The organism is Echinicola sediminis, assembly GCF_054777495.1.
Genome location: NZ_BAAHAP010000003.1, coordinates 57672 through 115342 on the forward strand (window position 1 = coordinate 57672; position 57671 = coordinate 115342).

Sequence of the window (57671 nt, forward strand, 5' to 3'; positions counted from 1 at the left end):
GTTGGTGGAGACTGATCAAAGAAGTAAGCCCTACGGATGACCTCTTCCATCTTTTCGGCACTTATTGGTTGATGCAAGGCAACGAACTCCCCCCTTGGAGAGAGTTTGAAGGAATTGATGCAGCGGTAATCAAGCAAAGGTATACCGCCATTCACAGCAGAGCGATACTCCAGTCCATCCCTGATTGGATGGACAGCATGGGTGAAGAGCTTTTGGGAGCAAAATGGGACAAGGAAATTGATGCACTAAATGAACAGGCCCAGGTGGTCATCAGGGCTAACAGCCTTAAAATCTCACGAGAGGATCTCATGAACCGCCTCAAAGAGGACAACGTGGAGACTTTTGCACCAAAAGGCTATAAAGACGCCTTGGTTCTTGCCAAGCGGCAGAACATCTTCAAAAACCCTGCCTTTAAAGAAGGTCTTTTTGAAGTACAGGACGCCTCATCCCAGCTGGTTGCCACCGCTTTGGAGGTACAACCTGGCATGCGCGTCATAGACGCTTGTGCAGGAGCCGGGGGAAAATCCCTTCACCTGGCGGCACTTATGGAAAACAAAGGCCGTATCCTTTCTATGGATGTGGAAGAATGGAAGCTTAAAAACACCAAATTAAGAGCAAGAAGAAACGGTATCAGCATTATTGAAACCAAAGCCATAGACGGAAGCAAAACCATCAAAAGATTGAAGGACTCTGCAGACAGACTGCTGCTGGATGTTCCTTGCTCTGGTATGGGGGTACTCAGACGAAACCCTGACACCAAATGGAAACTCAGCCCAGAATCCATTTCCAACGTACAGACTGTTCAGCAAAATATCCTACAAGATTATAGTGGAATGCTAAAGCCGGGAGGCCTTATGATCTATGCCACCTGCAGCATTTTGCCTACCGAAAACCAAATGCAGGTAGAAAAATTCCTTAGCTCGGAAAAGGGACAGCAGTTTGAACTGATTGAAGACCAGAAAGTTTTGGCCCACGAAAGTGGCTTTGACGGATTTTACATTGCCAAACTTCGTCGAAAGTAAATTTTATAATTGCTTCCAAAACAATAATTAATCTTAGCCGCTGCCCCAAAACGCTTTCATTAAGTGCTTTGGGGCATTCCAAAGAATATTCCATGATCATCCCAAATATTCGAAAAATTTTAGATTATTTTTCAGGGATCGTTGATTCACATTCAAAATTGTTTGTATCTTTGACGGGCAAATAGGGTTAGTTAACCAAATTTGCCATGAATCTAAATACCGATAAATTCCTCTTCGAAGCACTCACCTATGATGACGTGCTCCTGGTTCCGGGATACTCAGAAGTATTGCCTCGCGACACCAACACTTCCACTCAACTTACTAAAAAAATCCGGCTGAACATTCCATTGGTTTCCGCAGCCATGGACACGGTTACCGAAGCAGAGCTGGCCATTGCCATCGCTTTGCAGGGAGGACTAGGGTTCATCCACAAAAACATGAGCATCGAGCAGCAGGCTGCACAGGTGCGCAAAGTAAAAAGATCCCAAAGCGGCATGATCCTGGACCCCATCACCCTGCAGGTAGATGCCAAGGTAAAGGATGCGGAAGAGATCATGAGAGAATACCATATCGGTGGTATTCCCGTAGTGGATAGCGATAAAAAGCTTAAAGGCATCATTACCAACAGGGACTTGAGATTCATCAAAGACCAGCACAGGCCGGTCAAAGAAATCATGACCTCTGAAAACCTCGTCACTGCCAAAGCCGGTATCACTCTGGAGCAGGCAGAAGAGGTGCTGCAGGAACACAAAATCGAAAAGCTTCCTATTATAGATGAAGACAACAGGCTTACCGGTCTGATCACTTACAAGGATATCCTGAAAAGAAAAGACAAGCCCAATGCCTGCAAAGATGAATATGGAAGACTTCGAGTAGGAGCTGCCGTTGGCGTTACCGCGGACATTGTAGATCGTGTTCAGGCCCTTAAAGATGCAGGTGTAGACGTAGTCTCCATCGACACCGCACACGGACATTCCAAAGGTGTGATCGATACCTGCAGAAAAATCAAAGAAACTTTCCCTGACCTTGAAGTGATCGTCGGAAATATCGCCACTCCAGAAGCTGCCAAGGCACTTGCTGAAGCCGGCGCTGATGCTGTAAAAGTAGGTGTGGGTCCCGGAAGTATCTGTACGACCAGAGTCATCGCAGGAGTAGGCGTTCCCCAGCTCTCGGCGGTATTTGAATGCGCTAAGGCTCTTGAAGGAACAGGCGTTCCGATAATTGCAGATGGAGGAATTCGCTATTCCGGGGACGTGGTCAAGGCTGTTGCTGCTGGCGCCAGCTCTATCATGATCGGATCACTACTTGCGGGTACTGAAGAGGCTCCTGGTGAAATGATCATCTACCAAGGAAGAAAATTCAAAACCTACCGTGGAATGGGCTCTTTGGAAGCCATGGAATCAGGATCCAAAGACCGTTATTTCCAGGATGCAGAGGACAACATCAAAAAATTGGTACCGGAAGGTATCGTAGGCCGTGTAGCCTTCAAAGGTTTGGTAGCCGAGGTGCTTTACCAATTGGTAGGCGGCTTACAGGCAGGTATGGGATACTGTGGCACAAGCTCAATAGAAGACCTGCAGAAAAATGGCAAATTCGTAAAAATCACTGCTGCAGGTGTTCATGAGTCGCACCCCCACGATATCAGCATTACCAGAGAAGCGCCTAACTACAGCGCAAAGGGTTAATCAATACTTACTGTATATAAGAAAAAGGCTACCTCAAAAGGGTAGCCTTTTTTCTTTCCATGCCAAGCTTCATTTTATCATCAAAACTTTGTGGTCCCAGCGGCTTTACGAGAGATAAGCAAGCCTTTTTTCAATGTTTTCTCAAACATAAAGGGCCTTGGATGACCCGAGCAACTAACCGATATCACCCCGAGTCTTAACATTAAGAAAACGGACAAATCGTGACTAGGCATTTTCCAAAGGGAGTTTTGGTTGCTAACCAAAAGGTCCCTGAGCTGTCGAAGGACTGAACGAAACATCTAAGACAATGAAAAGACCTTATCTGCAGGCAACAGGGCATCTGATTCAGAAACAAAATAGCTAAATAGCCCCTTTCTTAGAGACCTCCGTGAAACCTTTGAGCTCTTTGTGGTTAGACTCCCGAATTAGCTTATCCGTTTTTTAATCAAAGCAAAAAAGACTGCTCCGGTCCCCGGAACAGTCTTTCAAAATATACTCTTATAAGTTCAGGACTTATCAGTCCATTCCCAAAAATTCCACTTCAAAGACCAAAACTGAGTTGGCCGGAATACTTTCAGTCTCTCGGCTTTGATAAGCATAGGGAGAGGGAATAATTATAACCGCTTTGGAGCCACTTCTCAACCTCCTAAAACCGTAAGAAAACCCTGTTATGGCATTGCTGCTACCGATCGAAAACTGGAACAAAGGATACTCATCACCTTCCTCGTGCAGTCCATTTTCCTCTGCCACAGCTTGAATATTCGTATCAAATACTGTCCCGTCTTCCATTAGGCTTCCCACATAATTGGCGTAAACCACGTTTCCAGTGGAAGGCCTTGATCCAGCCCCCTCTTCCTGCACGATGATCACCACCCCTGTCTCGTCATGAATCCTATACAAGCTATCGTATTCTGCTGTTTCCAGATAGTTGGCAATCTTGGCACTATCGATTTTCAGGTTCCCCTCCACATCATACGTAGGCCCAACGTTATAAGGGTTGTTTGGCTCGCAAGAAATCATCCCCGCGACTAACCCCATGCCCAATAAGCCTAAAATATACTTTTTCATATCACTCAGCATTTGTATCTGTATCCTTTTTCACTTCTCTCATCGCAAGATCAAAGACCAGCACCGAATTGGCCGGAATCCTATCCCCCTGCTGCCGGTTACCATAACCATAATAGGAAGGAATCACCACCCTGGCGCTATCCCCCATTTCCATCTTGGAAAGACCAATATCAAATCCGGGAATCATTCCGTCATAAAGATATTTTATTTCGAAAGGCTCGTATACTCTTTGGGAATTATAAAGCCTATTGTCCCTGGCTATAGCTTCCACAGAGGTATCGAATACCGTTCCGTTCAGTAATGAACCGGCATAGTCTACCCTTAACGTATCTCCTGCTTCAGGCGCTACACCTGAAAAAGACTGGGTATGGTACAAAATAACAATCCCAGAACCCTCCACCTCCAATTTGTCCACATACTGGAAATCGGTATTCTCCACATACTCGTCGATTTTCACCAAGTCCTTTTGGAAAATCTCCTGTGGTGACTCCTGATCCGGTAGGCAGGAAGCAAACAGCCCTACGATGAGGGCTGCTATACATAAATTCTTAAAACTTTTCATTCAATTATTTCTGAACATCCACTACTTCAACGTCAAATACCAAGATGGAGTTTGGTGCGATCACTTCTCCGGCCTGACGTGGTCCATAGGCCAAAGTAGACGGGATAAGCAGTTTAGCTTTGCTTCCTCCTTTGAGCAGCTGCAACCCTTCATCCCAGCCAGGGATCACTCTTCCTTTTCCTACCATTACGCTAAATGGCTCGTAAGGACGTCCTTCGTTGAAAATATCATTTTCCTTCGCCACGTCTTCTACACTGGTGTCAAAAACGGTTCCGTCAAGAATGTACCCCGTATAGTTTACAGCCACCGTATTTCCTTCTTCCACTTGATCACCACTGCCCTCTTCTTCGATGATATAAAACAGACCGGACTCCGTCTTGGTCGCGTTCAAATTGTTCTGGGCCATATAGTCCTGGATCTTCTTGATATCAGTTGCCAGCTGCTCCTCGGACTTTTGCTCCATTTTGGCACGCTGCTTCTCCTGTACCTTGGTCATGAAATCCTGCATTTCTGACTCATCAAGAATTTCGGTCACACCAATATTAAGGGTAACCTCTTCCTCAGGCTGCAAGAAAGGAGGCGTGTTCATTTCTCCGAAAATCTTGGAAGCCGCAGCAGTAAACTGGATGCTGTCTCCTTTACGTAGGCTGGAGAAAATCTCATCTATCCCTGGCCTTACCTTGGTAGTATCGTATCGCTTGATAGAATCATTGTGCATCATATATGCCGGAGCACCATTCTCCAAGCTGGAAATAAATATAGAATCCTTGCTGTTCTTTGCAGTAAATTCATAAATGATAAACTGCCCGTTTTCCGGCTTCTCACTTCCTTCTTCGATATAGGTATATTTGGTACCGTCTTCAGTAGTTTTGGTCTTTTGACAAGATACTACACCGAAACATGTAGCCAGCACACCTGCTGACAACATCAAACTTTTAATGTTTTTCATTGACTAATTCTCGTTGATTCAATAATCGTTCTTGGTTCTCTTTTATTAATTTTTCAAATTTCTCAATTGTATCGTTCAGGGATGCCTCGGATTTTCCTCCTGCGGCATTCTTATGCCCGCCCCCATTAAAGTATTTTGCAGCAAATTTGTTTACCGCCACATCTTCAGTGGACCGGAAAGATATCTTTACCCCGTCTTTTCGCTCCGTAAACATGGCCGCTATTTTTATACCATCCAAAGAGAGCGCATAATTGACCAGTCCTTCGGTGTCACCGGTTTGGGAATCGTACTTTTTGAGATCCCGCTTGCTGATCCAAAAATAAGCCGTGTGAAGATCGGAATGGATCACCAGCCTTCTGCTTAGGGCAAAGCCGATAAATTTAAGGCGATTGACCGAATTGGTATCGTATATTAATCGGGAAATTTTCGAGTTATTGGCGCCCAAGCCGATCAGCTCAGCCGTAACCATATGGACATGCTTGGTCGTATTGGGATGCCTAAACCCTCCGGTGTCGGTCATGATTCCGGAATACAAACAATCAGCGATATCACTATCGATCAGCGATTTTTCACCCATCTTAACGATCAGGTCATATACCAGTTCGCAAGTAGCGGCAGCCTCTGTGCTCCAATACCTGAAATCGGCAAAATCCTCCGGGTCCTGATGGTGATCAATATTCACTTTGACAGCATTGGACTTCCTGACCATTTCCCCCAGTTCATTGATGCGATTAAGGCATGAAAAATCCAGGCAAATGATCATTTCGGCAGCTGCCATTTTATCCTTAATATCCTTCTGATGTCCTTGCTCCTCGAAGTTCAACACCTCATCATTACCTTTCATCCAATACAAAAAAGAAGGATAATCTGAGGGGGAAATTACTGTCACCTCATGCTTCTTTTTTTTCAGGTAATTCGCCATCCCAAGCGAGGATCCCAAAGCATCCGCATCAGGCTTGTGATGCATGGTGATTACAATTTTCTTCGACGTGGACAGTAGTTTCTTAAATGACTCTAAATCTAGCATCTACAATATTTTAGTAGCACTTTCAACACTACACAAGATGCAAATGTCCATATAATTTTTCAAAAATCCCAATTTCTATAATCCACTAGAAATGAATAAGATAACACACAATTAACCTCAAATAATAATACTCTCAGGTAAAAATACTATTTTTGCACCCGAAAAATATAAACCTTCATCTTCAAAGAAATACAAATGGCAACTAACAGAACTTTCACCATGATCAAGCCTGACGCATTCGAAGCAGGCCATTCAGGTGCTATCCTAAAAATGATCGAAGAAGCCGGATTCAAAATCGTAGCAATCAAGGCTACTCAGCTGACTGCTGAACTGGCAGGCAAATTCTACGCAGTCCACAAAGAGCGACCTTTTTACAATGACCTTTGCAAGTACATGTCCTCTGGACCGATCATCGCTGCCATCTTGGAAAAAGACAATGCTGTGGAAGATTTCAGAAAACTTATCGGCGCCACCAACCCTGCTGATGCAGCTGAAGGAACTATCCGAAAGTTATTTGCCAAATCCATCGAGGCCAATGCCGTACATGGATCGGATTCTGATGAAAATGCTGAAATCGAAGGCAGCTTCTATTTCAACCAATTCGAAAGAATAAAGTAATACAGATGTATTTGCTCCCGAAAGACCGTGACTTGAAGAGTCGGTCTTTCGGGAGTCTTTTTTTGCTTTTTGACGCTTTGCACCTGATGCTTTACTCTTGAGCCTGACCGCCTTCCCCTACCCCTTTACTCTTCCTCACATTCCCCCTCGGTCCAAGAAGTGACTCCTGCTGCCTCAGCATAGCAGTCATTGGAATAAGTCTTTCCGTCACAACCACACACAGGAGCATAAATCTCATAGCAGGCCACAGACCGATCTATTTTAGCTGGATCAATGCATCCATCCACTTTCCCCGGCTTCTCATCCCCGCACCGAAATGCCAACAAGCCAAGGACTCCCAAGAATACTATTGGATTTTTCATTTGCATATCTTCTTTATATCAAGACGAGCCAAGGCCATTATTTGTGACAGGCACTTCGCACTTCAAACCTCGCCATCCGAAATGGGAGTTTCACTATGCTTCCTATTTTCACCCCCCTTCACACTTCGTACCATGTACTTCTTACTTCGTACTTCCACTCACCCCTGCACTTCCTGCTTTTTCTTAAAAAACACCTGCCTGATCCACCGGGGAAGGAAAATGGCCCCCAGCAATAAATAAGGATAGTAGGAAAACATCCTCCACAGGATACTGGTGACGAAGGTATAATTGGTCAGGAACTCGTTGAAGAATTGGGCAAAGAAAAACTCCGCCGTACCGCTGCTTCCAGGAGTAGGCGAAACCATCATCACCACCCACATAATGATCTGCCGGGCAAAAACTACAATATGGTCGGTAAAGCTAAGGTCTACATATGCCGTCATCAGGGCATTCAACATCAAATACCTGGAGCACCAGATAAAAATAGTAGCCAGTACAATGGTAAACCAATAGCCAGCCTTTTTCCCTTGTAATTCCTTGCTGGATTCCATGATCTGATCACCGTATTCACTCGCATTATGCCGCCACTTTTTGATCCATCTTATGCTGAAGATCTTTAATAAAACCCACTTGAACACCCTTGGCCGATAAAACAATGCCGCGGCCATGATAAATGAATAGATGGCATACAAACTATAGCTGAACCAGAAAATATAGTTGAGACTATTGTCCAGACGCAATTCCAGCACCCTGCTTTCAGGAAATATACTCCCTTTTGCCAAGTACAGTACAATGGGAGCCCCTATGACAAAAAACAGGTTATCCATGATGGCGGTCAGCATCACATAGGCGATGGCCTTCCCCAACTTGATACCTTCCTTGTGCAAAATAAACACGGCTACAGCCGTTCCCCCGACGATGGAAGGGGTTACCGCCGAAGCAAATTCCCAGAGGATGATGACATAGATCGCCCTCATCCATGTCAGTTTTTTATCGGTGATTTCACGGATCCGATAGACATAACCGGCATCCCGCATAAAGATCACCACCACGGCCAGCAGCAGCGAGATAATCGAAGCATCAAAAACACTTTCAAGGTTTTCCCTTTTGATGGAAGGGTCACTGTAAAACATAAAAAACACTATACCGATACCAATAAGGACGGGGATCCAAACCTTATTGGGGTTGAGTGTTTTGAAAATCTTTTTGTTGTCTAACCTCATAAATCCTGCCCTGGAATTCCTTAAGTTTTTTCCACCCAAAAGTTATTAAACCCTTCCCCTAGCTTAATGGTTACAAGGGAAAGCTGAAGAAGCTCCAAAATTGCCAGAAAAGTATAGATGACGAAAATTTTATCAGGTTTGAAGTCGATAAACTCCGAAAATGCTATGCGGTCCTTGAAACTGATCTTGTCCAAAACGAAGTTTTTTTGTTGATCAATAGTGTAGGGATACTGGATCACGGTGTGCTTCGTATCGTCCGTCCTGGCCACGTATTTGGCCATCACTTTCTGAAAGACTTTTAAAATCTTATAGAGGTCAAGGTCTTGAATTTCACTTTCCACATTGTCCGATTTGCTCAGCTCTTTGAGTTCTGCAGCGATATTCCCTCTTTTTTCTTTCGTCATTCTGCTGGCCTCCATTTCGGACAGCTCTCCAATCACGGACTTGTATTTTTTGTACTCGAGCAAGTGCCGAACCAGCTCTTCCCTCGGATCAATCTCCTCCCCATTTTCATTAAGCTCCGGCCTGGGGATCAGCATCTTGGACTTAATCTTCATCAGCGTAGCGGCTACCAGGATAAACTCACTGGCCACCTCAATCTCCATTTTCTCCAAATGCTTCAGGTATTCCAAAAAATCATGGGTGATTTTTGAAATTGGAATATCATAGATATCCAGCTCATCCCGCTCAATAAAGAACAAGAGTAAATCGAACGGTCCCTCAAAAAGCGGTAATTTGATTTCGAAACTCACTGGATACTATTAAATTTCTCTTAATTTTGCGATCGAATTGATTATCAAAGATATTACATATATACAAAAATCAACATGAGACCGTTCAAAATCAATAAGAATTCTTGTTGATAAATGGGTTTGGCTAAATTTTAGCTATATTCAAAACAATCAAATCAGGTCTCAGTTATAATTGGACACGGGACTAATCTGCCATGTTAATAGAACCAGGAAAACTACTTGCCCAAATCAACTCTCCGGATGATCTGAAGAAATTCCGCAAGGACCAGCTTGTTCAGATAAGCGATGAGTTACGCCAATACATCATCGACACCGTTTCTGTGTATGGTGGACATTTTGGTGCCAGCTTGGGCGTGGTGGAACTGACTGTTGCCTTGCATTATGTCCTCAACACCCCTTCAGATCAATTGGTCTGGGACGTAGGCCACCAAGCCTATGGCCACAAAATCCTGACCGGTAGAAGAGACAGGTTTCATACCAACCGGCTGTACAAGGGGATTTCAGGTTTTCCAAAGCGCAAGGAAAGTGAACACGATGCTTTCGGCGTCGGGCACTCCAGCACCTCTATTTCCGCAGCTTTGGGCATGGCTGTTGCCTCCAATTATAAAGGCGACAAACTCAAACAGCATGTTGCCGTCATCGGTGACGGTTCCATGACCGGTGGAATGGCATTTGAAGCCATGAACCATGCGGGCGTCTCTGACACCAACATGATCATTATCCTCAATGACAACTGCATGTCCATTGACCCAAATGTGGGTGCCCTGAGAGATTACCTGACAGACATCACCACTTCTCAAACTTATAACCGGTTCAAAGATGACCTTTGGCGCATTTTGGGCAAGTTCAGCAAGTTTGGCTCCAGCGCCCAGGAAATCATTTCCAAAGTGGAAGGCGCGGTAAAATCCGCCCTGCTCAAGCAAAGTAACCTGTTTGAATCCCTGAATTTACGCTACTTCGGACCAATCGATGGACATGACGTCAATCACCTGGTAGAAGTGCTGAATGACCTCAAAAAGATTCCGGGCCCCAAAATCCTGCACTGTCTGACAGTGAAAGGCAAAGGCTATGACCTGGCCGAAAAAGATCAGACCAAATGGCACGCTCCGGGGAAATTTGACAAAATCACCGGAGAGATCGCCAAAAAAATACATGACACTCCCCAGCCTCCAAAATACCAGGATGTCTTTGGACATACCTTGGTGGAGCTTGCCGAGGAGAACGAAAAAATCATGGGCATCACCCCTGCCATGCCTTCCGGCTCTTCTATGAACATCATGATGAAAGCCATGCCCGAACGTGCTTTTGACGTGGGCATTGCCGAGCAGCATGCGGTCACCTTCTCTGCAGGACTGGCCACACAGGGACTCAAGCCTTTTTGTAATATTTATAGCACCTTTATGCAGCGGGCATATGATCAGGTGGTCCATGATGTCTGTCTGCAGAATCTGCCGGTAGTCTTCTGCCTTGACCGTGCTGGCTTTGCCGGAGCTGATGGCCCCACCCACCACGGTGCTTATGATCTCGCCTTCTTCCGTTGTGTGCCCAATTTAGTGGTCAGCGCTCCAATGAATGAAGAGGAACTGAGAAACATGATGTATTCTGCCTCCATTTATGAAGGACCTTATTCCATTCGCTATCCTCGCGGAGAAGGAGTAATGCCTGATTGGAGAAAACCCATGAGGGAAATTCCTACCGGTCAGGGAAGAATCATCAAAGAAGGTGAAGACGTAGCCATTCTGACCATTGGCCATATCGGCAACTACGCTGTGGAAGCCTGTAAAAAATTAATGAAGGAAGGACTTAACCCTGCCCATTATGACATGCGCTTTGTAAAGCCTTTGGACGAATCGCTTCTTCACGAGGTCTTCAGCAAGTTCAAAAAAGTGGTTACCGTGGAAGACGGCTGTCTGATGGGAGGTTTTGGCAGCGCCGTTTTGGAATGGATGATGGATCACGATTATCAGGCACAGGTAAAAAGACTCGGGATTCCAGATGAGGTGATTGAGCACGGCACACAGCTGGAACTTCACCGGGAGTGTGGATTTGATCCGGACGGTATAGCCGAAGCCGTAAAAAAGTTGGCTGAGCCGGTTTCCGCTGGCCACCACTAATAAGCCATTGAGATAATGTTCATGCCATGACTTTGAGTCATGGCATGAATAAAAAATAACACTTTTTATCCCTTGCTTTCCTTTTGGCAAAACTCTTTTTAAAGGCTATCTTCACTTCATGACACCTGCAATAGAATACACTGACCAAGGGCACGGATTGCCCGTTGTTTTTATTCATGGCTTCTGTGAGACCAAAGAAATGTGGAAGAAGTTTGAGGAAGAATTGTCCCATCATTACAGAGTGCTTTGTCCCGACCTGCCAGGGTTTGGGGAAACCAGGTGGTTTGAAGAAAACATTTCATTGGAGCATACAGCAGCGCTCCTGCATGGCTGGATGGACGAACTTGGACTGGAAAAACCCGTCGTGATCGGCCATTCCCTTGGGGGATATGTCAGCTTGGCCTTGGCCGAGCTGATGGGGGATAAATTGGGAGGGATCGGATTATTCCACTCCACGGCCTTTGCTGACGATGAAGAAAAAGTCGGCGTAAGGAACCGCACCATCACTTTTGTCAAAAAGCACGGGGTCAAAACCTTTGTTGACTCTTTTGTCCCACCCCTTTTCACAGAAGCGCATCGGGAATCCATGAAAGACACCATTCAGGAGGTGGTCAAGATGGCCAGAAAAACCACCTTTGAAGGCTTGGTTTCCTTTACCAAGGCCATGAGGGACCGTAAGGAACGCATGAATATTTTGAGGGATTTCCCGAATAAAAAACTCATGATCGCAGGAGTTATGGATGGAGCAGTGAAAATAGAGGCCAGCCGGAAGCATCAAGGCTATGTGGATCATTACCACGAACTACCGGACGCCGGTCATATGGGAATGTTTGAGCAAGAAAAAGAAACCCTGCAGATGGTAAAGGACTTTTTGAGAGCCTAAGTGGTAAATTTGGTTGGACACTAATCTTTCCCCAGTCTTAGCTAAATGGATGGCTGACTATTCAAACTATAAGGTAAAATCTTCCTATACTTTATCATTACATTTTGAAACAGATATTTCGATATACAATTATCCGTATTTGCACTAATAATATTATGTCTTACGGATTTCACAGCCCCACTTGGCATCAGACAATTTTCACGGAATTAAAAGTCTTTTTTGTGGGTTTCTGTGCATTCGCCTCCACGACGAAAAAGTTGTGAGACATGGTTTTATACTTTACAGCTACTGATGTCTTTGTGGATATACATATTTCAGTATCTGACCATCCGGGATTTTGCACGTAGCATTAATAGAACAAAATACTTAACAGAAATCCTTCTAAAGGCCTTTGGAGCATTCGGTTTTGGGACATTCGATGGAGGCGTTAAGAAAATGAGTTAGCTCGCGAAGTGGACGAGCGAGATCCACTCATTTTTAGCCTGCAGCAAATGGCACAAAATCAAATTGAGACAAACTGATCGTAATCGAAAACCAATTCACTCAATTTGAAGAAGGCTCCATGGCCTAGATTTTTGGTTCTTTTCATCAATGGAAAAGAACAGAAAACAATAAGAACCTTATAAGATTTGGTTATGTGCAACATTGCGGATACACCTATTTGATATATCAAAAAGCTAAAGATCATGGAAATGCCATTGTAATTTCCAAAGATTCAGATTTTACAGATATTATAAGTTGGTTAAGAGCCCCTTCAACCACATTTCCTTGAAATGATAAAACTTTTAACTTCAAATGAATTTGATGTGATAGATTTTGAGGAATAAAACCCAAAAAGCCCATGGCACTTTACCATGGGCTCTTTAATAACCAAATATCAAAATAACTTTATACGAATATCCGTAATTACACCAGTAAATTTATTTCTCACAGATTCCACAGAATTCCACGGAATTAAAAATCTTTTCTGTGGGTTTCTGTGCATTTTCTGCGGACAAGTTGTGAGAGATGGTTTGCTAAGATAGAGCTACCGGTGTCTTTGCGAATATACATATTAGTAAAAAACACACTGGATAAGATTTATCTGAAATCACATAAAACCAAATCTGATTAGCTTTCTTGCAACAAAGAAAATTTCGTATCCAATTTCTGATCCAACAAGTAGATAACACAAAAATAATTCGTGACAATCCGTGAAAACTTGTCCGCCATGGTGGATTCGTGGACATCTTTTTGATGATTTTGTTTGCTGGCACAATTGCGGATAACCATATAAATTATAAATAACTTTCATTTTGTTATGATAAATACTTCTCTCAAAACCAATAGGGTATCCATGAACCTCAGATGCTGTTGTGTCCTGCTCCTGCTATGCATGTTTTTTGGACAAAGTTATGCCCAGATCACCGAAAGGGTTCGGCCGGCTGAATGGAATGATTTGGTTCCTGGAGGAAGGTTTCAAGATTTATTTGAGCCTATCTCTCCGATTGGAAAGAAGGTGAAGGATACTTGGGGAGCCGAGGGAGTTGTGCCCAGGTATATTGACAACGGGATAGAGGACAAGGACTGGTCTTATTGGGGAGGGAACATGGTGAAAGGAGAGGATGGAAAGTTTCATTTGTTTGTGTGCCGTTGGAGGGAAGATTCCCCAAAGGGACATATGGAATGGCCCAATTCAATCGTCGTCCATGCTGTCAGTGATCATTCCATGGGGCCTTTTGAAGTAAAGGAGACCATCGGAAAAGGCCATAATCCCGAAATATTCAAGCTCAAGGATGGGAGGTTTGTCGTTTATGTGATTGACGGGTATTATATGGTTGACAATCTCAATGGACCTTGGGAATATGGCAAATTTGATTTTGATCCCAGGGACAGACCCATCATAGAAGGACTATCCAATTTGACTTTTGCCCGACGAGAGGATGGTTCTTACCTGATGGTCTGCAGGGGCGGAGGGATCTGGTTCAGTCAGGATGGTGTGTCCCCCTATCAGCAGGTGACAGACAAAAGGGTCTATCCTCCGGTTGAAGGGCATTTTGAAGATCCGGTAGTTTGGAAAGACCATATACAGTATCACCTTATTGTAAACGATTGGTACGGGAGGATTGCTTTCTACCTTAGATCCAAAGATGGAATTCACTGGAAGACTGATCCCGGTGAGGCCTATATGCCGGGCATTACCACCTATACAGATGGAACAAAAGAGGATTGGTTCAAATATGAGCGGATCAAAATTTTTCAGGATGAACTTGGCAGGGCTGTTCAGGCAAACTTTGCGGTGATTGATCACTTAAAACATGAAGATAAACCCAACGATAAGCACAGTTCCAAAAATATAGGCATCCCTTTGACGGTAGGGAGACAGCTGCTATTGCTCAATAAAAAGGAAATTACTTCTTCTACCAAGACTATAGAAGTGCTGGTCAAAGCAGAAGAAGGCTTTGATCCTCATCAGGACATGGATATTGCTTCCTTGCGCTTTGGAGCGGCAGAAGAGGTTAATTTTGGAAGAGGATCCCAGGTGATGGAGACCAAGGCATCAGGCAAGGATTTGATCTTGGTTTTTGAGGGTGAAGGAAATGGCTTTACAAGTGACAATTTTGCAGGAAAAATGTTGGGCAAGACCAGTAAGGGAAAGCTTTTGTTTGGATATGCGAGATTGCCCTGGCTTGATTATCTGGAACCTGCTTTGTCTGCTAGGCTTCCAAAAATTGAAGGGGAAGAGTTAACTGTAGAGGTCCAAAATTTTGGACAAGTAAAGTCCGGGCCTGCCAAAGTTAAAGTGGAAATAGTTCAAAACGGGGGACTTGTAGCAATAGGGACCGGAAAGATTCCTGCCTTGGAAAGTTTCGGAAAAAGCAATATAAAAATTGCCTCATCTAGGGCACTCCCCGCTAGCGGAGAGGTGGAATTGGTTGTTACTGTTTTCTCCAAAAAAGGCTCCCTCGAGAGCTTTAAAGGCAAGGTCAGTTTGCCCTAGAGGTAATATGAAATTATTGAATTAACTATATATGCGTATGAAATCCAAGTATTCGGTTTTACTGTTTTTTTTCTTTTTGATGGCTGTAAAGGGTGTTTCCTTGGCCCAGCAGCCTGGCATTGATCAAGCGCCGAATATCGTGTTCTTTTTTGTGGACGATATGGGCTGGCAGGATACCTCCGTTCCTTTTTATCATGAGGAGACCATGTTGAACAAGCAGTATTATACTCCCCATATGGAAAAATTGGCAGAGGAAGGCAGCAAATTCACCCAAGCCTATGCGACCGCGGTTTGTTCTCCTTCCCGGATCAGTTTGATGACTGGGATGAATGCGGCAAGGCATCGTGTGACAACCTGGACATTAAGAAAAAACCAATCCCCGGAGCCGGAGCATCCCAAGTTGCAAGCTCCTGCATGGAATGTCAATGGACTTGCTGCTGAAAAGGGAGAGAAGGGTACGGTCTACCATGTTACTTTGCCCGAGAAGCTCCGTGAAGCAGGCTACGAGACCATCCATGTAGGGAAGGCCCATTTTGGAGCGAAAGAAACTTCCGGTGAAGATCCCTTGAATCTGGGCTTTGATGTCAATATTGCGGGGCATGCCGCAGGAGGTCCGGGAAGTTATTATGGAAAACACAATTTCAGTGCTGTATGGAGATCAGGAAGTGAAATATGGGATGTTCCCGGCTTGGAAAAATATCATGGAAAGGACATTTTCATAACGGAGGCATTGACACTGGAAGCCAATGAAGCCATTGAAAATGCGGTGAAGAAGAACAAGCCTTTCTACCTCTATATGTCCCATTATGCGGTTCATGCTCCTTGGGAAAAGGACATGCGCTTTTATCAAAAATACCGGGACCAGGGATTGGATGAATTTCAGGCAACCTATGCTTCCATGCTGGAAGGAATGGACAAGTCCTTGGGAGACATAATGGAGCAGTTGAAAAAACTTGGCGTTGAAGATAATACCATCATCGTATTTATGTCAGACAATGGCAGTCCTAAGCAGACCCCGAGAAACCTGCCCCTAAGAGGGCATAAGCTGACACCTTATGAAGGAGGTGTTAGGGTGCCGATGATCGTGAAATGGCCCGGAGTAGTGCAGTCCGGAACCACTACGGAGGAATATATTATCATTGAGGATATCTTCCCTACTTTTTTGGAGATGGCAGGGCTGAGCTATGGTATGGAGAGCAGTGGGGACGGACAGAGTTTTGTTCCTTTGCTTAAAGGAAGGAGAAGAACTACAGAAAGGCCATTGTTTTGGCATTATCCCAATACCTATGATCAGCCACCCTACAGCGTGATCAGAAAGGGGGACTGGAAATTGATCTATCATCATGCAGACCAAAATCTGGAACTGTTCAATTTGGCGGATGATATTGGTGAAGAGCAAAATCTCTTGGCCATAAAGCCCAGGAAAGCCAAGGAGCTAGCCGATGAGCTGACGGATTTCCTGAAGGAAAGTAAGGCGCAACTGCCGATCATCAAAAGCAGTGGCCAAACAGTTCCTTATCCCAACGAAGTGATGAAATAGTGAGTAGAGCAGATGGCCTGCGAAAGAAAAAACCGTCTCCTTTAGGGCGGTTTTTTTTGTTCTCTGAGGTAAAAACTTCTTAACCTGTGTTGAGAGTGACAGGCCTGATCCTACAGTTGGGTTAATTATGAACTTAGAGCCCTTCGTTTACAAAATGATAATATTAAGTTGAACAGCGGAAGAAAGGTAACCTGTATTTTTGTTGAAGTTTTAAGTCCATTGAATTATCTTTTTCCTATGATAGCAATGCCAATCTTCAAGTTTACCAATAAAAACACCCTTTACTTTCTAATCACCTTGCTATGGATTGGGGGTTCCCCGATAGCTTCTGGCCAGACGATGGCCATCAAGCCCTATCTTCAAAATGCGGAACCGTCTGAAATCACCATCATGTGGCAGACAGATCGCGGCGAGGAAAGTGTGGTGGAATGGGGCCTGACTCCCGACCTGGGAAACCAGACAATGGGCCAATCATCGGATATAAACTTTACCGAGGCCAGGGTCCATGAGGTAAAGCTGACCGGCTTAGATAGGTTCACGGTCTACTATTATCGGGTAAAGACCGGAGATGCGGTATCGGATATTTACCAGTTCAAGACCCCGCCTTTTTCTAAAGATCGGAAATCTTTTAACCTTATCGCTATGAGCGATATGCAGATAGATCGAAATGAACCTGATAAGTTTCATGAAGTGGTCAATGAAGGGATTCTATCCTATCTGGACAAGGAGTTTGAGGGAAATGTTCCTGAAAACCTGGCCATGGTATTGATCCCGGGAGACTTGGTAGAGAATGGCGCAAAATTCCATCAATGGCAGGAACATTTTTTTAATCCCTCTGAGGACTTGTTCTCCCAGGTACCTGTTTACCCGGTGTTGGGTAATCATGAGAATCAATCCGTATTTTACTTCAAATATTTCAGTCTCCCCAAAAATGGGAGTCCTGAGTATGCTGAAAACTGGTGGTATAAGGATTACGGCAATACCCGGATTTTGGGTTTGAATTCCAATGTGGAGGATGGAATAGGCGGTACCGGCTATCAGTTGAATTGGTTGGACAAAGTGTTGGAAGATACCGAGGGGATGGATGAAATTGATTTTGTGTTTGCTCAAATGCACCACCCTCACAAGTCTGAACTTTGGATTCCAGGGGAATCGGACTTTACCGGTGAAGTGATCAAAAGGCTGGAAGCATTTACCGAAAAGACGGGTAAGCCCAGTATCCATTTTTTTGGACATACCCATGGCTATTCCAGGGGGCAATCCAAAGACCACAAGCACCTCTGGATCAATGTGGCCTCTGCCGGTGGGGCCTTGGACAATTGGGGGGAGTTTGAAGGAAAAGACTACGAGGAGTTTTCCGTTACTCAGGATGAATATGGCTTTGTCATGGTGGAGGTGGATGCCCATCCCACGGATCCTAAGTTTACCGTCAAGAGGATAAGCCGAGGAAATCAATCTCAGTTCAGGGACAATGAATTAAGGGATTCCGTTACGGTATGGAAAATGGATTATAAACCGGCCACTCCTGAACCAATCCATCCTATTGATGGCCCGGCAGAGGCCAAAGGGTTGGTTTTAAAGGCGGGAAGTTTTTCAAGTGATAGGCGAGGGGCTTTTCATGCGGCCTCGAATTGGCAAATCAGTACCAGTCCTGACTTTGAGCAGCTGGTTATGGATAGTTGGAAACAACATGAAAACTGGTATTACAATGAGAATCAGCAAAAAGATGATGACCTGACCGATGAAAAGCTGGATAAGCTATTGGAATCGGGAAAAAACTATTTTTGGCGCGTTAGGTACAGAGATCAGTACTTGAACTGGAGTCAATGGTCGGATCCGCAGCGGTTTAGGGTAGAATAAAAACTAGGGGCAATAGAGCTGGACAGTCCTTTTTATGACTATTCATGTACCAATAGCTGACGGATTTTATCAACGGAAAGTGGTTTTACAATAAAATTGTTGATGATATCATAATCCTTGGCTTTTTCGTGGTCTTTAGGGTCTATGGAACTGGAAATGATATAAACGATGACCAACTGGTCAGTTGGGATTTTGGTAAACTCATCCAGGAATTTCCATCCGTTCCAGATGGGCATATTAATATCCAGTAGGATGATTTCAGGAAGCTTTTCTCCATTGAGGATAAGCTTGGACAGGTTTTCAAAAGCTTCTTTCCCATTTTCAAAAAACATGGTATCCACTTCGAATTTGCCCAATTCGATGATTTTACGGAGCCCATAGGTATAGATGGGGTCATCATCAATGATGCAGAGACTGTTTACTTTTTTCATGTTGCAAGAAAATTTTAAATGTACTTCCTTTATTTATAGTACTTTCGACTTCTATCTTACCGCCCAATGCCTCTACCTGGCTTTTGGTGATAAACAGTCCTATTCCTCTTGATTCTGGGTGTTTGTGGAAAGTTCTGTACATTCCAAAAAGCTCTTCGCCATTTCTTTCCAAATCGATACCCAAACCATTGTCTTCAAATATCAAAACGGTATATGAACCGTCCCAAGAACAAGAAATTTTGACATAATCAGAATCGCCTTGTGAGCGGTACTTTATACCATTGGTCAGAAAATTAAGGATGATGCTGTCCAAATAAGCCTGAAGACCCAAAACTTCCACGTCCCGATCTACCGTATTGATGATGTTGACGTTGGCATCCAGGGCCAGTGCTGAAACGCTTCCAATGGCCTTTTCTATGCTTTGGTAAAGGGGAAGATACTCCAGGTTATCGTGTACCGAGGTATTGATAAGGGCCACTTCATTCAGGTGCTCAATGGTTTCAATGAGGTTTTTGGAGGCGTGTTTCAGGAGTCGATAGGCTTCCAAATCCCTGAGCGAATGGTTTTCGTTTCCGATAATGTCGATCATAAAGTCAATATTTCCGGAATGAGATTTTAGGTTATGGGATACGATGTGGGCGAAATTCTGCAGCCTGCTGTTTTGTTCCTGCGTGGTGGCAAGAAGGCTTTGGATTCGTTGTTCTGCTTTCTTTAGCTCGGTAATGTCAATGATTTGGGAAATGAAATACAGGAGGTTTCCTGATAAATCCCTGATCACGGAGACGGTGAGGATGGCATAAATGATATCTCCGTTTTTATGAAAATACCTTTTTTCCATTTGGTAGCTATCTCTTTCACCCCTCAATACCTCCTCGTAGAGCGAAACATCCGCTTCCAGGTCATCAGGATAGGTGATGTCCTGAAAGGTTAATTTCTTTAGTTCTTTGGCCTCATAGCCCAAGGTGTTACAAAGCTTTTGGTTGACTTTCAGCCAGGAGCCATCTGCGCTTACCAAGGCCATGCCGATGGCCGAATTGTCGAAATTCTCTCGGAATGAATCTTCGCTGACCCGAAGCTTTTCTTCCGTTTCTTTTTGGAAAGTGATGTTCTCGGCACTCATGATAAAGCCTCCTACCTTACCATCTGCATCGATCCAGGGGTTGGCTTCCCATTTCAGCCAATGGGCTTTGTTGTTCCTTATAAACCGAAACTCTTCCTCTTGATGTTTATCACCGATCAGACAGAAGGACCTTATTTCTTCCATTTTTTCCTTAGCTTCTGGAAAAGTGTCGGTCAGCAAGCTGTGAAGTAGCTTTTCTTCCTTTATATTAAAATCCTGCATCCACTTCTGTGAAGCAGATAGGTACTTCAGGTCAGTGTCAAACATGGCCAATGCTGCTGGGGCATGTTTGATAAACAAATGCTGCTGTTCACTGATATTTTTGGTCTTGCTGATGTCCTGATGGGTACCAAACATCATCAAAGGGCTGCCGTCCTTCGTCCAAGAAAAGATCTTGCCCCGGTCAAGTACCCAAACCCAGTGCCCTTCTTTATGCCTCATACGGCATTCGCAATGATAGTAATCGACTTTACCCTCAAAACACTTCTGAAGACTATTGCCCGATTTAACAAGGTCATCAGGGTGGGTGAATTTTTCCCAGGTCTTTATCGAAATTGGCTGAAGTTCTTCCAGGGTATAGCCAATAATATTTGCCCACCTTTCATTAAAGACCGTTTCTCCGGTCTGTACATTCCATTCCCAAGTACCTACATTGGTACCCTTGATAACATTTTTAAGTTTTTCCTTTTCCTCCGCTAGGTTGAGTTCATGGGTTTTGTGTTTATGGATGTCCTGTACGCTTCCGTAGATCCCGATGCACTTTCCTGCGGATATTTCTGGAATCCCAATGATTTTGACCCACCTTCTTTTGCCCTTGGCTGTCAGCATGGGCAATTCAATTTCATAGGGCAGGCCATTTTCCATGGCTATTTTATTGGCATGCTGGATCTGGGTCTTGCTTTCTTCATTGCTGAAAAATGATAAAGCATCCTCCAGTTCAGGGACGTAATCCTCGTCCACTTCAAGGATTTGGCGGGTGATTTTTCCCCAAAGGACTTTATTTTCAGTAAAGTTAATCTTCCAATGGCCAATAGAGGCAGCAGTGTTGCACTGTTCCAATATTTCCTCTTGGTTCTTTAAATCCGTCAAATCGGTGTGTGCCCCTAACATCCTGATAGGCTTGCCCGTCTCATCTCGAATGACCATTCCGCGGCATCTGACCCAGATGGTTTTGCCGGTTTTGTGGCGGTACCTGACAAGCTGATCGTAGGGAATGTCGGGATCTGCGCAATGTTTGTTGAAATTTTCGATGGTCAGCTTTAGGTCTTCTTCAAAAATAAGGTCCTGCCAAGCAGAAGCCTTATGGGGCATTTGGTCCGGATCGTAGCCCAATGTTTGCCAAAACTTTTCGTCCATCCATTCGTTTTCGGGATTTTCCAGGTCCCAATACCAAAGTCCGTCCAAAGAGGAATTTTGGATAAATTTAAAGATACCAAGATCCTTTTGTAATAAGTCTTTTAGTTCTTTTTCTAGGTAATTCATTGGCACTCGTGGTTTTACTACTGAGTCAAGGGGAAATAGGTCTCACTACTTTCCAGTCCTTATCAGCTTATGGGGTTTATTAAGTTGGACAAAAGCAGCATGTTGTGGATGCAGGCACCTGGCTTTATCTATTGTGAAATACATTATCAAATTTGACAATTGACCTGATGGTGGATTTACCGGAGGTTAAACTATTAGTAATCAAAACGCTAATCCTAAAATCAAAAGCTAATTTTGTGACCATGGCCGCTTACCAAACTGTTTTAATGTTCTTTAATTCATTTAATCTATAATTTAATTAAGAAAAATCTTAAAACCATTTTTTCTTTTTGAAATAAATTAGCATTCCTATGGCTACCGCCACCATGACTCCCCACATGATAAAGTAACTGTATTCATAATGTAACTCGGGGACCACATCAAAGTTGGTTCCATATATCCCGGCGATGAAGGTCAGCGGAATGAAGATCACCGAAAAGATGGTCAGGAACTTCATGATATCGTTTAGCTTTGCGCTGATGGTGGTATGGTAAATATTGAGCTGGTCCGAAAGCATCTCCCGGTAACTGTCCGAAGCATCACTGGCCTGGCCAATGTTTTCCTGAAGCTCTTTATAGTGAATGTCACTTTCGTCTTCAATCAGGTCAGTGTCCAGTTTGTTCAGCGCAAGGATCATTTCTTTGGCCGGTTTTACATTTTTTCGGATAAAGTTCAGTTCCCGCTTATAAATGTTGATTTCATCGATGACGTTTTTTTCCGGGGAAACGAGCAGGGTTTCTTCCAGGTTCTCGATTTTTTCCCCCAGGTTTCCCAAGATGTAGATATAGTTGTCTATCACGATGTCCAATAGGGTAAAAGCAAGATAGTCCGTTCCCGAATTGCGGATTCGTTTTCGTTGTTTTCTGATCCTTTCCCGCACGGGTTCAAAAACATCCCCTTCCACTTCTTGAAAAGAAATCAACACATTTTCAGTGATGATCAAACTCAGGTTTTCGACGGAAATACGGTTTGAATTGCTTTCATACTGCAGCATTTTGAGTGAAAGGAATATGCTGTTTTCATATTCCCTGACCGTAGGGCGGGCTTGGGTGTCCATGACATCGGAAAGGATCATTTTTTCCAAGCCAAAACCGTCGGCAATCTGCTGCATCATTTCTGCATCATGCAATCCATCGATGTTTAGCCAGGTAACGGTTGGCTTTTCAAGGTATTGAAAAGCTTCTGAAATGTCGCCGAGTTCCTTTTCTTCGAGCTTGTTTCCGTCAAAATCGATTAATCGGATTGTTACTTTTTCTGCTTTTCGTACCCCTCGAAACAACAAGGCATCCGGAGAAAGGCCAATTTCCTGTTTTTGTTTTTTGATAAGGTGAAATGGACTGTTGGGCAGTTGTATTTTGGGCTTTAGCGAAAATTTAGGTTTTTTCATGTGGAAAAAGTTCGATTAACTAGTTACTTGATAATTGGCGTTAAAACTAATATAGGAAGAATATTTGGAAAGAGTGGACAGTCCACGGTTGACTGCCGACTGTCGACCGTGGACCCTAAGTACTGATGATCTTGAGGACCAGTTCCCGGGTAAGGGGCTGCCCGTTTGCTCTGTTTTTGATGTCCTGAAAGGCAAATCTAAAGTCACAGCCTGCCTTCCATTCACTGCAGCCATAAGCCGTTTTTCCTTTGATGATGCGGCCTTTTTTGCATTTGGGACAAGGAGGCATCGCATCACTTTTGGCTTTTTTGGGACTGGCGGAGGCTGGCTCAAAGGTGATTTCAAAAGTAGGGGTCAATTTTAACGTGCCATCCACTTTTTCTCCGTTCTGAACAAAACCTTTCAGCTTGGTCGTGGCATTTTTCTCGATCAGCCTTTGCACCTGCTTGTCGGTCAGTTTTTTGTCCATAAACTTAAAGGGAAGACGTAGTTTACAGCCAGCCTTCCATTGGCTGCAGCCATAGGCCGATTTTCCCTTGATGATGTTCCCCCGTTGGCATTTGGGACAGGTGACTTCCGTTATGTTTTTGGCGGCCGTTTTTGTGGAGCTTGTTTTTTTCTTGGAGCTGGCTTTTTTCTTCTCCTCTGCCACAGGTTCGGGGGAAGCTAACCGGGGTTTGCCCGATTCGGTTTTGACTTCATGGACCAAGGCTGCCACCATCTGCTTCATATTATTGATAAACTGAATGGCGCTGTAGGCTCCTTCTTCAATTTCCTTGAGCTGTTTTTCCCACTGTCCGGTAAGCTCAGCTGATTTCAACAGCTCGTTCTGGATGGTTCCGATCAGCTGTATACCCATTTCGGTTGGGATGATCTGTTTTTTGCGGCGTTCGATGTATTTTCTACGGAACAGGGTCTCGATGATGCTTGCCCGGGTGGAAGGCCTGCCTATGCCGTTGGCCTTCATCAGGTCACGGAGCTCTTCATCTTCCACCTGTTTTCCTGCCGTTTCCATGGCCCTGAGCAGCGAGGCTTCTGTGTAAAACTTGGGAGGTTTCGTGGTCTTTTCTGTGAATGAAGGCTCATGTGGCCCATGTTCCCCTTTTTCAAAAGAAGGAAGTATTCCTTCTTCATCTTCTTCCTTGCTGTCCTCTTCCTCTTTGCTTTTTTTGCTTTCCTTAGGGAAAAGTACTCGCCATCCTTCCTCAATGATCTCTTTGCCTTTGGCTGAAAACAGCACTTTTTCCACTTCGGCGGTTACTGCTGTTTTGGCCACCTTACAGTCCGGGTAGAAGACCGCAATAAACCTCCTGACAATAATGTCATAGACTTTTTGTTGTGCCTGGTCCAGTGGCTTTTGTTCTCCTGTAGGAATGATGGCATGGTGGTCGGTGACCTTTTTATCGTTGAAAACTTTGGGTGATTTCCTGATTTTTTTGCCTAACAATGGAGCGGTGAATTCGGAATAATTGCTCAGGCCTTTTAGGATTCCAGGTACTTTGGGATACATGTCATTTGGCAGAAAAGTAGTGTCTACCCTTGGGTAGGTGACCACCTTCATTTCATACAGTTTCTGTACGATTTTCAGGGTGTTATCTGCCGTGTAGCCAAATTTATTGTTACAATAGACCTGTAAGCTGGTAAGATCAAATAGCTTGGGGGCATATTCTTTACCGTCCTTCTTTTCGATATCGGTGATATACAGGTCTTTACCTGTGACCAGTTCCAGGAGTTTTTCGCCATCTTCCTTATTGAAGAACTTTCCTTCGCTGCTGTTAAATTTGGTTTCCCGGTAAATGGTCTGCAGCTCCCAGTACGGTTCGGGTTTGAAGTTTTCGATTTCAAAGTGCCGTTGTACCAGCATGGCCAAGGTGGGTGTCTGTACTCGCCCGATGGACAGGACCTGTTTGTATCCCCCGTATTTCAGGGTATAAAGCCTGGTGGCGTTCATTCCCAAAAGCCAATCCCCTATGGCCCTGGAACTGCCGGCATAGTAGAGGTTATCAAAATCCTCGGCCGGTTTAAGCTGGTCGAAGCCGGACTGGATGGATTCCGTGGTCAGGGAGGAAATCCAAAGCCGCTGGACTGGACCCTGGTATTTGGCCTGTTTCAGCACCCACCGCTGGATCAGTTCCCCTTCCTGCCCCGCATCCCCGCAGTTGATGACGATGTCTGCTTTATTCAATAGATCCCTGATGATCTTGAATTGCTTTTTCACTCCGTTGTCTGAAATGATCTTGGTTTCAAAGCGCTGGGGCAACATGGGAAGGGTATACAGGTCCCAGCGCTTCCAGCTGGGATCGTAATCCTCGGGAGGAAGCAGGGAACAAAAATGGCCAAAAGTCCAGGTGACCTGATAGCCATTGCCCTCAAAGTAACCGTCTTTTCGGCTTTTGGCTCCGATGACTTGGGCAATTTCCTTGGCGACACTGGGTTTTTCGGCGATGCAAACTTTCATGGGCAATATAAAAGCCGGCTTTACTTCAGCCGGAAATGAAAAGGGAAATTCAAAATTAGAGAAGGAAATCTATTAAGCACAACATTTCTTATACTTCTTGCCGCTGCCACAGGGGCAAGGAGCATTCCTGTTGATTTTTGGGCTGGTCACAGGACCGGCAGCCGGATAGGTTCCGCTTACATAGTACCAATGACCTTCCTGTTTGACAAAGCGCGATATTTCATGGTGCACCTGCTCTTTACGGTTATGGTCCAAAAAATAGGCTTTGAATTCCACTGTTCCTTCGGCGTCGGTTTTCAAACCGTTTTGGGTGGACAGGATCTCCAGCTTTGTCCAACGGTTCGTGGTAGCCCATTCCTTAATGTCCTCAACATTTGTATGTGGTCTGTTAGGTGGAAAAGTGCTTTGATATAAGTAGGCAGCATCGATCAGGCAATATGCCGTAAACCTGGACCGCATAAGCTCCTCTGCCGTAGCAGCAGAAAATTGGTCGATGATAGGTTGACAACATAAGGCTAATGGCTTTCCTGAGCCGCAGGGACAATGGGACATTATTGTGTTCTTGGAAGATTAAACTACTTGCAAAGATATCTGATGAATAGAGGGAAAAAAGGGTAATTGGAGGAAAAAAATTATAGGTAACTATCTGCAATGATGTCAGTATTCTAAAATGTCAAAATTTTATCTGGCTATTCGGGATTTTGCACGTTGTACAAATGAAACAAAATACTTAACTGAAGTTTTTCTAAAGGCCTTTGGAGCCTTCGTTTTTGGGACAGTTGGTGGAGGCGTTAAGAAAATGAGTTAGCTCGCGAAGTGGACGAGCGAGATCCACTCATTTTTAGCCTACAGCAAATGGCACAAAATCAAATTGAGGCAAACTGATCGTAATCGAAAACCAATTCACTCAATTTGAAGAAAGCTCCGTGGCCTAGATTTTCTGTTCTTTTCATCAATGGAAATGCGTAGCATTCATGAAGACCTTCAAAAACAAAACAATTCCTGAATAAAAGAACAGAAAACAATAAGAACCTTATAAGATTTGATTACATCCAACATTACAGATATTCATATTATTATATTTGACTACTTTCAGAGAAGAAAGATAGTAAGCCTAAGAATGCTTAGTTTTCCATCACCAGGTCAAAATTAATGGCAGCACCCGCCCTGGTGCCTGCAGCAACAGCTATGGAAACAGCCCTTTCATGACTACTGTTGTCCCCGGCAGCATAAATGCCCGGCACAGTGGTGGCTTGTTTCTCGTCTACCACCAAGAAACCTTTGTCATTGAGGGCACATCCAAGTTTTTCCGGCAGCGTACAACTTTGAAGGTAGGGGATTTTGGCATAAAGTGCAGAGACCTTTAAGGCAGTCCCGTCTTCAAAATTAATGGCTGCTATTTGGCCGCCATCGTGGCTGAGGGAGATGATTTTGTTTTCCTTTATCGGGATGTTTTTCTCTGCCAATGTTGCTTTTTGACTATCGGTCAGGGTAGGTGCTCCATGGGTCAACAGCGTCAGTTGATCGGTCCAGTTGGTAAGAAATAGGCTAAATAGAAAAGCCATTTCACCATTTGCCAGAATAGCTGTCGGCTGATTTTTGACCTCATAGCCGTGGCAGTAAGGACAGTGGATGACTGATTTGCCCCAACATTCCTTAAACCCAATGATATCGGGCATTTGATCCTTGATGCCTGTAGCAAATAATATTCTTTTGCCAAAATAGCTGGCGCCAGAAGCCGTGGAGATTTTAAAAAAGTCCCTTTCTTTGGCAGCGTCGGTCACCAGATCTTTTTTAAAACTGACCGTGGGATACTTTAAGACCTGTTCTTTTCCAATAGTGGAGATTTCTGAGGGTTTTCTACCGTCCTGGGTCAGGAAATTATGGGAATGCGGTGTCTGTATATTGCAAGGTTGGCCTGAATCAAGTATCAGCACAGTTTTCAGAGATCGCCCCAAGGCCATGGCAGCAGAAAGTCCTGAGTAACTTCCCCCGACAATAATTACATCGTAATAAAAGTTTTCTTTCATTTTTAGATTGGTTATAATAATTTAAGAAGAATGATATTAGATTATATGCAACAGTGTTGCGTATGGTAAAGTTCGAATATTGTATTTCTTTATAAATTATTCTGACTATCCCGAATTTTGCATGTAGTACAAATGAAACAAAATACTTAACTGAAATCCTTCTAAAGGCCTTTGGAGCCTTCGGTTTTGGGACAGTTGATGGAGGCGTTAAGAAAATGAGTTAGCTCGCGAAGTGGACGAGCGAGATCCACTCGTTTTTAGCCTACAGCAAATGCACAAAATCAAATTGAGGCAAACTGATTGTAATCGTAAACAAACTCACTCAATTTGAAGAACCTGTCCCGACTACTGTACGGGAGGCTCCGTGGCCTAGATTTTTGGTTCTTTTCATCAATGGAAAAGAACAGGAATCTTATAAGATTTGGTTACGTGCAACATTGCGGATACACAGATAAATTATTTTGGAATGTCTATTACTATGATTTAGGCTGTTCAAAATCGAAAAATTTTAATTTTTTTTTCTGATTTATGGGGTCGTTTGGGGTAAATTCTATCTCTTTATGTTACCTGATGGCAATAGTGCCAAATTTAAGTTTGCATGAAACCCGATAAATCACCTGAAATAACCGCAAAAGCCCAAAGAAGATACTCTGAAACGGAGTACCGTGAGATGTCTGATGAATTGATTTGGGAGTCCTTCAATAAAGGCAATGAAGGAACTTTCAATTTTATCTACCAACATTTCGCTTCCGACATGTTTGCCTTTGGCTATCAATTTTGTGGAGACAGCCATTTGGTAGAGGATTGCATCCAAAATGTGTTCATCTATTTGAGAAAGAGGAGAGGGGAATTGGGAGCGGTGAAAAGTATCAAATCGTATCTTTTTAAGTGCATACAATCCGAGATCATCAAGCGGTTGAAGCAGCAGGGGATATTGGTTGACGCGGAGGAAATCCAGTACAAGAAGGCTTTTGATATCGCATTGTCCCCGGAGACCATAATGATAGAATCCGAATCTCAACAGCATCAACGCCAGCTAATTAATCAGGCACTTGACAAGTTGACCGCACGTCAGAGAGAAGCTTTACTATTATTATATGAAGAGGAAATGAGCTACAGCCAAATAGCCGAGGTGATGGGGTTCAATGAAGTGAAATCAGCAAGAAAACTGATTTATAGGGCTTTGTCCAGTTTGAAGGAAGTGATTAGTCCAAAGTAAGTGTTAACAATGAAGGAGAATAAAAACATTGTAAAATATAGAGACTATGACCTGGAAGATTTTCTAGGGGATGAATTTTTTATTGCCTGGGCCAAGAACCCCAAAGGGGAAGAAAACCATTTTTGGGAAAAGTGGATAGCTGAAAATGTGGACAGAAAAGAAACAGTAACGCAGGCTGCTTCCATCATTCGGTCCCTGGGGTACAAGGATAAGCCCAAACTGTCCGATAGCGCTTATGTTGAGATTTTTGAACAGGTATTGAAATCCGGCGCCAAAGAAGAAAGTTTAAAGAAGCAGGCTAAAAAAAGTATCAGCTGGAGACCCTTTTCAGTGGTTTATAAAGTGGCGGCAGCCATTCTGGTGGTATTGTGCTCTTGGTTGGTTTTTCAGACTTATCTGGTACAGGAACCAGTGATAGAGGCTCCTATAAATTGGAGAGTCAGTGAAAACCAAGCCGGGGTCCGCTCGACCATAAGGTTGGGAGATGGATCTGTCATCAACCTTAATTCCAACAGTAAACTGACCTTTTTGGAAAAGTTTTCGGACACCTTGCGGCTGGTAAAATTGGAAGGGGAGGCTTTTTTTGATGTACAGAAAGATGGAAGGCCTTTTATAGTGGATTTGGGAAGCAGGCAGGTAGAAGTTATGGGAACCACCTTTAATGTAAAAAGCCCTGGGAATGGAGGGCTGGCCGTTGCACTGGTTTCGGGAAAAGTGAAGGTCAAAGACCAATCTGGAAAGCAAGTGATTCTGAAGCCTGCAGAAATGCTAATGATAGAACAAAACGGTGAATTTCTGCTGAGCAGCTTTGACCCTATTGAAATCTCTGGTTGGAAGGACAAAATACTGGTGTTCAAAAATGACAGCAAGGATGAAATTATTCAAAAGATAAACGATTGGTACGGCGTGGTGATCACATGTGATCCGGAGATAGGTGATAGCTGGGCCTATTCTGGCGAATACCACAATGAATCCCTTGAGAATGTACTGGAAGGCATCAAAAGAACCCTTGGGATCGATTATACAATCAATGGAAAGAAAGTCAGACTGATAAAAGAAAGTAGATCGGGTAACTGATGATAGATATTAAGTATCAAGACCCAAGTACCAAGACCCAAGTACCAAGACTCAAGAATCAAGTATCAAGTATCAAGAGGCAAGTACCAAGTATTAAGATCAGAGTAAAGCCTAAAAAATCAAGAGTAAAGACAATTTGACGATGGAGAGGATGATAAATCCCCAATATCAATGGCTCTGACAAATAAATCCCGAACAGCGGACTCAATAACTTAATACCTCAGTAGCCAATAACTTAAATAACCCAATAACTATTTTATCCAATAACCTAACCCTAATTACCATGAAAAATCCCGATTCAAGCTAAAAAAGAGGCAGATAGGATTCTGGGGAGAATGCTACCTGCCCAAAATGTTCCTGTCCTGAACTTTGGTCGGTACAGACAGGATGCTTAAGCAGTTTCACTTAAACATTTTAAAACTATGCAAAAAAAAATACTGAGACAACTAATAGTGATGTCTATAAGATTATTATACGGCTTTCTCATTCAGCTGGTCTTTTGTACGGTACTGCTGGCCAATACCACAAAGGCACAGAGAAAAAACATCGAGGACGTTTATGTTGATGTCCGTTTAGAAAACAAGTCTCTAGGGGCCGTGTTCAGGGAAGTGGAAAGAAAAACAGATTTCAGGTTCACCTTTGATGCGAATTCCATCAATACTTCCGAAAGGGTAGTGGCAGATGTGCACAATGGATCTGTCTATGATTTATTGGTAACCCTGGCCCAGCAGACCAACCTTAGTTTCACCCAGATCAATGACAATATCCATGTCAGTGCCAAGGGGGAGGAACAAGCGGTGGAAATAAAGGCACTCGCCGAAGTAACCATAAGGGGAAATGTGGTTGATGAGACAGGAATGCCCCTTCCCGGAGTGACCGTCAAAGTGGAAAGCAGCGGTAAAGGGACCGTAACGGATCTGGATGGTAATTACCAAATCAGTGTAGAAGAAGGGGAGGTCCTTACCTTTTCATTTATAGGTTTTGTCACCCAAAGGGTGCAAGTAGGTAATCAGACGGTAATCAACATGGAGATGAAAGAAGATACCCAGGCCCTGGAGGAAGTAGTGGTAGTGGGCTACGGTACTGTGAAGAAAAGTGACCTTACCGGATCAGTGGTCTCCCTGAAAGCCGATGACCAAAATCAAGGGGTAAACACCTCAGTGAACCAGCTCTTGAAAGGCAAAGCGGCCGGGGTAAATGTGGTGCAAAACAGCTCTGAACCGGGCGGTGGAATCTCCATCAGCATCCGGGGAGCCAGTTCCATCAATGCCGGTACTGGCCCATTATATGTCATTGATGGGCTTCCTATCGATAACTCCTCTCTGACCACAGGATCCGGTGGCAGTTACCCTACTTCAAGGACTCCTTCCAATCCTTTGGCGGCCATCAATCCCAATGATATCGAATCCATCGAAATATTAAAGGATGCCTCTGCTACCGCCATCTATGGAGCTAGGGGAGCCAACGGGGTCATTTTAGTGACTACCAAAAACGGAAAAAAAGGCAAGATGACCGTCAATTATGATGGCTATTACGGTGTACAAAATGTGGCCAACCGTTTGGACGTTCTTTCAGCAGAGGAGTATCAAATGGTGATGAACGGCATCATTGATGATGGAGGAGGAATAGCCGACCAACGTGTGGATGCTATTATTGACGGTGGCACGGATTGGCAAGATCAGCTCTTCCGAACCAATGCTCCTGTAAGCAACCATAATCTTTCCTTTTCCGGGGGAAGCGAAAGCACCAATTACTTTGCTGCTTTGAATTATTTCAGCCAGGATGGTGTGGTCAAGAGTTCCGCTTTTGATCGGTACAGTGCCCGGTTAAACCTGGAAACCAAGTTTTCGGACCGTTTGGATGTGGGGATCAACCTGAACACGAGCTACAGCCAAAACGATCAGGTGCCCGCTCAGTCCTTTGGGGTCAATGAGGACAATGGGGCGCTTTATGCAGCCTATAACTTTGATCCCACCTTGCCTATTTATGGCGATGATGGCCGTTATACCATTTCTCCTTTTATATCCATTGATAATCCCTTGGCTTTGGCTTATGGCAAAAATGCGATGATCAACCGCTACCGGACATTTGCGATAGCGTTTGCCAAATACAAAATCCTGCCTTCACTATCTGTGAAACTGAATGTGGGAACCGATGTGACCAACCAGCGAAAGGATGTGTATGTGGACCGTAGCACCAAGGATGGACTGGCCAATGGCGGTATTGCCACCATTTTTGAAAACCGTCAATCCAATTACCTTTTTGAAGGAACGGCCACTTACGATAAGACCATCGACATTCACCATATCACCGCTTTGGCCGGGGTGACTACCCAGCAGTTTGGATTGACAACCCAAATCAGCCAGGGCAGGGATTTTCCTTCAGATGCTACCGGTACACATAATATAGGTTTGGGAGATCCAACCAGAAGGGAAATCAACAGCTTCAAATCTACCAACAGTTTACTTTCTTATATGGGGCGGGTGAATTACGGATTAAAAGACAAATATTTACTTACGGCGACTTTAAGGGTAGACGGGTCTTCCAAATTTGGGGAGAACAATAAGTTCGGATATTTCCCTTCTGCGGCTTTTGCCTGGAAGATGATGCAGGAGCCATTTATGAGCAATGTGGGCCTGCTGAGCACCTTGAAGTTCAGGCTTAGCTGGGGGCAAACAGGAAATCAGGAAATCGGAAATTATCTTTCCATCAGTACCTTTGGTCCGGGGCCCGATGCGGTTTTTGACGACCAAAAAGTGACCACCACGGATCCTTCCCGCTTGCCCAATCCCGACCTGAAGTGGGAAACCACCGAACAGTGGGATGCAGGCTTTGACTTTGGTATCCTGGAAGACCGTATCTATGGTAGCTTCGATTATTTCTACAAAAACACCTACGATATGCTTTTGGCACTTCCTGTGCCGACTTCCACCGGATTTACTTCCCGTCTGACCAATGTGGGGAGCATCAGGAACTCAGGTGTGGAAGCAGCGATCACCTCTGTCAATATGGATGGGGTATTCAAGTGGAGTACCACGGTCAACCTCGCGACAGTGAAAAATGAAGTGACGGATTTGGGGGGCATCGACCGGATAGTGACCGGGGGGGCCGGTTTTGCCAATCAGATATCGATCATAGAGGAGGGAGAGACCTTAAATTCTTTCTATGGCTATCAGGTGGATGGCGTTTGGCAGGAAGGGGATGATTTTGATCAGACAACCGATCCTGTGGCTCCGGGAGACCTGAAGTTCAGGGACCTCAACGGTGATCAGACGGTGAACGCGGATGACCGCATGATTTTGGGAAATTCATTTCCGGATCTTACCTATTCCATTGCCAATACCTTTGATTATAAAGGATTCAGTTTGTATGTGTTCTTTGAGGGAGTAAGTGGGATCAGTATGCTCAATAACAACCTGGTGGATACCTATTTCCCGATCAACTTCAGGCGTAACAAATTTGCGGAGCCTTACCTTAACCGATGGACACCAGAAAACCCGTCCAACGTTTATCCTTCCTTTGTCAATCCTACTGCCCAGGGGCAGAAGGAAGTTAACTCCTATACCGTGCAGGATGCTTCCTATCTCAGGCTGAATACCCTGACCTTGAGTTATAATATCCCTATGCAGAGCAATACCTTCCGCAATGCCCAGGTATATGTGACAGGCACCAACCTATGGACCATCACGGATTACGATGGGGTGGACCCGGCGGTAAACCCTAATGGCAATGCCATTTTCAGGATTGATTATAACGCCTATCCTACGGCGACAACCTTCTTGCTGGGAGTGAAACTTGGATTTTAAAACGTTTAGAGAAATGAAGACATTGAAAATATTACGATATAAAGCATTGATGCTGTTGGTTTTGATGGCGGCATCTTGCGTGGACAGCCTGGATGAAGAAGTGTTTTCACAGCTGGCCCCGGAGAATTTCCTGACGACACAAGAAGGGATCAAATCGGTATTGGACGGGGCCTATGCAGAGGGCTACCTCAACGGGTATTCCCATCACAGTGTGAGGAATATTGAAGAATGGTGTACGGACATTGAGTGGGAAACAGGTGGAGGAGAGAACCGTACGGCAGTTTTGATGATCAACTTCACCTGGGATGCTTCCGTGGGCTGGATGTACGGTGATATGTGGCAAAAGCCCTACCGTGCCATTAGAAATGCCAATGTGGTACTGGAAAACATCGAAAACACGGTGATGGATGAAGGAGAAAAAGTAGTTTATAAAGCAGAGGCCAGGTTTGTCCGCGCCTTAAGTTATTCTTTCCTTTATTCCTGGTTCGGTCCAGTGCCCTTGAGAAGAAGTACTCAGGATGAGTTGGAGCTTCCCCGGGCAAGTGCAGAAGAGATGGAGCAGTTCATAGAAGCTGAATTGTTGGCCGTCATCCCTGATTTGCCAGAGCCGGGCAATGAGCAGGCCTATGGCAGGGCCAATAAAGGAGGAGCCAGGGCCCTGCTGGCCAAATTCTACCTCAATACCAAACAGTGGCAAAAAGCGGCAAACATGGCGCAGGACGTGATGGACATGGGGGACTATGGCCTTTACCCTGTTTATGCAGACCTGTTCAAGGTCCAGAATGAGCGCAATTCGGAATATATTTTGACTTATCCCCAAATTTCCAATACCCCTGGATGTAACTATATCAACGGGGCCTTCCCCGGGGGATTTGCCTCGCATCCTGCATCCGGACTGACCTTCCAGAGTTCTTGGAGAAACTGGGCAGCCCAGTACCGTTTGTACGACAGTTTCTATAATTCGTTTGAGGCAGGGGATAGGAGAATGGACCTTATCATCGATAGCTATGTCAATAATAATGGTCAGACGGTTTCCCTATTGAACAATAACAATACCCGCTCTTTCAAATATTGGCCGGATCCCAGTGCTTCGGGTAATGACCATGGAAATGATGTTCCCGGAGTGAGGTATGCCGATATTTTGTTGACCAGAGCAGAAGCATTGAATGAACTAAATGGACCCAATCAGGAATCGATCGACCTGATCAACCTGGTGAGGGACAGAGCAGAAGTAGGCCTGTTGAGTTTAACCGACTTTAACTCCAAAGAAGCGCTTCGGATGCATTTGCTCGATGAGCGTGCCTGGGAGTTTTACACGGAGGGAAAACGAAGGGAAGACCAGATCAGAATGGGAACCTTTATTTCCTCAGCGCAGGAAAGGGGAATCTCCAATGCCAAACAGACCCATGTATTATTTCCCATCCCCCAAGCAGCCATGGATGCCAATGCCAATTTGGTGCAAAATGAGGGCTATTGATGAATGATTGATTTTGGGGTTTCCGGATGGCTTCGGCATGAAATGAGGCCATCCGGTGTTCCAAACTGCTTTTCAACAGGACTTTTGGAGAGAATGGGCCTCCATCTGACGGAAAATTTATAATAATTGGAAAATTACTTACATCCCATGGCCATGGATTTTATGATATTCACCCTCCATAAGACCCTTAAGTGGATGGTGAGATAATGGATCACCATCCAATTTGAATGAACTAAAATAACCTGATGACTAATACTGTTCTTTTATTTGATTATAGAAGAGGCCATCAACCATGGTGGTTTTTTTTCGGATTTTTCCTTCTGCTGAGCCTGCTTTCGGTGACTGGCCTGAAAGCAAGACAACAACCCAACATGATCGTTTTTCTTGCGGATGATTTGGGTTATGAAGATGTGTCTGTTTATGGAGCGGAAGTGGTCAAAACCCCCGTGCTTAAACAACTGAGCGAAGAGGGAATGACCTTTACCAATGCCTTTGTTGCCTCACCCTCCTGTGCTCCTAGTAGGGCAGCGCTACTTACAGGCCTAATGCCAGCACGAAATGGTGCGGAAACCAATCATTCTTATCCGGATAATGGGATTCCCTATCTGATCGAGCACTTAAAGGAAAAGGGGTACAGCGTTTTTGCCTTTGGAAAAGTGGCCCATTATGGGGGAAATGAAAAATGCGGATTTGATTTTCATCATGATGAGCAGGTGAATCTCTATCGCAACATCCACCAATATTTTGATTCTACCAAGGTAAAAGGGCCGGTATGCATTTTTGTCGGTGACCGAAGACCACATGTTGGCTGGACCAAAGCGATGGACTATGATCCTGAAGAGGTGGATCTGCCGGATTACTTTATCGATACGCAAAGTACACGGGAACACCGCTCGCGGTATTATACTGATGTGACCGGTTTGGACAATGAAATGGGAGAGGTACTGGGGTATCTGGATAGCATGCTGGGAAAAAACACCTTGACCCTTTTTACCAGTGATCATGGCGCCCAATGGCCTTTTGGTAAGTGGAACCTTTATGAGGCAGGTATAAGGACGCCTTTGATTGTCAAATGGCCCGGTAAAATACAGCAGGGAAGCCGGACAGCTGCCATGGTTTCATGGGTGGATATTTTGCCCACCTTATTGGATGCTGCTGAGGCGGAAGTCCCCAAGGGGCTGGACGGAGAATCTTTTTTGCCTGTTTTGACGGGCAAATCCGACGGATTAAGAAAAGTGATTTATACTACCCATTCAGGTGATGGAAAGTTTAATGTTTACCCCATGCGCAGCATTAGGACCGAAGGCTATAAGCTGATCATCAATCTGGTGCCCAGCGCTTACCATACCAACCATTCAGACATCCTCCGCAAAGATGGAGCAGGAGCTTATTGGGATTCCTGGGAAGAAGCGGCCAAAAGTGATCCAAAAGCTGCGCTTATCTTCCATAAATACTTTCAGCGGCCTCCAATGGAGTTCTATGATCTTCAGGAAGATCCTACAGAACAGGTCAACCTGATCGAAATGCCGCAGCATCAAGAAAGAATAAGTGAGATGGATGGGCAGTTGAGGAAGTGGATGGATACGCAGGGAGATGAAAGGAAGCTTTACCGTACTCCTTATTATTTGAGGGCTCCCAAGCCCAATGCACAAACGATTACCAATTTCTAATAGACATGAATTTACCAAAAATAACCATTGCCCTGTTTTGTATTTTGCTTGCCTGGAACTGCTTTGGCCAGATGGGCAAAGAAGAAGCCTTTGCCCGTCACAATAGGGCGATTTACCTGAAAGACGGTTGGATTAGAGATCCTTATATCCTTTTGGATGCGGATGGATACTATTATTTAACGGGCACCACGCCTCTGCCCGATGATCCGCGTGAACAAACGGAACCTTATAATACAGGCCTTGATGCCCAAAACCAGGAGCTTTTTGGAACCCCAAGCATCGTAGGACATAAGGTCAGGGTGTGGAGAAGCAAGAACCTGTTTGATTGGGAATATCTGGGTGAGCCATTCGATCTGGCGGACGGTTACTGGGTACAAAAAATGCCCGGTAAATTGAATGAAAAGCCGGCCAGTGATTGGAGGTTGTGGGCACCAGAGGTGTACCATGTCAACGGCCAATGGATCTATGTCCATACTTCCCCGGATCCCGTTCAGGGAGGAGCCAATCTGGCAATTGCTGAAGGCAAGGACATGTCCGGAGCTTTTTCTTTTCCCATGGGGGAGGATATGCGTTTCAAGCATGACCCCAGTTTATTCAAAGATGATGACGGTACCTGGTATTTACTGTGGGGAAATACTTCTATTGCGCCTATTAAACCCGGTTTTGCGGGGCTGGCGGCAGCACCCAAACGCATTGATCCTGCTGATCGACAAATTGGCCACGAAGGAGCTACCATACGAAAGATAGGGGACAAATACGTTCACTTTGGCACAGCATGGTCTACCGATAAGATGAGAAAGGGATCTTATAACCTGTATTACTGTACAGCAGATAAGGTCACCGGGCCATACGGGCCAAGAAAGTTTGTCGGTAGATTTTTAGGCCATGGTACCCCTTTTCAGGACAAAGAGGGGAGATGGTGGTGTACCGCTTTTTACAATGGAAACGTGCCTCCTGTGAACAGGGAAGGGGTGGAGAAAAGAGACCTCGGAGAAACCGCGCAGACCATTAATGCGCAAGGGACCACCATAGTGCCGCTTGAGGTGAAAATTCTCGGAGATGGGGACGTTTACATCAGGGCCAAAGATCCGGCCTACGCCAACCCAGGGCCAGATGAGGCCCAACAGTTTGAAATGAAATAAGAAAATTAAAACAAAGGTATAGAATGAATAAAATGAAGGTGATGCGAAACTGTTCACTTAAGTTTTGGGGGCTTTTAGGGGCATTGTGCCTGATGATTTCCAGCGTAGACGCCCAGCAAAGCAAGGATAAACCCAATATCCTGCTGATTCTGGTGGATGACTTGAAGCCTAACTTGGGAGTTTATGGAGATGAGCATGCAATCAGTCCCCATATTGACCAGTTGGCCAACAGTGGGATGCGGTTTGATCAAGCCTATTGTAATCAAGCGGTTTGCGTGTCTTCCCGATACAACTTGATCTTGGGATCCAGATCGACCAGCACGGGGCTGTATGATTTTGGCAAGGAATTTAGGGACGTCATTCCCGATGCGGTGACCATGCCCCAGTACTTTAGGGCGGCGGGCTATCATGCCGAATCCATGGGAAAAGTCTTCCATATTGGCCATGGAAATACCAATGACGATGCTTCGTGGAGTATCCCCCACTGGAAGGAAAAGGTGATTGAATACGTCGATCCTGAGAGCACCAATGGGCAGCTGACCCGGGAAGAGGCCTTTTTTGAAAACACCCCCATGTATATTAAGGACACTCCCCCTAACCATGAATTGCCCCGGGGGGCAGCCTGGGAAAGCCCTGATGTGACGGATGAAGCATATGCGGATGGCCGCGTGGCACGGCATGCCATTGACCGGTTGAGGGATCTCAGCAAGGATAAAGACCAGCCGTTTTTTATGGCGGTAGGATTTGCCCGGCCGCATCTTCCTTTTAGCGTTCCCAAGAAGTACTGGGACATGTATGATCCTGAGTCCCTTCCTTTGGCGGATTTTGAAAAGGGCCCAGCAGGAGCACCAGAATTTGCCGTAAAAAGAGGAGGGGAGATCAACCAGTTCTTTCCCATTCCAACAGGCCAGGACTTATATGAAAAGGACCTGCAAAGAAAACTGGTCCATGGTTACTATGCCAGCCTGACCTATATGGATGCTCAAGTGGGTAAGGTGCTCAAGGAACTGAAGAGATTGGAGCTGGATGAAAATACGATTGTGGTCTTGTGGGGAGATCATGGCTGGCACTTGGGAGACCATGGCATTTGGACCAAGCACACCAATTATGAACAGGCCAACAGAATTCCCATTATCATCAGGGCACCGGGAGTGACCAAAGATGGGGGACATACCAGCCAATTGGCAGAAACCGTGGATATCTATCCTACCTTGGCGGCTTTGGCCGGGTTGGAAAGGCCCGAGGGGCCACAACCCATCGACGGGATCAATTTAATACCGGTATTGAAAGATGGAGATCAAATGATAAAAGACCATGCTTATCATGCGTATAACCGAGGGGGATATTTGGGGGAGGCGATTAGAACGGATCGGTACAGAATGGTCAGGTGGACGCATATGAGAGATAAGAATGAAAAGGTGGTCTATGAGCTTTATGACTATCAAGAAGATCCGAAGGAAACCAAAAATATGGCAGAAGAAAAGCCTGCTGTGGTAAAAGAGTTGGAAGCCAAGCTGGCCAAGTATCCCAAGGCGAAAAGGCTTCCTTGAGAATCAAAGGGGCATGGTGAGAGATGGGCTGTTTTAATGACGAAGTTTTCATTCTTCTTGATCCAAATGTAGCAATCAAGAGAAAGTATTTTGTTTAACTGAAAAAATCAGGGATAAATAACCCGTTGAGAAAATAACCGACATGATAAAGAATAAGATAAGTTTTTGGTTGGTAGGCCTTGCCGTATTGAGTTTTGGCTGTAGCGCAAACAAATCCACTGAGACAGGCCATAAAGAAAAACCCAATATTATTCTGATCATGTCAGATGATATGGGGTATTCGGATTTAGGCTGTTATGGAGGTGAAATCAATACGCCGAATTTGGACAAATTGGCCAGCAATGGTTTACGCTTCACCCAGTTTTACAATACTGCCCGCTGCTGTCCGACCAGAGCCTCTTTGATGACCGGTCTGTATCCGCACCAAACAGGGATCGGCCATATGACCAATCCACCCCAGAGTGAAGGGCACGATTATCAACTTCCCGGCTACAGAGGGGCATTGAACGAACAGACGGTTACTTTGGCAGAACTGCTTAAGGATAATGGCTACCAAACCTTGATGGCCGGCAAATGGCATTTGGGGATGAGTGAAGAAAGCATGTGGCCTTTGCAGAGGGGCTTTGATAAGTTCTATGGGATTTTGGCCGGTGCCTCCAACTATTTTGAACCCAAGTTTCCAAGGGGCATTACCGAGCAAAACGATACGGTATCCATTAAAGATGGCAATTTTTACACCACGGATGCATTTACGGATAAGGCCATGGAGTTTATTGCCAAAAGCCAAACCAAAAGTGAAGCCCCCTTTTTTCTGTACCTCGCCTACACCTCCCCCCACTGGCCCATACAGGCACCCAAGGAGGATATAGATAAATACCGGGAAAGGTATTTGGAAGGATGGGGAAAATTACGTGAGGAGCGGCACGAAAGGATGCTCGAGATGGGGCTTATAAAAGAAGAATGGCGCCTCTCTCCACAGGACTCCAAAAGCTGGGATGTTTTGAGCGAAGAAGAAAAGGAGGAAATGGCTTTGCGCATGGCCATTTATGCAGCACAGGTGGATAGGATGGATCAGAATATTGGTAAACTCGTCGGTTATTTGGAAGCCATCCATGAACTGGACAATACAATTATCCTCTTTATGGATGATAATGGGGCATGCGCAGAGGGCGGCCCCATGGGAGGAGGTCCTGCTAGCCAACTCGAAACCAAGGAAGGATACTTTCTTACCTACGGCCAATCTTGGGCAAATGCCAGCAATGCTCCGTTTAAGGAATATAAGCATTGGATACATGAAGGAGGCATTTCATCCCCCCTCATTGTGCATTGGCCCAATGGAATCAAAGAAGATAGAAAAGGAAGCACGGTAGGTCAATCCGGTCATTTGCCGGACATTATGAAAACTTTCATGGATTTGACCGATGCGCAATATCCGGATCAGAAAAATGGAATGAATTTGCCCCGTCCTGCAGGAGAAAGTTTATTGCCGCTGATAAGCGGGGAAGGGACCATGAAGCGTCAAAAGCCGCTTTTTTGGGAGCATGAAGGAAATAAGGCCGTGAGGATGGATAATTTCAAACTGGTCATGAAATGGAATAATCAAGGACCTCAAAAGTGGGAACTTTATGATATGGTTTCGGACAGAACCGAGCTGAATGATCTAGCTGAAGCCATGCCCGAAAAGGTATCCGAAATGGCGGAAGTATGGGAGCAGTGGGCCCGTGAAAACCAAGTGGAGCCTTGGGATAAAATCCAGGGGATTCTGAAGACTAAAAGGCATTGAGTTTTTATTCCATCGGCATTGATCATACTTATGAGCAATGCCTTTCCTTTTTTTGGATAAATTTGTATGATGTATGACAAATTTATATATTGAGCAAAATACCAATGAGTTATGTTTCAACAGATCGGTCAGAAGAAATCTTTAAGCCAGCAAATTGTCGAGGAGATTACACGCTCTATTCGGGAGGGGAAATATTTGCCAGGCCAGCAGCTGCCGACAGAAAGTGCCCTCTGTGAGATTTTCAAGGTAAGCAGGACAGCAATCCGAGAGGCGATCAAAATATTGAGTGCCCAAGGTTTGGTAGAGGTAAAGAAGGGCAGTGGAGCCTACGTCTCTGAGGTAAGCGTGCAGAATGCGCGGGAAATTATGAACATGTTTTTTGAGCTTTCTTCGGATACCGATATGATCCTGCAGACCATCGAAACCAGGCAGCTGTTGGAACCGCAAATCGCCAAAGAAGCAGCCCAAAAACGGAAGGAGCAGCATGTCCATTTGCTTCAGAAAAACATGGGGGCCATGCGGAAATGTCCCCTTGATAATAAGAAAAAGGAAGCGGAACTGGACAATGAATTTCATCGGATTATATTATCGATTACGGGGAACAAGGTGCTTGAATTGCTGTTAAGCCCTGTTTTTAACCTGATGCCCAAATTCAAAGTCAATGTTTTTGCCAAGCCGGCAGAGGGGGATTTGGAAGAAGAAAAAAAGACCATGCTCGAGCACCATGAAAATATTCTAAAAGCCATAATGGACCAGAAACCAGAGGCCGCTGCAGCAGCCATGGAAAGGCACCTGGAAGCTACCAGAAAGAACTATATCCGTTTAATCGATAAGCTTTAAGGAGAGAAGATACTTCAAATCGGAATTATGAAAAGAGAAGAAATAAAAGATGTTATTATACGGGAGAAGCTGATCGCCATTGTCAGAACCAAGGAGCCAGGAAGTGTTGAAGCCATCATTGATGGGCTTGTGGAAGGGGGAGTGAAGGTGTTGGAAATCACTTCCAATACCCCGGATTTCGAAAAGGCCATTCAGGAAAGCAGAAAACGGCATCCGGAAGTATTGGTGGGTGCGGGAACCGTGACCAATCAGTTTATTGCCCTCAAAGCGATAAAAGCGGGGGCGCAGTTTTTGGTGTCCCCCAATGCCAAAACCGATTTGGTAAGGACGGCCCATGAAAATGAAATCCCCATGGTTTTGGGAGCTTTGACCCCCACAGAGGTGGCTGAGGCGGTGGAAGGGGAAGCTGATATAGTGAAGCTTTTTCCTGCCGGGAATTTTGGAATGGGTTATTTGAAGGCCATTATGGGACCTTTTGATGAGCTGCCTTTTTTTGCCGTTGGAGGAATTGACCTGGAAAATATCATGGATTGGCTGGAAGCAGGTGCAATGGGAGTGGGAATTGGCAGTGTTTTGACCGGTAGCTCACAAGAAAAAGGCCTTAAAGAATCTGTAGCCCAAAAGGCCAGGGCATTTGTAGAAAAGATAAAAAACCATCATGCAAGAGCTTAAAATTGAACGCGTAGAATTGTTTAAGGTGCCGCCCCGTTGGCTATTTGTGAAAATCACGACCAAGTCGGGCTTGGTGGGTTGGGGTGAGCCGGTAGTGGAAGGAAAAGCAGGTACCGTGGCTGCCTGTGTAAAAGAACTGGAGCAATATATCATCGGAAGGAATGCCAATGAAATCGAGGATATCTGGCAGGTACTTTACCGTGGAGGGTTTTATCGTGGAGGGCCTATCCTGATGAGTGCCATTTCCGGTATAGACCAGGCCCTTTGGGACATCAAAGGAAAGCACCTTAAAGTGCCGGTGTATGAGCTCTTGGGTGGAGCTGTCCGGAAAAAAATGAAGATGTATTGTTGGATAGGGGGAGACCATCCTGAAGTGGTCCTGGAACAGGCGGAAGAAAAAGTAAAAGCAGGATACAAGGCGGTAAAAATGAATGCCACCGGGGAAATGGAATGGGTGGCATCCATGAAGGATGTGAAAAAAGTCGTCGATAATATCAAGCTGCTTCGTGAAACTTTTGGCTATGATCTTGACATAGGGCTGGATTTCCATGGCAGGGTGCACAAGCCCATGGTGAAGCGATTGATCGATGAATTGACCCCCTATGAACCGCTGTTTATTGAGGAACCTGTTTTGGCTGAAAACAATGAAGCATTGAAACATATCTATGCCTATTCCTCCATTCCCATAGCCACAGGGGAAAGGATGTTTTCCAGATGGGATTTTAAGGAAATCCTTCATCAAGGGGTGGTGGATATCATCCAGCCGGACCTGAGCCATGCCGGTGGAATCTCAGAGGTCAGGCGCATAGCTGCTATGGCCGAGGCCTACGACATTACCTTGGCTCCCCATTGCCCGTTGGGCCCTATTTCCCTGGCCTCCGCACTCCATGTGGACTTTGTTTCCTCCAACGCGATCATTCAGGAAAGCAGTCTAGGGATCCACTATAACAAGGGCTTTGATTTGTTGGACTATGTATTGAATCCTGAGGTCTTTGATCTGGAGGATGGTTATATCAAGCTGTTGGATAAGCCGGGACTGGGTATTGAAATGAACGAAGAAAAACTTTTGGAAGGGCAGAAAATCGGCCATAACTGGGCCAATCCCATTTGGAGAAATGCCGATGGAAGTTTTGCCGAATGGTAGCCCTGTGAAAAGAGCTTCTGTGATCGGTAGTCCAATAACCCAATAACTTAATAACCTAGTAACCTAATAACTAAATAACCAATTAACCCAATAACCAACCATGACCTATTTGATTGCCTTAGTAATCTCCCTGATACTATTGGTATTAGGAATCGTAAAATTGAAAATCCACCCTTTTTTTATGTTGCTCCTGACTTCGTTGGCCTATGGTTTTTTGTCAGGAATGCAGGCAGATCAAATTGTGGAAGCGATCAATAGTGGCTTTGGGAATATCTTGGGAAAGATTGGTTTGATCATCCTTTTTGGTGTTACCATAGGAACCATTTTGGAAAAATCCGGAGGAGCCTTGGTCATTGCCAACCGTATTTTGGAATGGATCGGGAAGAAGTCGATCCATCTGGCCATGATGCTGACCGGGTATTTTCTGTCCATACCGGTTTTTGCGGACAGTGCCCTGATGATGATGAACCCCTTGAACAAAATGCTGTCCAAGAAAGCCGGGGTTTCCTTTGCGGGCACCACGGCTGCCTTAGCCATGGGATTGACAGCCTCCCACGTGATGGTTCCGCCCACACCCGGACCCATTGCTGCGGCAGGCATTCTGGGGGCTAACTTAGGAGATGTGATCAGTTGGGGGATTTTGGTCAGTGGCTTATCTTTATTTACCTGTTACTGGTATGCTACAAAAGTGGCCGATAAAATCCATCTTCCCATTGTGGTAGAGGTGGAGGCGGATAAAGGAGATGAACCCCCGCTTTGGAAATCGTTATTGGCCGTGGTGATTCCCTTGCTGTTGATTTTGATTAAATCCGTTTTGGAATATCCCTCCATCGACCTGGCCCCCTCGGTTGGGAAAGCATTGTTTTCCTTCTTGGGCACACCGGTCATCGCCTTGTTTGTCGGGGTGTTGCTTTCATTGACCCTGCCCAAGAGTTTGGATGAAAAGGTGTTTTCTTCCACAGGTTGGATAGGCGAATCCATTAGGCTGGCAGCGCCTATTATTCTGATCACCGGGGCAGGAGGGATCTTCGGTACCATGCTGCAAAACTCCGGTATAGCCGAGGTGATCACCGGCAGCTTTGAAGGGGCCAGGTGGGGATTGTTTTTTCCCTTCCTTCTGGCGGCCTGCCTTAAAACGACCCAAGGTTCCTCTACGGTGGCTTTGGTAACTACTGCTTCGATATGCGCTCCGATGTTGCCCCTGTTGGGCCTGGATAATTCCTTTATGCAGACCATGACGGTATTGGCCATAGGGGCAGGTTCTTCCGTGGCCTCTCATGTCAATGACAGTTTTTTTTGGGTGCTGACCCAGTTGACCGGTATGAATGTCAAGCAAGGTTATATGGTACAGACGGCAGGAACCTTTATATTTGGAACTACTGCGATGTGCTTAATCTTTATCATCACCTTAATTTTCGCTTAAAATGAACCTTAAATCGATTCTAACAGGAAGTACTTTGCTTGTCTTGGCAGCTTGTGGTAAAACCAATCATTCCAAGCAGGAAGAAACAGGAGTGGTAAAGGAAGAAAAAAGTCCCTTTTCAATTGAAATCTTGGACAATGAGGCTTTGGAACTCATGGAGGCCGATGCTGAAATCAAGCGTATGGCCAGTGGTTTTAGCTGGACTGAAGGGCCGCTTTGGATGGAAGAGGGGGGATTTTTGCTGTTTTCAGACATTCCCAATAATAAGGTGTACAAAATGACCACCGCTGGAGATACTTCTACCTTTTTGCATCCTTCGGGCTATTCGGGAGAGGGAGATTACAGCAATGAGCGTGGCTCCAACGGCCTGCTGATCAGCTCAAAGGGTGAACTGATTTTAATGCAGCATGGAGACAGGAGAGTGGCAAAAATGGAGGCACCCATTTCAGATCCCAAGCCACAGTTCAAAACCTTGGCAGAGGGATATCAGGGAAAGCGGTTCAACAGTCCCAATGATGGGGTGTTTGACAAGGAGGGCAATCTGTACTTTACCGATCCCCCGTACGGATTGCCATCGGGATATGCGGGTAAGGAACTGGATTTTCAGGGAATCTATTGCCTCAAGCCATCGGGAGAACTGCTGCTTTTGGACAGCCTTTCCCGTCCCAACGGCATTGCCCTTTCTCCAGATGAACGGCAGCTATATGTGGCGGTTTCGGATGAGGGGCATGCGGTGTGGTACCAGTACGTTCTTGATCAGCCCGGAAAAGTCAGCGGTAAAAAATTGTTTTATGATGCTACGACTTCGATTAAGCAGGGGGAAAAAGGCTTACCTGATGGGATGGAAGTTCATCGGGAGGGTTACCTTTTTGCGACCGGCCCTTCAGGAGTCTGGGTCTTCAGCCCATCGGGAAAAGTTTTGGCCCGAATCCATACAGGGCAGTTGGTTTCAAACTGCACCTTTACTCCTGATTACAAATGGCTTTACCTGACTGCTGATGATGATATTTTGAGGGTTTCCTTGAAATGAGAATCTACATTTTTTATAGAAGATTGGGCATAAATGGCCAATTGCTCCGAATAGGAAAAAATATCAAGTGAAACTGTTGACGCAAGTAAGGTGGAATAGAAATGAGTTGTATAGGTTTTATCTATCGTTTTTATAAACTGATAGATAGGGAAAAAGAATCAGCGCATATCTGCGAGATTTGCGGGAAATTATTACGGTACCTAAAGCTAATAGTAGAATATTACAAAATTCTATATACCAAAATATTAGCAAAAGGGGATAGGGTAAAATAAGTTTGGTTATTCTATCCCCACTGCTCTTTTGAAGTTCAACACATACTTTTTTCTTCTGCTCATATAGGGGGAGACTTTGGGGTTATAAGGGTAATGCCTTTCCTTGGGGAAATTGTTGACCAAAAGGGCAAGGATTAACAGGATAAGGGCGCCGGTGAAAACAGGGCTCAACACATAAATATAGCCCAAAGCTTTGATCTTTTCTGATCCTATCACCGCAATAAGGGCAGTAGCTCCTCCTGGAGGGTGTAGGGCTTTCAGCATTTGCATGGCAATGATGGAGGTGGCGACTGCCACCGCGCAGGTAAGCCAAAAGATGTCCAATTGTCCGATTGTTTTTAGAACGGTCACCCCGATAAATGCGCTTACGGTATGGCCAAGAATAAGGTTCCTGGGTTGGGCCAAAGGGCTGTGGGTAGCTCCATAGACCAATACCGCTGTTGCACCAAAAGAACCGATAAGAAATACCTGATCCATTGATGCAAAATCATGCATTTCGGACTGGATGAAACCTATGCATCCTATACCTAAAAAGGCACCGATAAACGTCCATAAATGGTCTATCGGATTCAGTATGGTTTGTCTGTAAACCACATACTTGGCCTTCCTGTACCCTCTATTTAGCTGCTTCACTTCGAAAAATTTGTAGTAGTAACCTATATTCTGCCACAAAAATAGGAATGGTTTTACAAAAGTCTATAAGATGGGTAGGGAATATAGTTAAAAGAAGTAGAGGGAATTTATACCAGGTTTTTTATTTTTTAGGACTTTTGTCCTTTTTTTCGAACGGTTGCTGTGTTTTGGCCAAAATATAGTATACTGTGCCCCGATAACAATAGACACCTATAACAGTATTTATCCATGAAAATTTTTCATCAGACCAAAGCAGTTTTGATGTTTCTGTCTTTGGTCCTTTTTAGCCTGAATGTATCTTCCCAAACCATCAATCCAACGGATGTCAAAGCCTCAATGAAGCGGGTGGCCGATTGGCAGATCAAGAATTTTAAAGGAGGCCACCCTGGCTATTTGAAGGCCCATCATCCATTGGACTGGACCAACGGAGCACTTTATGTGGGGATGGTCAAGTGGGCTGCCATGGCGGAAGATGATACTTATTTTGAATGGCTAAAGGCAATCGGAGAAGAGGCCGAATGGAAGCTTTACAAAAGGAAGTACCATGCCGATGATCACACGGTGGGGCAGCTGTATGCTGACCTTTATCTCAAATACAAGGAGGAGAAAATGCTGGATCCCACCAAAAAGCAATTTGAATATATCATGTATCATCCGGCGGTAAGTTCCCTGGAATGGAAAACGCCTTATCATCAAGACCGATGGAACTGGTGTGATGCGCTATTTATGTCCCCACCTGTATGGGCAAAACTGTATAATTTGACAGGTGAGCAGAAATACCTGGACTTTATGGTGTCAGAATTTAAAGCCACCACTGACTTTCTTTTTGATGAAAAGGAGGATCTCTATTATAGGGACCAAAGCTATATGGGAAAATTGGATAATGGCACCAAGATATTTTGGTCCAGAGGAAACGGTTGGGTATTTGCCGGGCTGGTCAATATTATGAATGAACTGGAGCCTGACAGCAAGTCCTACAAATATTTCCTAAAAATCTATAAAAAGATGGCCAAGAAGCTGCTTGAAATTCAAACTCCAGAGGGGCATTGGGCGATGAGTTTGCTGGGGCAGGACTATTACCCTACCCCCGAAACCAGTGGCTCTTCCTTTTTTACCTATGGATTGGCCTGGGGAATAAATGAAGGCATCTTAGCTGCTGAGCAGTATGAGCCGGCCGTAAGAAAAGCTTGGAATGCAATGGTCACTTATGTCACAGATGAAGGAATGCTGGGGTATGTGCAGCCCATAGGAGCAGCTCCAGGAAAGGCTTGGGCAGATAAAACAGAAGTTTATGGAACAGGCGCCTTTCTGTGCGCAGGTTCAGAAGTGTACCGGTTGTATTCTAAGTAAGCTCCTGCACAACGAGTTGGAGGTTGAATGGCTTCAGGTAGGGGAGAAAGGATTTATCCCTAAAGGAATAACTGAATCGAATTTGGTTAACCGCAACATTGCGTGCATACCTTAATTATAAATGTTTTATGCTTGACCTAAAAATGGGCTTTCGAAAGCTCATCAAGTCTTTTTTACCTGTAACCGTTATTGCAGGTAGTGTTAGTTTGCTGGTAATCAGTTGCAAAGAAGCGGAAAGAACTCCTCCCAATATACTGTTTATTGCTGTCGATGACCTGAGGCCTGAGTTAGGCTGCTATGGAAAAGCTTATGTGCACTCCCCCAATTTCGATCAGTTGGCGCAAGAGAGCAGCCTTTTCCAAAACCACTTTGTGACCGTCCCCACCTGTGGGGCTTCGCGATACAATTTATTGACGGGACAACTGCCCAAAAGTCAAGGGGATTTAAGCAATCAGGTGGCAGTGAAAAAGTTGGCGGGAAAACCGGAAGGAGAAGTTCCGGAAACTTTCGTGCATCAGCTAAGGAGAATGGGGTATTACACGGTGGGGATTGGGAAAATCTCCCATCACCCTGATGGATATGTTTATGGCTATAATGAGCCCCAAAGTGAGCAGCTGGAACTGCCCCACAGTTGGGATGAAATGCTGCTGGATGCTGGAAAGTGGGACACAGGGCACAATGCCTTTTTCGGCTATGCTGATGGCAGCAACAGAAACGGCATGAACAAGCAGGTAAAACCTTATGAGGCTGCTGAGGTTGGGGATGAGGGCTACCTTGATGGACGGACAGCTAATCTGGCAATCAATAAATTAAGAGAGCTAAAGGCCAAGGACAATGGAACGCCATTTTTTCTTGGGCTAGGTTTTTTCAAGCCCCATTTACCCTTTAATGCCCCCAAGAAATATTGGGATTTGTATAATGAAAAGGATATTCCTTTGGCGCCTTTTGACAGTATCCCCGAAAATAGTTCAAAGGCCAGCCTTATTGCAAGCGGGGAACTGAACCAATATGCTTTGGGCGAGGAAAAGGCGGGATTAGACCACAAGGTCTCCGATGCCTATGCCCGAAAATTAAGGCATGGCTATTTGGCAGCGGTGAGCTATATCGATGCCCAGGTAGGGAAAGTATTGGATGAACTGGAATCGCTTGGCCTGGATGAAAATACCATTGTGGTGGTCTGGGGCGACCATGGCTGGCATTTGGGGGACCAGATGATGTGGGGAAAGCATACGGTGTTTGACAATGCCTTAAAGAGTGTCCTGATGATCAAAAGGCCAGGGCAGCAAGGGCAGCTCATTGACCAGATCGTCAGTACCAATGATATCTATCCGACCATAATGGAGCTGGTAGGACTGAAGGCCGATTATCCTTTGGACGGGGAGAGTTTTGTGGGATTGATGGATGAGCCCTCTACCCAAGAATGGAGGAACACGGCCTACAGTTATTTTAACAGGGGAGTTTCCTTGAGAACAGAAGATTACAGGCTTACCCAGTATTTCCGAAAGCAAGCTCCTGTTTTTGAGCTGTACAATCATCAAGAAGATCCTTTTGAGACGGTAAATATTGCAGAGGCACATCCGGAGATAGTTGAGGAATTGATGCCACTATTGGAAAGGGGGAATACGGGGTTGTATGAAAAGTGATGCTTTAAAACCACCAAAGCGGAAGAGAAGAGATAGAGAATAAGGGCCTTTTTGTGTCCATTTTACAATTAATTTCATAAAGAAAACTTCATCAATTGATAATCTTTTAAAGAAGTTTATCGGGGTAAAAGACGATATTTTTGTATTTTAAATCACCTGTGAGTAGTTGCTGTATGCTTTCAGCAGGATTATAATGCAAGGAAGTGTCTTAAGGTATAGTTGATCACCTATTTTTTGATTATGAATCAAATTAACCCCATTAGGAATGAGGAATGGAAAAGTTCTGTTAATGATAATTTGCTGGACGGTATTGGGCCTGTCATTTTCCAGCGGTCAAAATTTGAAATTCAAAACCTATCAGGTAGAGGATGGACTATCCAACAACTCCATTAACCAAATTGTGAACGATATTTCAGGTGGCATTTGGATAGCCACTTGGGATGGGTTGAACTATTTTGATGGAAACCAATTTAAAGTTTATAAGCATCGACCGGGTGACAGTACCTCCATTGCCGGAAATTTTATTTACGACCTGCTGGTGGACGGAGCATCGCGCTTATGGATCCAGTCGTCTTCCAGTTCTCTGAGCTTGAAGCAAGGCAAGCAGTTTAGGAATTTTTATTTTGACGATGAAATCCAAGAGATTGGGCTGGACGGGAAGGGAGACTTTTTGGTGGAGGTAAACGGGCAAAGGTTCGTTTGGGAAAAGGGGGAGCTGCGGACTTGTGAGCGTTGTCCATTTAAGAAAAACAATTTCAGTAAGCTGGATCAACTTTTGGAACGAAAGTATCCTGATGTAGAGATCTTGTCCACCCATACGGATGCCAAAGGCCAGGTATGGTATGCTACGCTCAGGCATGGGCTTTTTGTTTTGCCCAACGAGTCCACTTCGGTTTCGGAACTGGATTTTGACAATTACAGAGCTGATTTATCCAAGCCTTACAGTATCAAAAGCAATGAAATATGTGCCATCAACGAGGATGTTTTTGGAAATGTCTGGTTGGGGCTGAAAGATGGGGGCATTAGTATGGTCTTTAAGAATTCGGGAGAAGTATATTCGGTCTATCCGCATCCAGTGGACAACCCTCATCTTCCGGAGGAAACCATCCGGGCAATCACGCAGGACCAGTCCGGGCAGGTCTGGTTGGGATTTTACAATTCAGGATTATTTGTGAATAGACAAGGCAGCACTACTTTCCAACAGTTTAAGTTGAACCCCAATGAGCCAAATGGGGATTGGAACCGCATAAGAAGTTTGTTTACAGATCATCAGGGGAAGGTTTGGGTAGGAACCTACGGCGGAGTGGCCAGGATTAGCGGAAAGGACAAGGTGGACTATTTTAGCAGCGAAAGTGTTGCTGATTTGCCCAATAATAGAAATTACGATTTTTATGAGGACCGGGAGGAAAACTGTATTTGGGTGGCCTGTTGGGGTGGTTTGGCAAAGTACAGTTTTGTAAAAGAGAGTTTTGAGTCTTTTGAAGGGCAGGAACAGCTAAGCTCCTTCCATATTAGGCAGGTGATGAAAGCCAAGGGAAGTCTCTATTTGGCCACCGAGGAGAATGGATTGCTTATCTGGAAAAATGGGAAGATCAGTCAGTTTACCCAAAAGGAGGGCTTGCTTAGCAATAGTTTGTATGCCTTGGCAGAAGATCAGGATACCGGAAATATCTGGGTGGCCACCCTTGGCGGAGTAACTATTTTTCATCCTGAAAAAAGGATCATCCATAAGATCAATGAGGAAGATGGTTTGAAAAGCCAATTGGTGTATGGTGTGCTGCCGAGTGATCAACACATGTGGTTAAGTACGACCAACGGCATTGCCAGAGTGGATAAAAAAAACTATTCAGTCAGAACTTTGCCCGCCAAAGAAGGCTGGCAAGGGGCTGAATTTTCGGAGGGGGCTTTTTTTAAAAGTGACCGTGGCATGATGTTTTTCGGCGGGGTTAATGGCTTGAATTATTTCCATCCCCAGCATATCAATTTAAAGGATGATCTGCCCATTTTGGAACTAGAAAAGCCCGGAGAAAACATTTGGCAGGCTTTATTGGCTGATGGGACCTTGGACCTGAAGGTCAAACCGGTTTCGTTTACCCAAGTCCCTCATAATGAGTTCCAATATAAGTTGACCCCAGGGAACGGCCAATGGATAACTATAGGTACAGACCGTAGGATTACCGTCGAGGGCTTGACTCCAGGGGAATACAATCTTCTCCTGAGAAATTCACTGGCAGAGGATGCAGACGATTATGCCTCAATGGATTTTGTGGTCCCCAGGCCAATATGGCGTTCCCCCATTTTGTGGTTAGCGAGCTTACTTTCCCTGGCTACAGCTTTATTGCTGTGGAGAAACCATAGAAGCAAAATTCAAAAGGCACTTTTGCAGGAGAAAATAGAGGAGCGGACCAGGCTGATCAGTGAACAAAAGGCAAAGCTGGAAAGAATCAACCAAGACCTGGACAGCAAGAACAAGGAGATCAATCGGCAAAAAGAAGCGCTACTGGCTTTGCACCAAAGACACAAGGATGCGGATTTTGAAATCGAAAAATTCAGGAATTACCTTTTGGGGCAGTTTAAACTGCCCTTGTCCGAGCTAAAAGAAAGCTTGGAGCCTTTGCGGACACACAGTAAGGCAGGTAAGGAGTCGGTAATGCAGCTGGTGGACCAAATGATGAACCAAGTAAAGGATTGGGATAAACTTTCCAAGTTGGATCAGGTGGAAACCCCAAAATCACTCACCATTGTATCGGAGCTGATGGAAAGCATCATGAAAAACATGTTGCCCCAATTTGAAAAGTACGGTGTTCTTCTTAAAGAAAATTTCCAGCTAAACGATCAATGGGTAGAATTGGATGTGCTGAAGTTCAAACTTTTCTGGCAATACCTGCTTAGGGAAATGCTGAAATACCTGGAAGAAGGGGCTGAACTGGAAATCACTGCCCAATCAGGAGAAAGGGAAATGTGGGTAGAACTAAGGGTTTCCAGCCAACTATTGGTACAAAATGTAGATGAAATTATCCAGTACAGCCCCTATTTGAAAAGTGCTTTCCACATTCTCAAGGGACTTTCCGGTACCATTTTCCATGAAATAAAAGGAGGGGAGCTTTATGTGAAGGTCGGTATTCCCTTGACCGAGTTGCAGCGTAATGAAGTGCAACTCAATGTGAGGCATTGGAAGCACCTGGATTTGAGGGAGCAGCTGGATCCCAATAGGCATCATGTCATTTTATTGGGGAAAAAGTACGAGTCGGATAGTTTGGTAAGGATCATCCATAACGAGGATTTTGACATTATAGTGGAAGACGAAGTTAAGATGGTCATTTCTGCCATACGGAATGCCTCCATAGATGCCCTGATCATTTACAATGAAAAGATCAGTCACGATATGGTGGAGCTGATCGAAGCGGTAAAAGCCAGGGCCAAAGAAAAAATAGATATTCCCATCATCTATATTTATGATACTATAGAAGCCGGTTTTCAGGATAAATTGATGGATTTGGGTGTGGAGACCTTTATTCAGTTGCCGGCAAGTAGTCGCTTTATTTTGAAGAAAATTTCCACGCAGTTGGAAAAACTCCAACGATATAAATCGGAGAGAAATGTACTTTCCCTGCTACCCGACGATGAAAACACTTCCTATTCCAGTCCCAATGAAAAATTGGTCAAGCAAGGCTTAAAGATCATAAGGGAACAGCTCTCCAATGGTGATTTCAAAGTAGAAATGCTCAGCGAAGAACTGGGGGTGAGTAAAATCAAGTGTTACAGGATATTTAAAGAGATATTGGGGACATCTCCATCTGATCTGATCATCAGTTTGAAACTTGAAAAAGCCCAGAAACTTTTGCTCCAGCACAAGATGAACATTTCCGAAGTCAGCTTTGCCTGCGGTTTCAATGATCCCAAGTACTTCAGCAAGCTTTTTAAAAGGCATTTTGGTCAGTCTCCCAAACACTTTCAACAGCCACAGGAAGTGGGCTGAGGTTTACCTTATTGATAAGGGGATGTTATGGCAATGTTGCTGAAGTAAAAACACCCCAAATCAGTCAAATTAGGAGGGTTTTGTGTCAGATTTGTCCAACTTATTGAAATATTTCTCCACCTGTTCGGCAGTGGTTTGAGCTAGTTTTGATCTATCAACAATCAAAAACTAGCCCGATGAAAAAATGTTTTTACACTTTATTTGTGCTGAGTTTTCTTTTAGTGTTTAGGGTCAATGCCCAGACCACTATAAAAGGAACTGTTCTCAGCAAAGCGGACAATTTCCCCATTCCGGGAGCAACGGTGATCCCCGATGGGAACAGCAATCAAGGTACCACTACCGATGTGGACGGGAAATTTTCTTTGTCTGTTACTGCATCCAGCGGATCAGTGACCATTTCCTTTATAGGTATGGAATCCCAGACCCTTTCCTACAATGGAAGCACTGAATTGAAAGTATTGCTTGAAGAAGCTGTCAATGATCTTGACGAAGTGGTGATGATCGGTTATGGTACCGCCAAAAAGGAAAACCTGACCTCATCCGTCGCTTCCGTGTCAGGTTTGGACAAGCTGTCCAGCAGGCCAGTGTCCAATTTAAATGACTTTTTGCAAGGCAATGTTCCAGGTGTCACTGTTCTTCAGCAGGGTGGTGATCCTACGCAAGAAGGATTGGTTGTGATCCGGGGATATGGCTCTTTGGCAGATGAACGCCCCTTGACGGTAGTGGATGGCATGCCCTACTATGGTCCTCCTATCAATCCCAATGATATTGAGTCGGTTTCCATTTTGAAAGATGCTGCTGCTGCGGCGATTTATGGTGCACAAGCCGCTTCAGGGGTAATTGTGATCACGACCAAAGAAGGAGCTTTCGGCAAACCTAAGGTGACTCTGGATTTTTACTCTGGAGTTCAGAAAGCCAGCAACCTGCCCACGCCATTAAACGCCAAACAACAGGCCGATGTGTACAACCTGGCCGCTGATAATGCCGGTGTGGCCCGTCAGGCTGCCCACGATGCGGATCAAAATCCCTGGGGGCAGACCACGCGGACAAACTGGATGGATGCCATTTTCAGAAATGCCGCCATTTACAATGCCAATGTGAATGTAAGCGGTGCCAGTGAATCTGCCAGTTATATGGCCTCTTTGGGGTATATGAACAAAGAAGGACTGCTACAAGGAACTGAATTCGAAAGGTATTCCATGCGCTTGAAATCTGATTTTTACCTATCCGATAAAGTTACCGTTGGGGAAAATATCTACCTTTCCCGTTCCAATGCAGTGGGCACCAATTCTTCCAGTTCCTATTCAGGAAGTATTATTAACGCACTTTATATGCCTTCTGCGGCTCCTGTCTATGACGAAAATGGGGAGTTTCACGGAGTGGTACCTTACGAGTTGTCGCAGTTTGCCGGTACGTATGGTGATGTGTACAACCCTATGGGACTGCTGTTAAGGCCGACCTCCAATAATCCGGTGACGCATATCAATACCAACACCTATCTGAATTATGAGATCGTTCCAGGCTTGTCGTTTAGGTCTACTTTTAGCTATAATACCACCAATACCGAAACCAAGCAGTTCAGCCCTAGAATTCCTGAATTGGGAAGGACCAATCTCCAGAATTACCTGTATCAAAGCCACTCCAAAACCAATCGCTGGATTTGGGACAACCAAGTTTCCTATCAAAGGATTTTTGGAAAGCATGACCTGAGTTTGACAGCGGTATACTCTTCCCAGTTTACCGAATACGAATATTACTTCCAGGAAGGCAGAGGATTTAGCAGTGAGGAGCCCTTTAACCAGTACATGGGCAATGCTTCTGAATTTTTGACTCCGGTGAGCAGTGTTTATGAGGATGCGCTGACTTCTGCCATTGGCAGGGCCATGTACAATTATGATGGACGTTATTTTATCTCCGCCAGTATCAGAAGGGACGAAACCTCAAGACTGGCAATGGATAACCAGGCGAGCTATTTCCCCTCTGTTTCCGGTGCTTGGAAAATATCCGATGAGGCATTCTTTAAGAGCAGTTTGTTCAATAACCTGAAGCTAAGGGCTTCTTGGGGGCAAATCGGAAATATCAATTCTGTAGGTTATTACTCTTTTGATGTGCCTTTGGGAACCCAGACAGTAGTGTTGGGGGAAGGAGCGACTTTGGATTATAAAGCCGTGTATGCCAATCAGCAGTCCAACCCCAACCTTAAATGGGAAATTTCTGAGTCTTCCAACTTCGGCGTGGATGCCAATTTATTCAGCAACAAGCTGGAGCTGACCTTGGATTACTTTGTCAAAACGACCAAGGGCATGATTTTGCCGGGCTTGGAAGACCTTCACCAGGGAACCTCCGCAGCCGATGTGAATGGCGGCCAGGTGAGAAACAAAGGGCTGGAGTTTTCTGCAGGATATTTTGATCAATTTGGGGAACTGGGCTTTGGTGCCCGTGGTAACTTCAGCATGTTGGACAATGAGCTGATTAACCTGGATGGATATAATCAAAGCAATATTGATTTCATTGCCCATGGGGACAACGTAAGAAGCACCCTGACTCCCTATCGTTCCATGGTGGGACAGCCCCTTTATGCCACCTACCTGGTGCCGTACCTGGGTATTTTCCAGACACAGGCTGAAGTGGATGCTTATAGCAAAGATGGACAGTTGATCCAGCCCAATGCCCAGCCAGGTGATTTTAAATTCCAGGATGTGAACAATGACGGGAAGATTTCAGATGAAGACCGGGTATTCATGGACAGCTACCTGCCTGATTTTACCTATGGCTTTAACTTCACCTTTGACTACAAGGGTTTTGATGCCAATATCATTTTGCAGGGCGTATCGGGAGTAAAAGTGTTCAATGGCTATAAATTTACTGCCCTGAATGCTTCCCAGTCAGGCTATAATTTGGACAGCAGGGTGTTGGATGCCTGGTCTCCTGAAAATACCGATACAGATATTCCAAGGTTGTCCACCAAGGATGACAATAGGAACTTTGGTACTTCATCCAGCTGGTACTTGGAGGATGCTTCTTACCTGAGAATGAAAAACCTGACCATTGGGTATACCTTCCCGTCGACCTTGCTTCAAGGAGTGGCCAAGAACAGTAACCTGAGGTTGTATTTTTCCACTGAAAACCTCTTTACCATCACTCCTTACAATGGAATGGACCCTGAGGTCGGCGGAAAAGGGTTGGATGTGGCCAAATACCCACTGCCGCAAACTTTTACTGCAGGCTTATCACTCACCTTATAATCCCTTTAACTAGAAAAAAGATGAAAAACACCTTATATAAAATTTCAACGGTGCTTGCGCTGGGGTTAGGATCCCTCAGCAGCTGCTCTGATGACTTTACCAATTTGGAGCCGCTTGGCAGTAC

The 57671-nt window shown here is 44.9% G+C and carries 40 protein-coding genes (2 of these 40 cut by a window edge); 26 read left to right on the forward strand and 14 right to left on the reverse strand.

The window, feature by feature from the left end; translation table 11 throughout:
* Positions 1 to 1022, forward strand: the 3' portion of a protein-coding gene (locus tag ACYVAA_RS01575) for an RsmB/NOP family class I SAM-dependent RNA methyltransferase (protein ID WP_460538258.1). Its footprint begins 166 nt before the window's first position; only the last 1022 of its 1188 coding nucleotides appear in the window; the start codon falls outside the window, past its left edge; it ends in the stop codon at positions 1020 to 1022.
* A gap of 206 nt (positions 1023 to 1228) precedes the next feature.
* Positions 1229 to 2707, forward strand: coding sequence for an IMP dehydrogenase (guaB, locus tag ACYVAA_RS01580; RefSeq protein WP_460538259.1), 1479 nt, complete (start codon positions 1229 to 1231; stop codon positions 2705 to 2707).
* Positions 2708 to 3223: 516 nt separating this feature from the next.
* On the opposite strand, the gene ACYVAA_RS01585 is transcribed toward guaB, so the two are convergent.
* The 4 genes from ACYVAA_RS01585 to ACYVAA_RS01600 are packed head-to-tail and all read right to left on the reverse strand — an operon-like array spanning position 3224 to position 6313.
* On the reverse strand, positions 3224 to 3775 hold the full coding sequence (locus ACYVAA_RS01585; RefSeq protein WP_460538260.1) for an FKBP-type peptidyl-prolyl cis-trans isomerase: 552 nt from the start codon (positions 3773 to 3775) through the stop codon (positions 3224 to 3226).
* A 1-nt stretch (position 3776) separates the two neighbouring features.
* Positions 3777 to 4337, reverse strand: coding sequence for an FKBP-type peptidyl-prolyl cis-trans isomerase (locus ACYVAA_RS01590; protein ID WP_460538261.1), 561 nt, complete (start codon positions 4335 to 4337; stop codon positions 3777 to 3779).
* A 4-nt stretch (positions 4338 to 4341) separates the two neighbouring features.
* Complete coding sequence (locus tag ACYVAA_RS01595; protein ID WP_460538262.1) at positions 4342 to 5286, reverse strand: FKBP-type peptidyl-prolyl cis-trans isomerase; 945 nt, start codon at positions 5284 to 5286, stop codon at positions 4342 to 4344.
* Positions 5273 to 6313 (reverse strand): DHH family phosphoesterase, encoded by a 1041-nt coding sequence (locus ACYVAA_RS01600; protein ID WP_460538264.1) that lies wholly within the window; start codon positions 6311 to 6313, stop codon positions 5273 to 5275. The genes ACYVAA_RS01595 and ACYVAA_RS01600 overlap by 14 nt, the downstream gene beginning before the upstream one ends.
* A 195-nt stretch (positions 6314 to 6508) precedes the next feature.
* Here ACYVAA_RS01600 and ACYVAA_RS01605 point away from each other — a divergent pair, with 195 nt between their 5' ends.
* Positions 6509 to 6931 carry a nucleoside-diphosphate kinase gene (locus tag ACYVAA_RS01605; RefSeq protein WP_460538265.1) on the forward strand — a complete coding sequence of 141 codons (423 nt, stop codon included), beginning with the start codon at positions 6509 to 6511 and terminating at the stop codon, positions 6929 to 6931.
* Positions 6932 to 7056: 125 nt separating this feature from the next.
* Here ACYVAA_RS01605 and ACYVAA_RS01610 read toward each other — a convergent pair whose 3' ends face one another.
* From ACYVAA_RS01610 to ACYVAA_RS01620, 3 genes are all read right to left on the reverse strand, one after another.
* Entirely contained in the window at positions 7057 to 7293 is a 237-nt protein-coding gene (locus ACYVAA_RS01610; protein ID WP_460538267.1) for a Kazal-type serine protease inhibitor family protein, read from the reverse strand.
* 158 nt (positions 7294 to 7451) lie between these two features.
* On the reverse strand, positions 7452 to 8516 hold the full coding sequence (locus ACYVAA_RS01615; RefSeq protein WP_460538268.1) for a lysylphosphatidylglycerol synthase transmembrane domain-containing protein: 1065 nt from the start codon (positions 8514 to 8516) through the stop codon (positions 7452 to 7454).
* A gap of 20 nt (positions 8517 to 8536) precedes the next feature.
* A complete protein-coding gene (locus ACYVAA_RS01620; protein WP_460538269.1) occupies positions 8537 to 9268 on the reverse strand; it encodes a segregation and condensation protein A in 732 nt (243 codons plus the stop codon).
* Positions 9269 to 9462: 194 nt separating this feature from the next.
* Between ACYVAA_RS01620 and dxs the strand changes: the two genes are divergently transcribed.
* The 5 genes from dxs (at position 9463) to ACYVAA_RS01645 (ending at position 18645) form a co-directional block, all read left to right on the forward strand.
* Positions 9463 to 11382 carry a 1-deoxy-D-xylulose-5-phosphate synthase gene (gene dxs, locus ACYVAA_RS01625; protein WP_460538270.1) on the forward strand — a complete coding sequence of 640 codons (1920 nt, stop codon included), beginning with the start codon at positions 9463 to 9465 and terminating at the stop codon, positions 11380 to 11382.
* Positions 11383 to 11500: 118 nt separating this feature from the next.
* The gene (locus ACYVAA_RS01630) at positions 11501 to 12265 is read left to right on the forward strand and encodes an alpha/beta fold hydrolase (RefSeq protein ID WP_460538271.1); all 765 of its coding nucleotides are present in this window, start codon (positions 11501 to 11503) and stop codon (positions 12263 to 12265) included.
* 1300 nt (positions 12266 to 13565) lie between these two features.
* Positions 13566 to 15245 carry a glycoside hydrolase family protein gene (locus ACYVAA_RS01635; RefSeq protein ID WP_460538272.1) on the forward strand — a complete coding sequence of 560 codons (1680 nt, stop codon included), beginning with the start codon at positions 13566 to 13568 and terminating at the stop codon, positions 15243 to 15245.
* A gap of 37 nt (positions 15246 to 15282) precedes the next feature.
* Complete coding sequence (locus ACYVAA_RS01640) at positions 15283 to 16785, forward strand: sulfatase (protein WP_460538273.1); 1503 nt, start codon at positions 15283 to 15285, stop codon at positions 16783 to 16785.
* A 237-nt stretch (positions 16786 to 17022) separates the two neighbouring features.
* On the forward strand, positions 17023 to 18645 hold the full coding sequence (locus ACYVAA_RS01645) for a purple acid phosphatase family protein (RefSeq protein ID WP_460538274.1): 1623 nt from the start codon (positions 17023 to 17025) through the stop codon (positions 18643 to 18645).
* Between the two features lie 38 nt (positions 18646 to 18683).
* Here ACYVAA_RS01645 and ACYVAA_RS01650 read toward each other — a convergent pair whose 3' ends face one another.
* The 6 genes from ACYVAA_RS01650 to ACYVAA_RS01675 form a co-directional block, all read right to left on the reverse strand.
* Positions 18684 to 19076: a response regulator gene (locus ACYVAA_RS01650; protein ID WP_460538275.1), complete on the reverse strand. Its 393-nt coding sequence runs from the start codon at positions 19074 to 19076 to the stop codon at positions 18684 to 18686.
* Positions 19045 to 21678 (reverse strand): PAS domain S-box protein, encoded by a 2634-nt coding sequence (locus ACYVAA_RS01655; protein ID WP_460538276.1) that lies wholly within the window; start codon positions 21676 to 21678, stop codon positions 19045 to 19047. The genes ACYVAA_RS01650 and ACYVAA_RS01655 overlap by 32 nt, the downstream gene beginning before the upstream one ends.
* A gap of 310 nt (positions 21679 to 21988) precedes the next feature.
* Complete coding sequence (corA, locus tag ACYVAA_RS01660; RefSeq protein WP_460538277.1) at positions 21989 to 23104, reverse strand: magnesium and cobalt transport protein CorA; 1116 nt, start codon at positions 23102 to 23104, stop codon at positions 21989 to 21991.
* A gap of 115 nt (positions 23105 to 23219) precedes the next feature.
* Entirely contained in the window at positions 23220 to 25562 is a 2343-nt protein-coding gene (locus tag ACYVAA_RS01665; RefSeq protein ID WP_460538279.1) for a DNA topoisomerase 3, read from the reverse strand.
* 72 nt (positions 25563 to 25634) lie between these two features.
* Positions 25635 to 26114 carry a YchJ family protein gene (locus tag ACYVAA_RS01670; RefSeq protein ID WP_460538280.1) on the reverse strand — a complete coding sequence of 160 codons (480 nt, stop codon included), beginning with the start codon at positions 26112 to 26114 and terminating at the stop codon, positions 25635 to 25637.
* A gap of 572 nt (positions 26115 to 26686) precedes the next feature.
* A complete protein-coding gene (locus ACYVAA_RS01675) occupies positions 26687 to 27592 on the reverse strand; it encodes an NAD(P)/FAD-dependent oxidoreductase (RefSeq protein ID WP_460538281.1) in 906 nt (301 codons plus the stop codon).
* A 598-nt stretch (positions 27593 to 28190) separates the two neighbouring features.
* On the opposite strand from ACYVAA_RS01675, the gene ACYVAA_RS01680 reads away from it, so the two are divergent.
* From ACYVAA_RS01680 to ACYVAA_RS01740, 13 genes are all read left to right on the forward strand, one after another.
* On the forward strand, positions 28191 to 28811 hold the full coding sequence (locus ACYVAA_RS01680) for an RNA polymerase sigma factor (protein ID WP_460538282.1): 621 nt from the start codon (positions 28191 to 28193) through the stop codon (positions 28809 to 28811).
* Between the two features lie 9 nt (positions 28812 to 28820).
* On the forward strand, positions 28821 to 29888 hold the full coding sequence (locus tag ACYVAA_RS01685; RefSeq protein ID WP_460538283.1) for a FecR family protein: 1068 nt from the start codon (positions 28821 to 28823) through the stop codon (positions 29886 to 29888).
* Between the two features lie 455 nt (positions 29889 to 30343).
* Positions 30344 to 33694 carry a SusC/RagA family TonB-linked outer membrane protein gene (locus tag ACYVAA_RS01690; RefSeq protein WP_460538284.1) on the forward strand — a complete coding sequence of 1117 codons (3351 nt, stop codon included), beginning with the start codon at positions 30344 to 30346 and terminating at the stop codon, positions 33692 to 33694.
* 13 nt (positions 33695 to 33707) lie between these two features.
* On the forward strand, positions 33708 to 35171 hold the full coding sequence (locus ACYVAA_RS01695; RefSeq protein WP_460538285.1) for a RagB/SusD family nutrient uptake outer membrane protein: 1464 nt from the start codon (positions 33708 to 33710) through the stop codon (positions 35169 to 35171).
* Between the two features lie 245 nt (positions 35172 to 35416).
* Positions 35417 to 36841, forward strand: a complete 1425-nt coding sequence (locus ACYVAA_RS01700) for a sulfatase family protein (protein ID WP_460538286.1) — start codon at positions 35417 to 35419, stop codon at positions 36839 to 36841.
* 5 nt (positions 36842 to 36846) lie between these two features.
* The gene (locus ACYVAA_RS01705; RefSeq protein ID WP_460538287.1) at positions 36847 to 37983 is read left to right on the forward strand and encodes a glycoside hydrolase family protein; all 1137 of its coding nucleotides are present in this window, start codon (positions 36847 to 36849) and stop codon (positions 37981 to 37983) included.
* A 23-nt stretch (positions 37984 to 38006) separates the two neighbouring features.
* Entirely contained in the window at positions 38007 to 39533 is a 1527-nt protein-coding gene (locus ACYVAA_RS01710) for a sulfatase (protein WP_460538288.1), read from the forward strand.
* 142 nt (positions 39534 to 39675) lie between these two features.
* The gene (locus ACYVAA_RS01715; protein ID WP_460538289.1) at positions 39676 to 41316 is read left to right on the forward strand and encodes an arylsulfatase; all 1641 of its coding nucleotides are present in this window, start codon (positions 39676 to 39678) and stop codon (positions 41314 to 41316) included.
* A 111-nt stretch (positions 41317 to 41427) separates the two neighbouring features.
* Positions 41428 to 42156 carry a FadR/GntR family transcriptional regulator gene (locus ACYVAA_RS01720; RefSeq protein WP_460538290.1) on the forward strand — a complete coding sequence of 243 codons (729 nt, stop codon included), beginning with the start codon at positions 41428 to 41430 and terminating at the stop codon, positions 42154 to 42156.
* Positions 42157 to 42183: 27 nt separating this feature from the next.
* Complete coding sequence (locus ACYVAA_RS01725) at positions 42184 to 42828, forward strand: bifunctional 4-hydroxy-2-oxoglutarate aldolase/2-dehydro-3-deoxy-phosphogluconate aldolase (RefSeq protein WP_460538291.1); 645 nt, start codon at positions 42184 to 42186, stop codon at positions 42826 to 42828.
* Positions 42815 to 43972 carry a D-galactonate dehydratase gene (dgoD, locus tag ACYVAA_RS01730; protein ID WP_460538292.1) on the forward strand — a complete coding sequence of 386 codons (1158 nt, stop codon included), beginning with the start codon at positions 42815 to 42817 and terminating at the stop codon, positions 43970 to 43972. The genes ACYVAA_RS01725 and dgoD overlap by 14 nt, the downstream gene beginning before the upstream one ends.
* A 100-nt stretch (positions 43973 to 44072) precedes the next feature.
* On the forward strand, positions 44073 to 45395 hold the full coding sequence (locus tag ACYVAA_RS01735; RefSeq protein ID WP_460538293.1) for a GntP family permease: 1323 nt from the start codon (positions 44073 to 44075) through the stop codon (positions 45393 to 45395).
* Between the two features lies 1 nt (position 45396).
* Positions 45397 to 46425: an SMP-30/gluconolactonase/LRE family protein gene (locus tag ACYVAA_RS01740; RefSeq protein WP_460538294.1), complete on the forward strand. Its 1029-nt coding sequence runs from the start codon at positions 45397 to 45399 to the stop codon at positions 46423 to 46425.
* A gap of 278 nt (positions 46426 to 46703) precedes the next feature.
* On the opposite strand, the gene ACYVAA_RS01745 is transcribed toward ACYVAA_RS01740, so the two are convergent.
* A complete protein-coding gene (locus ACYVAA_RS01745; protein WP_460538295.1) occupies positions 46704 to 47369 on the reverse strand; it encodes an HPP family protein in 666 nt (221 codons plus the stop codon).
* 189 nt (positions 47370 to 47558) lie between these two features.
* Here ACYVAA_RS01745 and ACYVAA_RS01750 point away from each other — a divergent pair, with 189 nt between their 5' ends.
* The 5 genes from ACYVAA_RS01750 to ACYVAA_RS01770 form a co-directional block, all read left to right on the forward strand.
* Positions 47559 to 48680: a glycoside hydrolase family 88/105 protein gene (locus tag ACYVAA_RS01750; protein ID WP_460538296.1), complete on the forward strand. Its 1122-nt coding sequence runs from the start codon at positions 47559 to 47561 to the stop codon at positions 48678 to 48680.
* A gap of 128 nt (positions 48681 to 48808) precedes the next feature.
* Complete coding sequence (locus ACYVAA_RS01755) at positions 48809 to 50323, forward strand: sulfatase (RefSeq protein ID WP_460538297.1); 1515 nt, start codon at positions 48809 to 48811, stop codon at positions 50321 to 50323.
* Between the two features lie 265 nt (positions 50324 to 50588).
* Positions 50589 to 54302 carry a two-component regulator propeller domain-containing protein gene (locus ACYVAA_RS01760; protein ID WP_460538298.1) on the forward strand — a complete coding sequence of 1238 codons (3714 nt, stop codon included), beginning with the start codon at positions 50589 to 50591 and terminating at the stop codon, positions 54300 to 54302.
* 176 nt (positions 54303 to 54478) lie between these two features.
* Positions 54479 to 57547 (forward strand): SusC/RagA family TonB-linked outer membrane protein, encoded by a 3069-nt coding sequence (locus ACYVAA_RS01765; protein WP_460538299.1) that lies wholly within the window; start codon positions 54479 to 54481, stop codon positions 57545 to 57547.
* A gap of 20 nt (positions 57548 to 57567) precedes the next feature.
* A protein-coding gene (locus ACYVAA_RS01770; RefSeq protein WP_460538300.1) for a RagB/SusD family nutrient uptake outer membrane protein crosses the window boundary here: on the forward strand, positions 57568 to 57671 show its beginning. Its footprint extends 1477 nt past the window's final position; the window shows 104 of its 1581 coding nt (coding positions 1-104); the start codon lies at positions 57568 to 57570; the stop codon falls past the right edge of the window.

Bases quoted from the DNA above. Each gene is read 5' to 3' on its own strand.
- ACYVAA_RS01675 (WP_460538281.1), bottom strand. From the start codon at position 27,592: ATGAAAGAAAACTTTTATTACGATGTAATTATTGTCGGGGGAAGTTAC.
- ACYVAA_RS01685 (WP_460538283.1), top strand. From the start codon at position 28,821: ATGAAGGAGAATAAAAACATTGTAAAATATAGAGACTATGACCTGGAA.
- ACYVAA_RS01655 (WP_460538276.1), bottom strand. From the start codon at position 21,678: ATGAATTACCTAGAAAAAGAACTAAAAGACTTATTACAAAAGGATCTT.
- ACYVAA_RS01740 (WP_460538294.1), top strand. From the start codon at position 45,397: ATGAACCTTAAATCGATTCTAACAGGAAGTACTTTGCTTGTCTTGGCA.
- ACYVAA_RS01670 (WP_460538280.1), bottom strand. From the start codon at position 26,114: ATGTCCCATTGTCCCTGCGGCTCAGGAAAGCCATTAGCCTTATGTTGT.
- ACYVAA_RS01720 (WP_460538290.1), top strand. From the start codon at position 41,428: ATGTTTCAACAGATCGGTCAGAAGAAATCTTTAAGCCAGCAAATTGTC.
- guaB (WP_460538259.1), top strand. From the start codon at position 1,229: ATGAATCTAAATACCGATAAATTCCTCTTCGAAGCACTCACCTATGAT.
- ACYVAA_RS01630 (WP_460538271.1), top strand. From the start codon at position 11,501: ATGACACCTGCAATAGAATACACTGACCAAGGGCACGGATTGCCCGTT.
- corA (WP_460538277.1), bottom strand. From the start codon at position 23,104: ATGAAAAAACCTAAATTTTCGCTAAAGCCCAAAATACAACTGCCCAAC.
- ACYVAA_RS01665 (WP_460538279.1), bottom strand. From the start codon at position 25,562: ATGAAAGTTTGCATCGCCGAAAAACCCAGTGTCGCCAAGGAAATTGCC.
- ACYVAA_RS01595 (WP_460538262.1), bottom strand. From the start codon at position 5,286: ATGAAAAACATTAAAAGTTTGATGTTGTCAGCAGGTGTGCTGGCTACA.
- ACYVAA_RS01605 (WP_460538265.1), top strand. From the start codon at position 6,509: ATGGCAACTAACAGAACTTTCACCATGATCAAGCCTGACGCATTCGAA.
- ACYVAA_RS01750 (WP_460538296.1), top strand. From the start codon at position 47,559: ATGAAAATTTTTCATCAGACCAAAGCAGTTTTGATGTTTCTGTCTTTG.
- ACYVAA_RS01710 (WP_460538288.1), top strand. From the start codon at position 38,007: ATGAATAAAATGAAGGTGATGCGAAACTGTTCACTTAAGTTTTGGGGG.
- dxs (WP_460538270.1), top strand. From the start codon at position 9,463: ATGTTAATAGAACCAGGAAAACTACTTGCCCAAATCAACTCTCCGGAT.
- ACYVAA_RS01680 (WP_460538282.1), top strand. From the start codon at position 28,191: ATGAAACCCGATAAATCACCTGAAATAACCGCAAAAGCCCAAAGAAGA.
- ACYVAA_RS01715 (WP_460538289.1), top strand. From the start codon at position 39,676: ATGATAAAGAATAAGATAAGTTTTTGGTTGGTAGGCCTTGCCGTATTG.
- ACYVAA_RS01690 (WP_460538284.1), top strand. From the start codon at position 30,344: ATGTCTATAAGATTATTATACGGCTTTCTCATTCAGCTGGTCTTTTGT.
- ACYVAA_RS01610 (WP_460538267.1), bottom strand. From the start codon at position 7,293: ATGAAAAATCCAATAGTATTCTTGGGAGTCCTTGGCTTGTTGGCATTT.
- ACYVAA_RS01600 (WP_460538264.1), bottom strand. From the start codon at position 6,313: ATGCTAGATTTAGAGTCATTTAAGAAACTACTGTCCACGTCGAAGAAA.
- ACYVAA_RS01735 (WP_460538293.1), top strand. From the start codon at position 44,073: ATGACCTATTTGATTGCCTTAGTAATCTCCCTGATACTATTGGTATTA.
- ACYVAA_RS01725 (WP_460538291.1), top strand. From the start codon at position 42,184: ATGAAAAGAGAAGAAATAAAAGATGTTATTATACGGGAGAAGCTGATC.
- ACYVAA_RS01645 (WP_460538274.1), top strand. From the start codon at position 17,023: ATGATAGCAATGCCAATCTTCAAGTTTACCAATAAAAACACCCTTTAC.
- ACYVAA_RS01585 (WP_460538260.1), bottom strand. From the start codon at position 3,775: ATGAAAAAGTATATTTTAGGCTTATTGGGCATGGGGTTAGTCGCGGGG.
- ACYVAA_RS01635 (WP_460538272.1), top strand. From the start codon at position 13,566: ATGATAAATACTTCTCTCAAAACCAATAGGGTATCCATGAACCTCAGA.
- ACYVAA_RS01705 (WP_460538287.1), top strand. From the start codon at position 36,847: ATGAATTTACCAAAAATAACCATTGCCCTGTTTTGTATTTTGCTTGCC.
- dgoD (WP_460538292.1), top strand. From the start codon at position 42,815: ATGCAAGAGCTTAAAATTGAACGCGTAGAATTGTTTAAGGTGCCGCCC.
- ACYVAA_RS01615 (WP_460538268.1), bottom strand. From the start codon at position 8,516: ATGAGGTTAGACAACAAAAAGATTTTCAAAACACTCAACCCCAATAAG.
- ACYVAA_RS01765 (WP_460538299.1), top strand. From the start codon at position 54,479: ATGAAAAAATGTTTTTACACTTTATTTGTGCTGAGTTTTCTTTTAGTG.
- ACYVAA_RS01640 (WP_460538273.1), top strand. From the start codon at position 15,283: ATGAAATCCAAGTATTCGGTTTTACTGTTTTTTTTCTTTTTGATGGCT.
- ACYVAA_RS01755 (WP_460538297.1), top strand. From the start codon at position 48,809: ATGCTTGACCTAAAAATGGGCTTTCGAAAGCTCATCAAGTCTTTTTTA.
- ACYVAA_RS01650 (WP_460538275.1), bottom strand. From the start codon at position 19,076: ATGAAAAAAGTAAACAGTCTCTGCATCATTGATGATGACCCCATCTAT.
- ACYVAA_RS01700 (WP_460538286.1), top strand. From the start codon at position 35,417: ATGACTAATACTGTTCTTTTATTTGATTATAGAAGAGGCCATCAACCA.
- ACYVAA_RS01760 (WP_460538298.1), top strand. From the start codon at position 50,589: ATGAGGAATGGAAAAGTTCTGTTAATGATAATTTGCTGGACGGTATTG.
- ACYVAA_RS01695 (WP_460538285.1), top strand. From the start codon at position 33,708: ATGAAGACATTGAAAATATTACGATATAAAGCATTGATGCTGTTGGTT.
- ACYVAA_RS01590 (WP_460538261.1), bottom strand. From the start codon at position 4,337: ATGAAAAGTTTTAAGAATTTATGTATAGCAGCCCTCATCGTAGGGCTG.